Below are 57671 nucleotides of genomic sequence, written 5' to 3' on the forward strand. Positions count from 1 at the left end.
CTGACCGCCCGCGCACGGTCGATCGTCAAGGAAGCGGCGGATAACTCCACCCGTGTTCAGGTCACACGGATCGAGGTCAACGGCTACACCGATACCTCTGGCACGCCATCCTACAACCAGGGCCTGTCGATCCGGCGTGCCCAGGCCGTGGCGGCCGAACTGGTGACTGATGGCGTTCCGAAGAATGTCATCAGCATCCAGGGCTTTGGCGAAACCCACCTGCTGGTGTCCACCGGCCCGGGCGTGCGGGAGCCGCAGAATCGGCGTGTGGAGATCATCATTCGCTGATTTTCCCTGAAACGGCGTGACGAGAAGGGCCGGGAGCATGTTCCCCGGCCTTTTTCGTGTCCCGGGTCTTTGAGTCGCCGCAATCCCCGGATGGCGGTAGGGTGACCGCGGGACCAAATTACCGACCATGCAAGACATACACATCATCGACCGGGTTTCGGAAGAGCATCTCTGGGATCAGGTCCTCAATCGCCACGCCGGCGCCGATTTTCTGTATGCGGTGACCACGATGGGCGTTTTTTGCCGTCCGGCATGTCCGTCGCCGCGGCCGCTGCGGAAGAACGTTCGGTTCTTCCAGTCGCCATCAGAGGCCGAAGCCGCCGGTTTCCGCGCCTGCAAGCGCTGCGACCCGAAAGGTGAGCGTGCTCGTATCGCCCAGGCGGTGGTCCGCGACGCCAGCGACTTCATTGAGTCCAGCGAGGAAATCCCGCCGCTGGACACCCTGGCAAAACGCTCCGGCTATTCGCGCTTCCACTTTTTGCGGATGTTCCGCGACCACACCGGCCTGACACCACGCGGGTATGCCGAGGCGGTACGGGCGCGACGGTTGCACGATGCGCTGGCGGATGGGGGGCGAGTGGTCGACGCGGTGGCCGAAGCCGGCTTTGGATCGGAAAGCCGTGTGTACGAGAAGACCGCGACTCTCCTCGGGATGACCCCCGGGGCGGCGCGGCGGGGCGGGGTAGGGGAGCATATCCGTACCGCTTTTGCCGATTGCCCGTTTGGCCGGTTGCTGGTGGGGGCCACCGAAAAGGGTGTGTGCTTCATCGGTTTCGCCGAACCGGAGGAGGCGCTGATGGGCGACCTGCGACGGCGTTTCCCGAAGGCGACGATCGCCACCGACGACGCCGGATTGGCAGCGACCGTTCGGGCGGTGGTGGATTTTCTGCGGGAACCGAAACAAGCGTTGGATTTGCCGCTGGACCTGAGGGGCACGGCATTCCAGCAGCGGGTTTGGCGGACGCTGTGCTCGATACCGGTCGGTGAGACCCGCACATACGCTCAGCTTGCCGAGATGGCGGGAAATCCGAGGGCGATCAGGGCGGTGGCGCGGTCCTGCGCGACCAACCCGGTGTCGCTGGCGGTTCCGTGTCATCGGGTGATCGGCAGTGATGGTGGGCTGACAGGCTACCGCTGGGGGGTGCCGCGGAAGAAAGCGCTGCTGGAGCAGGAACGGGCGCTGGCGACCGCGGTCGGTGGCTAGTGTCCTGCCCCAGAAGTTCGTCGCATTCTGCGACGGATTTCTGGGATCGGCAGGCCACTGAAGACAAAGAGCTCAAACATGCTCTAACCCCGCGGCGCCCGTGCGCCTCGCCGATCGTGAGGTGTCCACCATCAACCCAACGGTGCGCAAGCAGCAGCCAGCCACGCTTGTTCGGCTTCGCCCAGCAGCGGCCCCACCGCTCGCAGAACGCGGGCATGATAGGCGTCGAGCCAGGCACGTTCCTGTGCCGTCATCAGCGCCGGTTGCAGTAGCCGCCGGTCGAATGGGGCCAACGTCAAGGTCTCGAAATCAAGAAACGGCTTTTGTGCGCCGGGAATATCAGCGGTCTGAACAAGTAACAAATTCTCCAGCCGGATCCCGTAATGGTCCGGCAGGTAGAAACCCGGTTCGTTCGACAGGATCATGCCGGTGTCGATCGGCACCGGCCGAGCCAGCCGGGAGATGCTGACCGGGCCTTCATGCACGGACAGGTAGCTACCCACGCCATGACCGGTGCCGTGGTCGTAGTCCAGGCCTGCCTGCCACAGCGCCCGGCGGGCGAACGCATCCAGATGGGCACCGCCGACGCCCTTCGGAAACACCGCCGTCGCGATAGCGATATGTCCCTGCATCACCCGTGTCACGCGGTCGCGCACCGTCTCCGGCGGATCGCCAGGGCCTGTCCACAGTGTTCGCGTAATGTCGGTCGTTCCGTCCGGGTACTGTGCGCCGGAGTCGATCAGATACACCTCATCCGGCCTGATCGCTCGGTTTGAGTCATCGGTCACCCTGTAATGGATGATCGCGCCATGCTCACCGGCGCCGGAAATCGCCGGGAAGCTCTCGCCGCGGAACCCGTCCACCTTCCGCCGGAACGCCAGCAACGCCGCGGCGGCTGACATTTCGGTCTCCTGCCCGGTTGGGGCGGTGATCGACAGCCAGTGCAGGAAACGGCACACCGCCACCGCGTCTCGCAGATGCGCGTCCCTGGTTCCTTGCTGTTCGGTGGCGTTCTTGCAGGCCTTCGGCAGCAAGCAGGGATCGCTGGCGGACGACACCACTGCGCCGGCCTTCAGCAGCCGCTGCGCGAACCAGACGGGGGAGCCTGATGCATCGACCCGCACGGTCTTGCCCGCCAGCTTGTCCAACGCCGAACCAATGGCGTGCCGGTCCGCGACCGAGACGGTGTTGCCCAGCCAGGCCCGCGTCGCCGCCGGCAGCTTTTCCGGCGCCATGAACAAATCCGTCGCGCCATCGGCGTGCACCAGGGCGAAACCGAGCGCGAAGGGGGTGAACGGCACGTCGCCGCCGCGAATGTTCAGCAGCCAGGCGATCGAGGCCGGATCGGTCAGCACCGCCGCGTCCTGCTTTGCGTCCCGCAGCAGCTTCGCCACATCGGCGCGCTTGTCTTCCGACGTGCGGCCCGCATACGCCAGGGGATGAGGCAGGGCAGGGACGGTCGGCGGCGCCGGCCGGTCGGTCCAGACCGCATCGATGGGGTTGCGCTCCACCGCCACCATGTCCAGTTCGGCGCCGGTGTACCGGGCCAGGCCCTCCTCACTGATCAGCAGCGGATCGTAGCCGATACGGGCCTTCTTCGGTGCATGCTGGGCCAGCCAGGTGGGCGGTGGCTCCTCCGTGATATGCAGCCTTTGCCACGCCTCCGAATCGGTCTGTTCGGCGAGTTGCAGGACGTAGCGGCCGTCGGTGAAGACAGCGGCGGTTTCGGCTAGCACGATCGCCAGCCCGGCACTGCCGGTGAAGCCGCTCAGCCAGGCCAGGCGTTCGGCGGCGGCAGGGACATACTCGCCGAGATGCTCATCCGCCCGAGGGACGATGAACCCATCCAGACGCTGCCGCGCCAGTTCCTGCCGGAGCGCCGATAATGCGGGAACACTCATTTTCCACCTCTCACAGACGATGGTACTCGGGCGGGCATGGCTTGGTTGGTATCCATGCGCTCAATGCATGGCACTTGGGCTGGTTTGGCGTTTGAATGCGCCGCGATCCGCCTTATGTTGCAGTGCATCAAAGCCCGGGGGCGCCCCGCCACCCCGACGTCGCGTAGCACCTGGGCTTGTATGGATATGTGTCATGAGCGTTCACACCGCCGATTCCCAATTCACCTTTGAACTGCCCAGCATGAGCTATATCGACGCCAAGTGGGAAGAGCCGAGCCTTCGCGCGGCCGCCGCGACGCCGAAGCTGGTGCGCAAGGGTGGTCTTGCCGCTTGGTTGTCCCATCAGGTCGCCGCATTCGTGGCATGGCGCCGCGACAGTCAGGCCGCTGCCGAACTGTCCGCCATGTCGGACCGCGAACTGATGGATATCGGCCTGGGCCGTGCTGATTTGGGCCGCGTGTTCAACCCTGCCTACAACGAAGACCTGCGGCAGCGCGGCCTGATGATCTGAGCGTAAGGCTTTCTGTATAGGCGCTTCTTCCTCCGCCACGGCGGGTCTCGATCCCGGTGACGGCGGAGGGGTTGCCCAGCACTGGCGTCACGTTGACGACAAACGTGGGGCAAACGGTTCGCTGCCAGGGAACCTGGCTACGTCAGTCAGCCGCCTCGATCAATTGGGCCAATGCACTGCGGCGAGCGCACTACTGATCATTGTCGGCATGTCCTGCCAGTCTTCTAAAACCCAATAACACGCCAGCAGGAACATGATCCCGAACAATGGGAACGCGAATGCTCGACTGCCGCGCGTTTCCTTCCGGGATATAGGCATATCGACCTCCAGCAATCATTCTACGTTAAAACATTACGTGTTACGACGTGATGCAGTGTACTTAACGCTCTGAATGCGGCAATTTTTAGCTGGTTTTTCTCCTGCCTTGCCAGGAGCAAGATGGCTGCATCCCGGCGAGCGCATAGGTGCAGGCGCTCTCATTTCGGTATAATGCGGATCAACGCATAAACGCACCGAGGGACGCACCGTGAGCGAGAATACCGCCGCCTCCATACCACTGGCTCCGGGCGCTCGCATACGCGGGGAGTCGTTCGCCGAACCGCTTGGGCCGAAGACACAAGCAGTGGGCAGCGAGGCCAGCACAACCTTCGCGATCCTGGTGTCGCTGAGCTTGTGCCACTTTTTCAATGATATGAATCAGTCGCTGGTTCCGGCGATCTACCCGATCCTCAAGCAATCCTACCATCTCGATTTCGGCCAGATCGGACTGATCACCTTGGCGTTCCAGATGACGGCTTCACTGCTCCAACCGGTTGTCGGCATGGTGACCGACAAAAAACCGATGCCGTACTCCTTGCCCATCGCGATGGGATGCAGCCTCGTCGGCCTGATGATGCTGTCGGTCGCCGGCAGCTATCACATGATCTTGATCGCTGCGGCGATGGTGGGTCTTGGATCGTCGGTGTTCCACCCGGAGTCGTCGCGCGTGGCGCGGATGGCGTCCGGTGGCCGCTACGGCTTCGCGCAATCGCTGTTCCAGCTTGGTGGCAGCAGCGGATCGGCGATCGGCCCGCTGCTCGCCGCGTTTATCGTGGTGCCCCGAGGCCAAGGCAGCATCGCCTGGTTCTCCGTCGCGGCCCTGCTGGCGATCATGGTGCTGACCTATGTCGGTGCCTGGTATTCCCGCCACCCGGCCATGCTGGCTCGTAGGGGGCGCCGCACACCCGTCGTGGCTTTGGCGTCACCCCTGTCACGTGGGAAGGTGATCGGGGCGCTGACGGTCATCATGGTGCTGCTGTTTTCAAAGAACGTCTACACGTCCAGCCTGAGCTCGTACTACACGTTCTATCTGATCCAGAAGTTCCATCTGTCAGTGCCGCATGCGCAATACATGCTGTTCGGCTTCCTGGGCGCTGTGGCGGTCGGCACGTTCGCCGGCGGGCCGATCGGCGATCGGGTCGGCCGCAAACCGGTGATCTGGTTCTCTATCCTGGGCGCCTTCCCGTTCGCGCTGTTGTTGCCCTATGCCAGCCTGGTGTGGACCGGTGTCCTGAGCGTGGTGATCGGCCTGATCCTGGCTTCGGCTTTCTCCGCCATCATCGTCTATGCGCAGGAACTGCTGCCGGGCCGGATTGGCCTGGTGGCGGGCATGATGTTCGGACTGTCCTTTGGCTTGGGCGGCCTGGGTGCGGCGGCGCTGGGACAAATCGCCGACGTGACGGGCATTGAAACCGTCTATCGCGTCTGCTCCTTCCTGCCGCTGATCGGCTTGCTCACGGCGCTGCTGCCGAATATCGAGCCGCGCAAGGTAAGGTGAGATCGGGCTCTGCCCGAACCCGCAAAGGGCCATTGGCCCTTTGATCCCATTCCCCAATGATCAGGTTCCAGGGAGCAGTGCTCCTTGGTGGGGTTCGGGGCAAAGTCCCGATCCCGCTTTACGCGCGGGGCACGATACCAGGGAGTAGCACGATGGATCATGCCGAACTGGCGATGGTGTTGGCGGTGGATGGGTCGGCCAGTGTGACCTATGACGAGTTTGGCCTGATCGCCGGCGGGATGGCCGCCGCCCTGCGCGATCCGACGGTTGCCGCCGGCCTGACCGGGAACAGTGCCCTGTCGCTGTTGTTGTGGTCCGGCACCGGGCAGCAGGACATCATCACGGGCTGGACGTCGATCGCCACGGCCGCCGATTTGACGGCGTTCGCCGACGGCGTCGAGAACATGCCGCGCACGGTCAAGGCCGGCAGCACCGCCATCGGCGAGGCACTGCTGGCGGCATTGACGCTTCTGGCGCAGGTTCCGACGGTTCCCAAGCGCAACATCGTGAACGTCATCGGCGATGGCCGCTCCAACGATGGAATCGCCCCCGGCCCGATCCGCGACCGCATGGCGGCGGCCGATATCACCATCAACGGCCTATGTATTTTGCACGAGGAACCAGACCTGCTGGCGTCCTATACCGATGAGGTGATTGGCGGGCCTGGCGCTTTTGCGGTGACATGCCGCGACTACAAGGATTTTACCGAGGCAATGCGGCAGAAACTGACGCGTGAGATCAAGGGGCCGATTGTCTGACGGCCCATGCCGAAGAGGTGATCGGCACGTCTCGCCGTTTTCGTGCCAGGCAGCGTTTTAATGACGCGGCGCGGCTGACTGTGGCGCGCGAAATCAAGGAATCGATCGTCTGACCGACCAACCAACAGAATCCAACGACGATCGCCTCGTGGCCAGGGAGGTGCGCCAGGAATTCGTCGCGGTGACCGAAACCGAGGGCGACGTCACCCGTGGACAAACCATCGGATCGGTAACCGAGAAGAAGACCTTCCGAGCCGCGGCCGACGAAGCCGATGACATGCCGCTTCCCACCGACCCGAAGACGTTCTTTTTGGGCGGTTTGTTCGTCATCGCCTGCATGGCCGTCTTGTATGTGGCGTCGGAAATCGTGCTGCCGCTGGTCCTTGCCATCATCCTGAAGCTGCTGCTGCAACCGCTCGTCCGGCTGTTGGAGGACTTCCACATTCCGCGCACCATCGGTGCTGTTTTGTCGGTGTTGCTGGTGTTGCTGGCGTTCGGTGGCACGATCAGCATGCTCGCCGGCCCGGCGGCCGACTGGGCGGGCAAGCTGCCGGAGGCGATTCCGAAACTGAAGGCCGGTCTTAGTTTCCTGCAGGATCCCATCGACGCCGTCCAGGGCATGATGAAGCAAGTCGAAAGCCTGGCTGGCGAGCCCGGGTCATCATCGCCGGGTCCAGGGGTGCGACCGTTCACCCTGGTGGGCGCGGTGTTGTCCGGGTCGGCCACCGCGACCTCCGGTGTGCTCACCACGCTGCTGATCCTGTTCTACCTGCTGGTGTCCGGGGAAACCTTCCTGCGCCGCATGGTCGAAATTCTGCCGCGCTTCAAGGACAAGCGCCAGGCGGTCGAGTTGTCGCTGCACATCGAGCATGACGTGTCGCTGTACCTGCTGACCGTTTCCTGCATCAATGCGATCGTCGGGGTCGCCACCGGATGCGTGATGTGGGCCTGTGGTGTGGCCAATCCCGTGCTGTGGGGCGCGGTTGCCTTTGTGCTGAACTTCGTGCCGATCCTGGGGGCAATGGTCGGCCTGGTCGTCTTCCTGATGGTGAGCGTGTTGTCCCTCGGCGTCATATGGTGGGCGTTGCTGCCTGTTGGGCTGTATTTCGGCATCCATGTCTTGGAAGGTGAGTTCGCCACGCCGATGCTGCTGGCTCGGCGGTTCACCATCAACCCGGTCGCGCTGATCCTGGCACTGATCTTCTGGTACTGGATGTGGGGCGTTGCGGGCGCGATCCTGGCGGTGCCATTGTTGGCAATCACCAAGATCATCTGCGACGACCTGCGGCCGTTACGGGCGTTTGGGCATCTGCTGGAGGGTTAGTATGCCGGGCTATCCGGCCTTCTTCTCCACCATGGTCGCCAGATCGCCGACGCAGCGCAGCGCGTCGAGTTCGCGGGTATTGAACTTGATCCCCCACTTCTCTTCGCATGCCATGATGATCTCGATCTGCTTGAAGCTGTCCCAGCCCTGAACCCCCTTCGCGGTCAGTTCAGGCGACAGCTTGATGTCGTCACGCATGAACACGTCGTGGAAAATCTCGGTCAGATCGCCGTAGATTTCGACTTCCGTCGGCATCAGCTTAGCCCTCGACTACATGAATGAACGTTTCGGCGGGGGTGAACGCCGCCAGATCCAGGATGTTGCGGTTGCCGCCCGCTTCGGTGGTTTCCATAACGGTAAAGCCGAGCCGGGCATAGTGCTCCTTGACCATGGCGTTCTTTTTGGTGGGGATGTACTCGCCGACCACCCGCCGAGCGCCCAGCTTCGCGGCTTCCTGGGCGATCAGGTTCAGTGTCGTGGGTTCCACCTGCCGGCCGAGGACGCGGCAGCTCATGAGCCAGGTGTCGACATACAGGTCTTTGTTGTCCTGCAAGCGGCCGATGATGATGGCGATGATGCCGTTGTCCCCGAACCGGTCGGTCAGGCGAAGTTGCAGCCCGAAGGCGTCCGGATCGGCCATCACGGCGATGATGTCCTCGTCGGTGTAGCGCCGCGTCGTCAGGTTGAACTGGTTGGACTTGTTGATGAGCTGCACGATCCGCTGCATGCCGATCCGGTCGAACCGCTTCCAGATCAACTGCATCTCCAGCCCACGCAGATAGGACGGCAGGTCGGTCACCGCGGCTTTCAGGGCATCGCGCGCCTTGTTGCCTTGATACAGGGAGGTGCGTTCCCGGTCCTCATCGGTCACCGACAGGCCTTCGAAGTAACCACCGTCGGCGAGCGCCACCGGATAGCCGGTCGGATCGTCCGACACCTCCGGCACCGCCACCATCGGCAGTTCCTGGCGCACCAGGTTCCGCTCGAACGGGTTGTCGTCGATGAAGCACAGGGCATCGAGCCCGATGTTCAGTTCCTCCGCGATGGCGCGGATGTTGTCGGCCTTGTTCTGCCAGTTGGCGACGAAGCTGGCGATGTCGCCGCGCTTCAACACCATGTCCGGATGCTTCTCGAACGGTTCCAGAGCGTTGGCCTCATCGTTCTTGGAGCATACCGCCAGGATCACGCCGCGGCGGCTAAGCTCGCGGGCATATTCCTGGAATGCGGTGTAGGCTTCCCCGAGCGGGCTGCCCTGACCCAACGCGATGCCTTCCATGCCATCGTCGCCGATGACTCCGCCCCAGACGGTGTTGTCGAGGTCCAGCACCAAGCATTTGAAGGAGCGGCCCTGCTTCGCTGCCAGCCAGCGACCCACCAGGTCGCCGTAGAGCGGGCTGGCGGTAGGCGAGACCTCCTGCTTGGAGCGGTGCCACAGGGCGGTGTCGTGCCACTTGCCGATACCGTCGCGGGCGGCGCGGTCGTCGATGGCGAGGATATCCACGCCATCCTGTTCCGCCATTGCGCGAATCGCGGCGTTCAGCCGGCTCACGAACCAGGCTCGGGAGCCGGGCAGACGGTGTTCGTTGTTGCCGAGTGTGGGCAGATGCACGGGAAGTGCCGCCTGCTGAATGATCGGGCAGCGGAAGGCGTCACGGGCAAGGCGCCAGACTTCCTTGATGCTGTCCAGTTTCTCGGTCAGGGCTGCTTCAGCGGTGTCGGCATCCATGCCGGCGGTGACGCCGGCGGTCAGATGGTAGGCGTCCAGGGCGATCAGGATCGCGGTCGGCTTGAAGTCGTGCAGCGGGGAGTCGGTTTCAGACAGTTCCTGCAGGTACTGGCCGTAGTCATTTTCGTAGGTGTCAATCCAGATGCCGCGGCGCAGGCCGGCGGCACGGATGCCGGGCAGCAGATGGGTCAGCGTCGACGACCCCAGGACGGCAAGCCGTACCTTCTTCGTAGGAAGTGTCTCCGGGCCGGCGGGCAGGATGCGGTGGATGATTTCGTCCAGCGCATTGGTCAGGACGAAGTTCAGCCTGGCATTCGCCAGCGCAATGGCGTTGTCCCAGGCGGTTGCCGGATCGTCGGGTAGTGCGCGAAGTCGTTGACGCCAGTCAGGGATCGTCGGCAGCCAATGGAGATCGGTCATGGGTGCTCTCTTGTGCGTCGCGGCATCTGGTTATCATCGGGGAAGTGGTGCCTTCAACGAAAAACGCCAGGACCGTGGAGCGGTCCTGGCGTCTCGGGAAAGGCGATAGTCAGGCCGTGGATCAGGCGACCAGGGCGAGCTTCTCGTCATAAACCGGATACTGATCAATCGGTGTGCAGCGGATCGTCAGGACCGCTGCACCGTTGACGTTGTCCCACGGGATCGTGGCCGAACCATCCGTCCAGCGCCACATCGTGGCACCGCTTTGTTCGGCGTCGTTCCAGCCGCCTTGAAGCGCGGGATGGTCGGCCGACAGGATCGTTTCGGCATCGCCCGACCGGATGGCAATCCAGTTGACGCTGACGCCCAGGCGCCGTGTGTCACGAACGCTGGACACCATCTTGTCAGCCGGAATGCAGAACCGCGACGCCAGGGAGACGGTCTTAACATCGGCAGGGATGGTAAACACGTAGCGGGAGTCGCGATCCGATACCGGATCGATGCGCTGGCCGTCCGCCAGGATATGCAGGTCCGGGCCTTCCACCGTGACCGGGGTCGGCACCGCGTAACCCAGCGAGGCCGAACGGTCCGCCAGCATCTGCCAGATCGGTGCCACTTCCTCCTTGATGGAGGCGAGCGGCGCACAGGCGTCGGTCATCCAGCGTTCCGAGGTCGGGTTCACCTCAAATGCCGGGTGCAGCATGCGCGGGGTTTCGGCGTTGTCGAACATCGCACGATTGCCGGTGTCGAGGTAGCTTTCGGCTTCGGCGCCCTCGGCGATCAGGATGCCGTGGTTCGCGAGTTCAATGTGGTAGTATTCGAACGGAGTGGTGCGATATTCCCGGGCGATGGAGCCGCCGTTGACCAGAAGCTTGGCTGGCACGCAGCGTCCGCTGAGGATCAGGCAATGTTCCGGCGACACGACCAGGTCACGGGTTGGCGTGTTGTCGGCCAGGGCGCCGGACTTGATCCGGATCGGTGCCGCGAGCTCCGGGTGGGCATGCTGGGACAGGTCGATCTTCGTTTTTCCGACCCAGATCACCGGCTCCAGCACATCCTGGCCGTCGCGGCGGACGACAACCTGGTCATCGGCCTTGATCGACTCGACGGGTGCCCGGCCGCGTTCCGTAAGGATCTCGGTGCCACCGCCGAAGCAGGTGATCTCCACGGTCACCTTGGTGCCGGTGACCTGCTGGAAAGTATAGGGACCGGCGAGCGTGATACTTTCGCTGCGTGCACCGTTAGTCGCGGTCAGGATGTCACCGTTCAGGGTCACGGTGTCGGCGGCGGCGGAGCCGACGAAGCCAAATTCGATCAAACCACCGGACATCACCGTTACTGGGTTGGTGATATCGGTGCCGGCATTGAATTCAACCACCTCGCCGCCATTCAACACCGTCAGCCCACTCACGATGGAGCCCGACACCGCTGAGAACACGCCGCCCGCGGATACCGTGGTGCCATTCGCGGCGCCGCCGCCGGCAACACTCTCAACACCACCGGCACCGACCGTCACATTGTCGGCGACGCCGCCGTTCTGGACGCTGATAACGTCGCTGACAGTGGGCGTGAAGCTCGAAACCTGGACGCCACCGCTGCTGAGGAGTTCAAAACCCCCACTGCTGACGAGTGTAAAGCCGGAGGAGACAGTAATATTATTGGCCATTGCTCGTTTTCCTTAGACAGCGGGTTGGATAGTGGGAAGTGAGGTTACGCGTTTCAGTATCTCAATCACCTGATCGGCGGTGATCAATCTCGTGCATTCGAACTGCCGGTCAGTGCCGGCGTGGCGCGGGCACCACAGAAAGTCCCTATGGTCGAAGCGCAGCCGCACATCATTCCAGCACGAATTGCAGGTGTGCCAGTTGATCACGCGGTAAGGTGTTCCGAACTCGTTCGTCGGATGGGTGAAGCCACTGATCATCACCACCGCCGTGCCGGCCGCCCAGGCCAGCCACGATAGCCCGCTGCTGAGTCCGATAAAGGCCGCGGCGTGCCGCAGCCAGCGTGCGCGTTCCGTCAGCGGACGGTCGCCGGTTTCGTCCTCGACGCCGTGGGGGATATGGTTCCACACGAAGCCCCGGCCATTCACCGACTTCTGGTCGATGCATATGACCCGGTATCCGATGGATTTCAGGAACTTGACGACGCCGCGCCAGCCGTCAGGGTTGTTCCAGTATTTTGCCTGGGTCGAACTTTGTATGCCGATGCACACATAAGGCTCGTCGATCGGCCGGGTTTCGTCGGGCAGCACCAGCCTGGGTGCTTCCTCGGCTGGGTCCACGCCAAGGATATAGGCGGCGGTGCGGTGCAGCCCGACGTGCCGAAAATCCGTCGGCTGGAAAATGCAGTCCGCGTCGTCGAAGAACAGCCCCAGGCAGTAGGTCGCGTAAGCCGTTGCCGCCAGATCCTGCTCGATCGCCCCCTCATGACTGACGAAACGAATATCGGGATGGGCGTCACGCAGTAGCGGAATGATCAGCGGCGACATCGCGCAGGTCACGCGGCAGCCGCGAACCTGCCCGAAACGGGCGGCATACGGGAACCAGGCCAGGGTGTCGCCCAGCGTGCCGAGCGGGAAATTGATCAGCACCGCACGGTCGCGTGCGTCGTATTCGTGGGTCAGGACCTCGGTCGCGACGCCGTCGTCGTCCACATCCCAGACATCGACGCTGAAACGGACGAACCAGTGCTTGGAGGAGCGGACGAAGGCCCCTTTGTTTTCCGACTGGAAAAGAATGTTGCCGGTATCAAGGTCGCGCAACTGAACGCGCCACTTTCCTTCGGTCCTGACCGGCAGGCGGACACGTGCCCCATGATTGAAGTCGAAGCGGATTTCGCGATCGGCATTCTGCGTGGGTTCGGTCGCCGGTGGCGGATAATTGGGCTTTGACGATTTCGCATCGACCGCAACGACCGAAGCCGGGGGCACCGTTGCATCCGGTGAAGCCGCGGTATCCGGATCGAGATCGGTAGTGGTGTCCAGCATGCGCGCGCTTACCCGTGTCCGGGTGCGGCAGGGTACCCGGACGCCGCGCCATAATCGACAGCAGGGGGCATGACTACGAGCATCAGGCTGTCCGACCGAGAGAAATCATTGCCATCATATCACTCACAGAGATCATATATCCCGCGCAACGAAGACCGGCCGGACGTCGACTAGTCCTCGTCGTGCCAATTTATAACCGCTGGTTGCGAAGTGGTTACTGGCAGTCATGTAACGAGAGTTTCTCCGAGAAGACCGAGCCAACGAGTACGAATACGTATCTTTAAGCTACATTGGTCCGCGATCCGATACAAGAGAATGATGGTAAAAATCCATAACGGTCCCTCATAATTCATCATTCCGCTCGGTTTCGCCGAGCTAGATGTATGGTTGTATGCGATACCGTCCGGTTCGACGGGGTTAACCGCGCGCCGGTTCGGCATGAAGCGGTCCGCATCCGATTTTTCGGTCGATGGTCGATGTCAGAGACGGGGCGGCGGATTTTGAATTCCTCGCGGCCGGGATGTCGGCGTTCTTTACACTTCGGTCGCCACGCTTTGGCTGAAAACGCATAACATGTTGGAATATATCATCTATATTTGATGGCATGTGATTTGCTTATAACCATGCTGATTGACACGATGGCAAGAGGCAGACGCAATGATACCCCGCATCCTCGTTTTTAGCGCTCTGGCGATGCTGACGGCTAACGTCGCGAACGCGACGACATACTTCAATACGATCAACTCCCCGGCGACGTTCAGTGGAAACGCTGACGGTCCGGTAGGAGATGGTGTGAATATAATGGCGGCATCGTTCAACGTTCCAGGTACGCCCAATTTTAACTCGGTCACATTGGCCTTGACCGCTGACAGCCCCACGGACGGCGGATCCACCATGGTTTACTTGGTTCCTGATGACGGGTCGGGTGGTGCAAACATGGCGGGGGCTCCCATGCTCAACGGTTCGGGTACGAATTTCGCCAATGCGGTGCTGGTTGGGACAATCCTCGACTCCAGCTTGGATATATCCGGCACCGGCCCGAGCCTGGTGGCGCTAACGATAACGCCGGCAGAGCTTGCATCGGTGACTAGCAAAACCAGCGACAACGAATATTGGATTGGCCTCGTTGCTAGCGGTACTTCGTCGGTGGAATGGAATCTCACCAGTTCTATCGACGGGCCTGGAATGGCGAGCCAATGGGACTTCAATAACGCTCTTGCCGAATTTGATGACACTTCCGGGGCGTATCAGATGATCGTCTCCGCGAATGTTCCGGCGCCGGAACCGGCGACGCTTGCCATCCTTGGCTGTGGTCTCGCGGGGATCGGCTATGTGCGCCGCCGCAAGGCGAAGAAGGGCTGAACGCCAACCGATTTGCGTAACCGGTAGAGCCGACGCAAACCGCCTAAACCGAAATCCTGGTTTAGGCGGCTTGGTTATGTCGGGTGGGTGTGCCTGGGTTGTTTCTTTTCAGCATGTTCTGCGGCGGGTAGCCGAACCATGACAACAGAAGGGAAATCGCGCGTTCCCAGGCGGGGTGAAAACGATCTGATGTCAATGGTGAATCGACAGCTTTTCCCTTTACCGGCGGCGAGGCTGGCGCCCAGGTTGCTATCAAATAATCTTGAATACAATGCAAAGACATCAACACTCCACGCGGCTTGCTATTCTTGGTGGTGATTTTGTGGATATTGGCCACTCCTGGTGGTGCGGCGGGTGAGATGACGCTGCTTCGTCCGCCTCATCCTCCCCCTGCAGCGGCGGCCTGAGCCGGATCGCTGGTGCGACGGTCACTCGACCGCGTCCCCTTTTTCCAACTGAGCGTTGAGCTCCGCACCCAGCAGCACCGTGTAGGCTGAGACATAAAACCACAGCATCACCCCGACTGCGGCCCCCAGCGACCCGTATGTCGCGCCGAACGTGCCGATTCGCGACACATAGAGCGACAGCAAGCCCGAAGCGATCAGCCACAGCACGGTCGCGAGCGTTGCTCCAGGCGTCAGTCTCGGCTGCCGCGGTTTCGGCCGGGATGGGCCGAAGCGGTACAGCAGAATGATGGCGACGAAGAAGAAGCCGATCAGCATCGCCAGCCCAGCCGCATGAATCAGGCCGCCGCCATGGTCCGACAATCCCAGGAAATCGATCGCTGGTGGCAAAAGCAGCAGCACGCCGATCGCCAGTATCGCACACAATACCGCGATCAGCGTCATCGACAGCCCGATGAACTGGAAAAGCAGGAACGGTCGCTGTTCGGTCACATCGTAGGCGACGTTGACGGCGGAGAGCACCGATTTGCTGCTGGTCGCGCTGCTCCAGAACGTCAGCAGGAAGCTGACCACCAGATGCAGGCTCAAACTACCGTTGCTCTGACTGACAAGCTGATGGACGCGATCCGCAATGAGGGCGAATGCCGGCGACGGCAGCAGGCCGGATAACACCGAAAGCTGCCGTTCGGCGGTGACGGGATCGAGAATCATGCCACCCACCGAGATCATCGTGCTGATCGCGGGAAACAGCGCCAATGTGGCGAAAAACGCGCACCCAGCGGCCGCGAGCGAAACCCGGTCCGTGGTGCTTGCCCGTAGGGTGCGGCCGAACAGGCCACGCCAGCTTAGGACGGCGGATCTTGGCGTAATCTCCGATGCCACGTCGTCCTCGCTGCCGATAATGTTGTTGACCATGTGGCGCGGCACGCGGGTTTTTTGAACCCCCGCACAATTTTGCTATTGCATGGGGGGGGTGGGGGTCTTAGATGGCCTTCACGCAGCAACGCACGTGCCTCTGGCCCTCTGTGGTTACGCAACGACGTCAAGCGTTCTGGCAATCGTTTGGTCGCTGGTTCGTTCGACCGTTTCGTCAACTACGCTCATCGCCTGGAAAGGTGAGCGTCCAAATAGGGAGGCCCGGCGCGATGACCCCGAAGATCGCCCGATTCCTGACGCAGTATCAGCCGGCAACGCCGTGTCTGGTGCTGGACGTGGACCGTGTGGAAGAGAATTTCCGCACCCTTCGTGATGCCTTGCCGCTGGCGCGGATCTACTACGCCGTGAAGGCCAACCCAGCGCATCAGGTGCTGGAGCGGCTGGTCGGCTTGTCCAGCCACTTCGACGCCGCAAGCATCGAGGAAGTTGACGCCTGTCTCGACGCTGGGGCGTTGCCGGAGGCAATCAGCTTCGGCAACACGATCAAGAAGGTGTCGGCGATCCGTCGTGCCCACGACGTTGGCGTCAGCATGTTCGCCTTCGATTCGCGTGAGGAGTTGGAGAAACTCGCCCGTCATGCCCCGGGTGCTCGGGTCTACTGCCGTATCCTGGTGGAGAACGAGGGTGCCGATTGGCCGCTGTCGCGGAAATTCGGGACGACGATCGAGAGCGCACGCGAGCTTATGCTGCAGGCCGGCGACCTGGGCCTGGACCCGTATGGCCTGTCGTTCCACGTCGGCAGCCAGCAGACGACAACCCGAGCGTACGAGATTGCGATCGGCAAGGTCGCCATGCTGTTCACCGACCTGACCGAGGCCGGGATCAATCTGCGCATGATGAATCTTGGCGGTGGTTTCCCGACCCGGTATCGCGACGACGTGCCGGAGATCGATCAATTCGGCAATGCGATCATGACCGCGATGACAGAGCACTTCGGTAACAATCTGCCGGACATGGTGATCGAGCCGGGCCGTTTCATCGTCGGCGATGCCGGCGTGGTGCAGGCCGAAGTCGTGCTGGCCAGCCGCCGTGACAAGAACGACCCAGTACGCTGGGTGTATCTCGATATCGGCCGTTTTGGTGGCTTGGCCGAAACGGAGGGCGAATCGATCAAGTATCGAATCACCACGCCTCATGATGGGACGGCGATGGGTCCGGTGGCGATCGCCGGCCCGACATGCGACGGCGCGGACATCATGTACGAGAAGTCGAACTACCGGCTGCCGCTGGCCCTGACGTCGGGCGACCGGGTGGAACTGTTGTCGACCGGCGCTTACGTTTCGACGTATTGCAGCACGAAGTTCAACGGATTCGCACCGCTGGCGGAATATTATTTGTAGGCGCGAGGGCGGCCTGACCGGGCTATGGCGCCATAGGTGCCCGGACAGCGATGGCGGGGAGAAGGGTTGGGCCGGCCGGGAACACTCTCCACGTCATGGCCGGGACACGCCCGGCCATGACGCATACACCCCGGCAGATCGGCCAAACAGTTCTTCGACCATCGCTTGCTTGCCCCGGCCATGACATAACTGGCCGGAACGAACCAATCTGTTACCGAATCAATCCCGTCAACGGGCTCGACGGATCAGCACCCATCCGCCGGGGCATCCGTCCGGCTCGGTAGGCCAGTCGCCCCGCCTCGACCGCGACCTTCATCGCGCGGGCCATCAGGATCGGGTCCTTCGCATGCGCGATCGCCGAGTTCAGCAGCACCGCGTCGCACCCGAGTTCCATGGCGATCGCCGCGTCGGACGCGGTGCCCACGCCGGCATCGACCAGGAATGGCACCGTCACGTGCTCCATGATCATGGACAGCATCGCCGGATTCTGCAGTCCCAGGCCCGACCCGATCGGTGCGCCCAGCGGCATGATCGCTACGCACCCCATTTCCTGCAGCCGCTTCGCCGCGATCGGATCATCAGCGCAATAGACCATGACCTCGAAGCCGTCCTTGATCAGCGCTTCGGCCGCCTCGAACGTGCCCTGCATGTCGGGGTACAGCAGCGGCGGTGGCCCCAGGACCTCCAGCTTCACCAAATTCCAGCCACCCGCTTCCCTGGCGAGGCGCAAGGTACGAACCGCTTCCTTGGCGGTGAAGCAGCCGGCGGTGTTGGGCAGGTAGGTGTATTTCTTCGGATCGACGTAATCCTGCAGCATCGGTGCGCCCGCGTCCGACAGGTTGACCCGCCGGACCGCAACGGTGACGATCTCAGCTCCGCTGGCCTCGATCGCTCGGCCGGTTTCCTCCAGGTCCTTGTAGCGGCCGGTGCCGACGATCAGCCGAGACCGGAATGTGCGGCCCGCCACCGTCCAAGTGTCGTCGACCGCGGTGCCTTCGGGCGCGATTGATCCGTCCATGCTCAGCCTCCACCAATGAAATGCACGATCTCCAGCGCATCGCCGCTCGCCAGCCATGTCTCGGCGTAGCGCGATCGGGGGACGATCTCCTCGTTCCGCTCGACCGCGACCTTCTTGGTGTCGAGGGCGAGCATGACCAGCAAGCCCGAGACGGACAGCGGGCCGCCGGCGGGGCCTTCGAAAACGCGGCTTTCACCGTTCAAGGTCAATGTCACGGAACCATTCATGCACGTCAGTATGGTGCGCCAAAGGGTCGGCGACAACGTTCGCAGGACCGAAAGCCGACCCGCGCCAGGCAAAACGCGCCTGGGTGCCGGTTCCAAGGAGCGCCGTTCCTTGGTGGGGGCCGGGGCAAAGCCCCGATCTTTCTCCCTCCAAAATTGGACCCGGTGCGTCGCGTATGCTACGCGCGCTGGCAATGCATCATTCCGGCGCGATTCCCTCACCTTGCCGGCGATGGCCGATATTCTGGAGGAAAGCCGTTGACTCGTATCCCCATCGATCCCGACACCATCCGCGCGCTGGCGGCGGTGCTGGTTGAAACCGGCCTGACCGAAATCGAGATCGCCGACAAGGACTCCCGCATCCGTGTCGTCCGCGGCGTCGTGGCGACGACGGTCGTCCCGGTGGCGGCCGCGGCACCGGCGCCGGCGGCACCGCTCGTGGCGGCTGTCGCCCAGGATGCGGCTGCCCATCCCGGGGCGGTCGTCAGTCCGATGGTTGGTGTGGCGTACCTGGCACCGGAACCCGGCGCACCGGCGTTCGTCACCGTAGGGCAGCAGGTTACGGCGGGCCAGACCCTGCTGCTGATCGAGGCGATGAAGACGTTCAACCAGATCAAGGCGCCGAAGGCGGGCACCGTCGCGGCCATCCTGGTGCAGAGTGGTGCGCCGGTGGAATACGGCGAAGTGTTGATCATCCTGGAATAGGCATTTGTTTCAAAAGATCCTGATCGCCAATCGCGGCGAGATCGCCCTTCGCATCCAGCGCGCCTGCCGGGAACTGGGGATTGCGACGGTGGCGGTACACTCCACCGCCGATGCCGAGGCAATGCATGTCCGTCTGGCGGACGAAAGCGTGTGTATCGGCCCGCCACCGGCCAAGGACAGCTATCTGAACATCCCATCGATCCTGTCGGCCGCGGCGATCACCGGCGCCGATGCAATCCATCCCGGCTACGGCTTCCTGTCGGAAAATGCCGCCTTCGCGGAAATGGTGGACGCGCATGGGCTGACGTTCATCGGCCCGTCCGCTGACCACATCAGCATGATGGGCGACAAGATCGCGGCGAAGACGGCGGTGGCCGCCGTGGGCATCCCTCTGGTCCCCGGATCTGATGGCGAACTGCCTGACTTGGAAACCGCCAGGGCGGTTGCTGGACGCATCGGCTATCCGGTGCTGATCAAGGCCGCGGCTGGCGGTGGCGGGCGCGGCATGAAGGTGGCGCGCGACCCGTCCGAACTGGAAGACGCTTTCCGTCTGGCGCGCACCGAATCCCGGGCGGCGTTCGGCAACGATGCCGTCTACATGGAGAAATATCTCGATCGGCCGCGGCATATCGAGCTGCAGATCATGGCCGATAACCATGGCAACGTGGTGCATTTCGGCGAGCGCGATTGTAGCCTGCAACGGCGGCATCAGAAGCTGCTGGAAGAGGCTGGCTCGCCGGCTATCAGCCCCGCGCAGCGACAGGCGCTGGGCGAAACGGCGACCACGGCGCTGCGGAAACTGGGATATCGCAACGCCGGGACGTTGGAATTCCTGTATCAGGACGGGCAGTTCTCGTTCATCGAGATGAATACGCGGTTGCAGGTGGAGCATCCGGTGACCGAGATGCTGTGCGATGTCGATCTGGTGCGGGAACAGATCCGCGTCGCCGCGGGTGCGCCCCTCGGCTATGAGCAGCGCGACGTCACGTTCAGCGGTCATGCCATCGAATGCCGGATCACCGCCGAGGACCCGGTTACCTTCATCCCGACACCGGGTCGGGTGACGGCGTTCCATGCGCCGGGCGGGTTAGGCGTGCGGGTCGACTCAGCGCTGTATGCCGGGTATTTCGTGCCGCCATATTACGATAGTCTGGTGGCGAAGCTGATCGTGCATGCACCAACCCGGGCTCGGGCGATCGACCGGATGCGGCGGGCACTGGACGAATTCGCGGTGGTGGGGATCAAGACCACCATCCCGCTGCATCAGCGGATCGTCGACGACCCGCAATTCCAAGCAGGTGACTACACGATCCACTGGCTGGAAAAGTTTGTCGCGGGCGGCTGACCCGCGAGGTTTGTTTGATCGCGTGATTGGCACCTCCGGCGATCACGCTTTGAGCGGAGATACACAATGACCCACGATCACGACCATCACCACGAACCAGTGGACTGGAAGCTGAACGGTGTACGGGTAATCAAGGGCGATCAGCTCGACACCAACACGGCGCAGACCCCCGGCATGAACCGTGCGGCGGCGATCAATCTCGCCAGGGTCGGGGCGCAGAAGATCTGGGCCGGCACGGTCAACATCCACGCCAATGCCAAGACCGGCGCGCACCACCATGGCGCGCTGGAAAGCGTGATCTACGTCGTCCGTGGGAAGGCCCGCATGCGTTGGGGTGAGAAACTGGAATATGTCGCCGAAGCCGAGGCAGGGGATTTCATCTTCGTCCCGCCCTATGTGCCGCATCAGGAGATTAACGCCTCGACTGACGAGACGCTGGAATGTGTGCTGGTGCGCAGCGACAACGAGGCGGTGGTAGTGAACCTGGATATCGAGCCGGTGGAGAAGCCGGAGGCGGTCTACTGGGTCGATCCGATCCACAAGCATCCCGCTTAGGCCGCAATCCCGCTGTCGCCATGGCTGAATTTCACGGGCCATGACGACAACCGAAGACCCTACGGCGCCGCCTTCAGCGCCGCGACGATCAGTCCGATCCCCTGGGCGTGCCACCGCTGAATCGCCTTGTGGTCCGCGCCAAGCGCCTTGCCGAGGCGGCGCCAGGGAAACAGATGCCGGTCGGTGATCGGATGCACCAGGCTGCGCGCGCCCACCACGCGACGCAGCACATAGCGATCCAGCGGAATTAGCGGGATCCAGCCCATGGCCTCGTCCATCCGGCTGATCTTGTCTGCCGCCGGGACCGAAGGGCGAATCCGAGCCTCGGTCCAGCCGTAGGCCTCGAGCGCGGTGCGGACGATTTCCAGCGAGGAGGAGCGCAGTCGAGTTGAATACCCGGTGCCGGGCAGGGCGAGCAGGGTCGCACCGGCTTCCTCCAGCCGATAGATGACGTAGTCGGCGTCGATCTCATAGCCGTTGGTCATCAGCGGACGGACGACCGGATTCGGGACGGCAGTAGCTGGATTGGTGGCGCGAGGCGTCTTCATGTTCGGGTCCTTCCGGCGTTTTGGGTGTGTCCGGCCGCGCTCAGCGGATCATGCCGGGCGTCTGGAAGGGCACGTCCTCCAAGCCGGTGCCGCGGTTGATCGCGCCCCAGGTATCGGCGTGGCCGGCGGGAAGCGGTTCGCGGTCGGCTTCGTCCAGGACCTCGGCGGCATTGGGCGGCAGCCGTTCGGCCCCGATCGCTCGGGCACGTTCGATGACCGTCCAGCGGGCGAGGCTGAGCGCGAGAGCGATGACGTCCCAGCTAGCGCCCTCGGTGCGGAGGCGGCGGATCTGGGTATCCTGTCCTTCAGTCCAGACTGTCTTCCTAGGCATTGGCGACCCCACTGCGAACATTAAGAGAACATGACGTTAGTTAGATAATATGACGGATAGTGTCAATTAAAATAACGTATCTAATCAGGAAAATTTGCCTTGGGATCGAAGCTCCGGACAACCGAGAGAGACAACGATTAAGGATCCATGGCGAAAGAGCCGTGGACCCGCAGGTAGCCGAACGATAGCGAGAGACCACGCACGCCACCCTGTCCGAGCCCTCGATTTCGCTGGACCTCGTTAGATGGAGTGAATTATACTAACGGATATGAGCACACCCCAAGACATCGGCACACGTATCCGCGCCGCTCGGCGAGATCGGGGCCTAACCCAGGACGAACTGGCTGACCGGGTCGGAGTCTCTCGCAGCGCGGTCGCGCAGTGGGAGACCGGACGCGCCGGCCAGGTCACCGGAAATCTGTCCCGCATCGCCGGTGTGCTGGAAGTGAACGTCGAGTATTTGATGTATGGCGACGACAAGCGCGCAGTGGGGGACGTACGGCAGGGCGACGAACTCGCACTGCTGCGGCTGTATCGCGAATGCGACCCCGAGGATCGTCAAATGCTGCTGCGCACCGCCCGTCGTTTGGCTCGGTCACCGGCGGTGCGGACGGACCCCTGACCAAGACGGCAGAGCCCGCCCAGATCATTGGTGAAGCGGATGGAACGAGCGATGGCGCAAAATATTTACGACAATGACACGTTCTTCGAAGGCTACAGCCGGCTGCCGCGATCGGTCGAAGGTCTCGACGGCGCGCCAGAGTGGCCCACATTGCGCGCCATGCTTCCGGCACTCGATGGCCGGCGTGTGCTGGACCTGGGCTGCGGCTTCGGCTGGTTCTGCCGGTGGGCGCGGCAAAACGGCGCGGCGAGCGTCCTGGGCGTGGACGTATCCGAACGGATGCTGGCACGGGCGAAAGCAGAGTCCGATGACGTCGCGATTACCTATGCCAGGGCCGATCTGGAGGATTTCCAAGCCGGTTCGGCGGCGTTCGATCTGGCTTATAGCTCTCTGGCTTTGCACTACATTGCAAACCTCGAACGGCTTATCGCCAGGGTGCATGCGGCGCTCGTGCCGGGCGGCAGCCTGATTTTCTCAGTTGAGCACCCGCTATTTACCGCACCGAATCATCCCGGTTGGTCGATCGATGCGGCAGGACATGCGACATGGCCGGTGGATAGTTATCTCGATGAGGGCCCGCGGTCGACAGACTGGCTCGCGAAGGGCGTGATCAAGCAACATCGAACGATAGCGACTTACGTAAACCTATTGCGGCGCTCAGGGTTTACCCTGTCGCATATCGAGGAGTGGGGACCGACCGCGGAGCAACTCACGTTGCACCCCGAGTGGGCGAATGAACGCGAACGCCCGTCGTTTCTGCTTGTAGCGTGCAGCCGCGCGGCGCAGAGGTGACACACGCGGCATGTCCGTCGCGACACTCAACGATATTGCTCAAGATCGACCCGGACAGCGTCTTCCCCGTCCCATTCAAAGGTCAGGCGCCATGGGCCGTTGATGTGAATCGTGTAGCGGACGGGTTTGCCCTGCAGCGGTGAAAGTTGAAACCGGCAGCATCCATTTCGTCAGGTTGCGTGGCGGCGTCCAGGCGTGACAGTCTTATCTTCAGGCGCTTGACCAGATCCGGCGGGACGCTGTCAAACTGGACTTCAAGCCATCGGAAGCAGGGAGGCGGCGCCACACCGCCCCCCGTCCCACCGTCCCACCGTCACGCCGCTTCGGCCAGGCGCCCGTTGATAACCAGTCCATCGGCTCCGGCCGCGACCCGCACCGTGTCGCCTTCCTTGACCCCGCCTTCCAGGATCAGTCCGGCCAACGGATTCTGCAACGACCGCTGGATCACCCGCTTCAACGGCCGAGCACCGTAGGTGGCGTCGTAACCTTCGGCTGCCAGCCAATCCAGCGCGCTGCGATCCAGGTCCAGACCGATTTTCCGTGCCGCCAGCAATCCACGCAGCCCGGCCAACTGGATCTCCACGATCGAGGCCATGTCGCTCCGCTGTAGCCGCCGGAACAGCACGATCTCATCCAGCCGGTTCAGGAATTCGGGGCGGAAATGCTGGCGCACGACCGCCATCACCTCACCCAGCACCATCGCCGTCGGTTCGCCTTCCTTCTGGTGCGACAGGACATCGCTGCCGAGGTTGGACGTCAGCACGATGATCGTGTTGGTGAAGTCCACCGTCCGGCCCTGGCCATCGGTCAGGCGACCGTCATCCAGGACCTGCAGCAGGATGTTGAAGACATCTTCATGCGCCTTCTCGACCTCATCGAACAGGATCACCTGGTAGGGGCGCCGGCGCACCGCCTCGGTCAGCACGCCGCCTTCGTCGTAGCCGACATAGCCGGGAGGCGCGCCGACCAGCCGCGAGACCGCGTGTTTCTCCATGTATTCACTCATGTCGATACGCACCATCGCCTTGTCGTCGTCGAACAGGAACGACGCCAGGGCCTTGGTCAATTCGGTTTTGCCGACACCGGTGGGACCCAGGAACAGGAAACTGCCGATCGGCCGATTCGGATCCTGCAAGCCGGCACGTGCCCGCCTAACCGCATCGGAGACAGCTTTCAGCGCCTCTTCCTGGCCGACGACCCGCTTGCGCAGTTCGTCTTCCATACGCAGCAGCTTGCCCCGTTCGCCCTCCAGCATCTTTTCCATCGGGACGCCGGTCCAGCGCGCGACGACGGCGGCGATGCTTTCCTCGGTCACTGCTTCGTTCACCAGCTTGCCGTCGGACGATTGGGCCAGCAGCCCTTCGATGGCGGGGATGACACCGTTGACCAGTTCGCCGGCGCGCACCCAGTTGGCATCGCGCTTGGCGATCTCAACCTCGCTGCGCGCCTGGTCCAGACGCTCCTTCAGTTTCTGGGTCTCCAGCACCTGCTCCTTCTCGTTTTTCCAAACGGAGGTCATGGCGTTCGAGCGGTCCTCGAGATCGGCGAGTTCCTTCTCCAGCTTGACCAGCCGGTCTTTCGACGCCGCATCGCTTTCCTTCTTCAACGCCTCGCGCTCGATCTTCAACTGGATCGCGCGACGGTCGAGTTCATCCAGTGCTTCCGGCTTCGAATCCACCTGCATGCGCAGACGGCTTGCCGCTTCGTCGACGAGGTCGATCGCCTTGTCGGGCAGGAACCGGTCGGTGATGTAGCGCTTCGATAAGGTTGCCGCTGCAACCAACGCCGCGTCGGCGATCCGCACGCCGTGGTGCAGCTCGTACTTCTCCTTGATGCCGCGTAGGATGCTGATGGTGTCTTCCACCGTCGGCTCACCCACGAACACCGGCTGGAAGCGACGGGCCAGCGCGGCGTCTTTTTCCACGTGCTTGCGGTATTCGGTCAGCGTGGTCGCACCAATGCAATGCAGCGTGCCGCGGGCCAGTTCCGGCTTGATCAGGTTGGACGCGTCCATCGCGCCGTCGCCGCGGCCGGCGCCGATCAAGGTGTGCATCTCATCGATGAACAGGATGACCTGGCCCTGGGCGTCCTCGATCTCCTTCAGGACGGCCTTCAGGCGTTCCTCGAACTCGCCGCGATACTTCGAACCGGCGACCATCGCGCCGAGGTCGAGCGACAGAAGCTGCTTGCCTTTCAACGCCTCCGGCACGTCGCCGTTGACGATGCGCAGGGCGAGGCCCTCGACGATGGCGGTCTTGCCGACGCCGGGCTCGCCGATCAGCACGGGATTGTTCTTCGTGCGGCGCGCCAGCACCTGGATCGTGCGGCGGATTTCCTCGTCACGGCCGATCACCGGGTCGAGCTTGCCTTCGCGGGCGACGGCGGTCACGTCGCGGGCGTATTTCTTCAAGGCGTCGAAGTTGGACTCGGCGTTCGGGCTGGTAACCTTGCGGCCTTTACGAATGTCATTAACCGCTTTCTCCAGCGCCTGCGGCGTCAGGCCGGCTGCCTTCAACGCGCGCCCGGCGGGAGTGCTCGACTCCGCCAGCGCCACCAGCAGCCGATCCTGCGCCACGTACTCGTCGCCGGCGCGCGTCGACGCCTGCTGCGCGGCGTCCAACACCCGTACCAGTTCCGGTGTCAGTTGCGGCTGTCCGGCCCCGCCGCCGCTGACTTTCGGCTGGCGTGCCACCTCGGCGTCGTTCGCGGCGGCCGCGGCTTTCGGGTCGCCCCCGGCGGCCTTGATCAGGCCGGAAGCGGCGCCCTCTTCGTCATCCAGCAGCGCCTTCAGCAGGTGCTCCGCGGTAATCCGCTGGTGGAATTCCCTGATCGCGATCGTGCTGGCCGCCTGGAGAAATCCCTGGCTGCGTTCGGTAAACTTCTGAAGATCCATATCCTGTCCCTTTCATCAGGCGACGGCCAATTCCTGCCCCTCAAGAGGCGACAAGAACGGGCTTTGAAACCGAAGTGGGGCGGAGCAGACTATCGCTCAAGGGGAGGCCAGACGATGCGAATCGAATATCTGTATCGCTATCCGGTCAAGGGTCTGACGGCGGAGGCGCTGGAGGAGACGGAAGTGGAAGCGGGCGGCGCCATCCCGTGGGACCGTGCCTTCGCGCTTGCCCAGGGGGATTCGGGATTCGACCCGGCCAATCCCACTTGGCTGCCCAAGTGGAATTTCCTGTGCCAGATGAAGCATGCCCGCGCGGCGATGCTGTTCAGCGTGTTCGACCCCGGTTCCAAGATTCTTCGCATCCGCGCGCCCGATGGCAGCGCGATCGAGGCAAATCCGATGACTCCGGCGGGGCGGGAGCGGATCGGCGGGTTCCTGGCCGACTATATGGGGGCGGAAGCCCGTGGCCAGCCGACCTTTCACCACATTCCAGGCCATGTGTTCAGCGACCAGAAGACCAAGGTCATCAGCCTGAACAATCTTGCCAGCTTGCGCGATTTCGAATCGAAGGTGGGTGCGCGTCGCCACCGCCGGCGGTTTCGCGCGAATGTGTGGTTCAGTGGTGCGCCTGCCTGGGCCGAGCGGGAGTGGATCGGCCGGGAGTTGCAGATCGGCGGGGCGGTCGTGCGGGTGCTGAAGGGCACGACGCGGTGTCCGGCAACCGAGGTCAACCCGGAGACCGGCGAGCGCGACGCCAAGCCGCTCGAGGAACTTCGTTCGCTTTATGGTCATGTCGAGTTGGGCGTTCATGCCGAAGTCGTCGACGGCGGCCGGTTTGCGATCGGGGACTCCATGGAACTGATGGAGATAGAGACGCGGCCTTTTTCGTAGGCTGCCACCCGAAGACCGGCCCCGCTGGGGAGGGGGAATAGCGAGGCCGGCCGCCGAAGAAAGCAGAGTTTGGGGGGATCACTCTGCGGCACCCCCCGTACGAGCATGGCGCATATCAGTCAAGATTTTTTACGCGAAACTAAGATAATAAATTAATACAAATACAGATGTATAGAATATATTTGAGACTAATATCACTTTAATGGCGTCACTGACGTCTGCGGTGCGATGACCGAGGCAACCGCCCGGGTAAATTCCGCACGCCCATTCTCCTGCTGCAAGCGGTGCAACGCCCTTTCGCGGATCGACTGCCACAGTGTCGCATCGCGGTACACCGCCACTACATGGGCCGCGAAACGCACGGGATCGCCCGAACCGGCGACCAGGAGTTCCCGGCCCGGATTCCAATTCAGCTCCCCGCGCAACACATCGGTGGCAACGACAGGTACGCCGCGGGAAGCCGCCTCCAGCACCTTATAGGGCGCCCCCGCGGCATATCGGGTTGGTGCGACGAAGACCCGATGGGCGTTGTAAAGTGGGGTCAGATCGGCGACCGGGCCACGCAAGGTGACGCGCGGATGGTGATCGAATCGGCTCATATCGATCCCGGGTGCGACGTATCCGGCGATGGTCAGCCGGGTTTCCCATTTCAATTCGGCTTCGATCAACGGCAGCACGGCATCGACGAACCAGACCAAACTGTCGAGGTTGGGACTGTCTGCTTGATGAACCGCACCAACGAACAGCATCCCCGCCCGCTGGGCAAACGGTCGCGTGGTCGGGTTCGGCTCGATCATGTGCCCGATGACCGAGACATGCGGGAAACCGAGCGATCGCAGCGTGCCGGCCTCCGCTTCGGTCACTGCCACGGCCTGTTGGCAGATCGCGGCGTCGGTCACGATCGCCTGCATCGCGGACGGCAGATCGTACTGCTCACCGGCCAGTTCCGCCTGCATCGCCTCCCGGTGCGGGGTGATCGCCTCGGTATCCGCCACGATGCGGGCCTTCAAGGTACCGGCCGCCACCGATCGTGCCAGAATCGGCCTTACCCGCGCCAAATTATGTGTCCGCGCGACCCAGACCATATCGTAGTAGCCCGGCCGGGCGGTCAGAAACGCGGCGAGATTGTCCAGCGACAATGTGTGCATCACCTCCACCGAGTCCGGCATATCGCCGAACACGCGGGTCAGGTCGTGGTCGCACCCATTCACCGGAAAAACCGTGACGGCGTGGCCGAGGGACGCCATCACCTGGATCAGGTCGTTCGCGCGCACGAAGCCGGAGCCGATCCGCCGCAGCGGCACGGTATCCTCGATGAACAGGATGCGGTGTGGTTTCGCGCCGGCGTGGCGGGCGAACACCTGGGGCAGACCGCCGGGTGCCTGCCGTTCCGCCAGCGCCGCCGCGTGCTTGTGCAGGAAATGTTCGCTGGGCGAACCGCGCGCCGGACCCGCATCGCCGACGGCAAGCATCACGGACGGATCGTAGACCACGCTGAACCCGGCTTCGGCGATCCGCAGGCACAGATCGACCGTCTCGTACCCGGTCGCACATTCGTGGTCGAATCCGTCGAGTTGGGAAAGCAGCGCGGTTCGCACCAACAGGAAGGCCGGGGCACAGAAATCGACCGCACGAACGAAATTCGCCTCCGGCTCCAATGGTGACACACCGCGCTTGTAGTCGTGGGTACCGCCGGTATTCCACAGGATGCCGCCCGCCTGGGCGATGGTGCCAAGCCCTTGCAAGATCATTCCGCCGACGGCACCAATCGATTCATCCGCCGTCAGGCGGGCACGGGCTCGGTCCACCGATCCCGGTGCGATCCGACCCTCGCTGCACAGGAACAATACGGTTTGTGCCCCAGCAAGCTGTCGGCCCGTATCTGCTGCCCGCGACCAGCCGATATCGCTTTCGAACCGCAACACCTTGGCGCCCGGAACGTATTGTCCGATCGCGCTGGTTTCGTCCCCGGACGCGCAGTCGATGATGATCAGTTCGATGTCCGAAACCGTATTGGATCGCAGCGAGGCGATCGTGGCCATCGCTGCCGCGAAGCCATTCCGCACCACCATGACGACGCTGACGACGGGTTCGGCCTGGCATTCGAAGCGGTACCCGTGACGCCCGGCGATCGGCAATTGCGCGACGGCCGCTTGATGGAACAGATATTGGGCCTGCCCAACGGTGATCGTCTCGGTCTCGGGTCTGGCCGAAGGAAGCCCGGCGGCGGCGCCGATCGCCAGCCAGTGTGCATAGGCATCCGCCGCACGCCCCTGTTCCAGGTCCGCTCGCACCGGCGGTTGCGTGGCGTACCAGGCAAGATCGATGAAGGCGGTTGGCGCGCGCTTCTCCTTCGCACCGAACCGCAGGAAGTGCGCGTATCCGTTACGGAAACTGCGCGCTGTCACCACCGCCCGCAGGCCGGGATCGCGCCGCAGGTACCAGGACTCCGAAAAACTCTCCAGCGGATCGAATTCGGTCGACGTATCGTTGCACAAGTAATGATGCAGCGCACATTTCCACCGCTTTGCCGCGATCGTCGCGGCGACGTCGGGATAGCGCTTCAGATACCATGCCGGATCGAAATAAATTGATGTGCGCAACTCCGGCTCGCCGGATTCGATACGGTTCAGGTAGTGCTGGAAAACACCATTTTCACGGATCGCGGCAACGTCGGAGGAGTCGAAATGCGACAGATAGATATGTGGATCGAACAGCAGGTGGCCGATACGATCTTCCTCGATGCCGTGGCGCAGGTAATGATCGTAACCATTAAACAGCCCGAATTCGGCGAGAACCTCATTCGTCAGATCAGGATAGCGGTCACGATAAGCCAACTCATCGAACAGCCAATGCGCGGACCGATCCAGGGCGCCGCGCCGGCAATAGGCATCGAAGGCGGACCGCCAATCGCCGCCCGCCGCCACCCGCTCGGCGATTTGTGGATACATCTGCCGATGCCACGATTCGTCGAACATGCGATTGGGCGAATGACCCTGCCGCTGTCCGATCTCCAGGTAATATTCGAGAACCGCCGCCGGTTCGTCGGCACTGACGTCGGGGTAGGTGCGAAGATACCATTGCCAATCGAAGACTGCCCAGGGGATCATGGTTTCCCCAGGCAGCTTCAACACCTCACGAGCGGGCAGATCGAGCGGCCACATGGTCCGCGCCCGCTATAGCCGCCGCTTTACGTGCAGCACGCCAGCTTCGCGCAACGCATCGATTTCAGCTTCGGTATAGCCGGCCTGGGTTAGGATTTCGCTGCCATGTTCATTGAATTTCGGCGGTGGGCGGCGGGTGCCGCCCTTGGTGCGGCTGAATTTGATGGGCGTCCCGATGCCTTTGTACCAATCCAGTTCGGTGACCATGTCCCGATGCGCCGTATGGGGCGCGGCGGTGGCCTCATCCACCGGCAGTACCGGCCCGGCCGGCACACCCGCCCGGATCAGCCGCAACGCCAGTTCCTTGCCGTCCTGGTCGGCGAAGGCGGCAGCCAATGCCAGGGTCAGCGCGACGCGATTGACATTGCGTTCGCCGTTGTTGGCGAAGCGCGGATCGTCCGCCAATTCAGGCCGCCCGACCAACTCGCACAGTTTTCGAAACTGCCCGTTGTTGCCGCTGGCAATGAAGATCTCACAGGTCCGGGTCGGATACTTGTCGTAAGGCACAAGGTTGGGATGCGGGTTCCCGGTGCCCGCCGGACGCTTGCCATTGAGGAAGAAATTCGCCGCCTGCGGGTGCAGCAGCGCCATTCCGCAATCGTACAAGGTCATGTCCAGATACTGGCCCTGGCCCGAGTGGCCACGCTCATGCAGTGCCATCAGGATGCCGATCGCCGAATACAGGCCGGTTCCCATGTCGACCATGGCCGTGCCAAGCCGCATTGGACCGGTGGAGGCGTCGCCGTTGACGCTCATCAGGCCGGTCATGGCCTGCAGGATGGCGTCATAGCCGGGAAGGCCGCCCAATGGACCATCGCCGCCGAAGCCGGAGACGCGACAATGGATCAGACCCGGAAAGCGCTTGGACAGCACCTCCTCATAGCCCAACCTCCATTTTTCCATTGAGCCTGGCTTGAAGTTCTCGATCAGCACGTCGGCGCCTTCCAGCAGGCGCAGCAGCACGGCCTTGCCCTCGGGCTTGCCCAGATCGAGCGCGATCGCCCGCTTGTTGCGGTTGACGCCGATGAAGTAGCTGGCATCGTCCCCGTGGAACGGAGGGCCCCAGTCGCGGACCTCGTCACCCTGCGGCGGCTCGACCTTGATCACGTCCGCGCCGTGGTCGGACAGAATCATGGTGCAGTAGGGGCCGCCCAGCACGCGGGTCAGGTCGATGACCTTGATTCCGGCCAGGGCGCCCGCTGTTTTCGCGAGCCCCTTGCCGGCCGGCGCCGGGGTGATTGAACCATCCATCAGGTCGTGTTCTCCGTGTTGAAAAGAGCCTGGAACCGAGGGTGCCCGGGTTCCGCCACGCGTTATCCTAAGGCTTCGTGCATAAACAAATGCTTCGATGTTGGCACTGTCGCCCAGTCCCGTCATGGCAGGCGCAGGCCTGCCATCCACGCCTTTTTCCGAGACCTACACAGCAAGGCGTGGACGGCGGGCCTTCGCCCGCCATGACGATGAGAGGCCGGCGGCGTTCGCCGGACAATTCGCTTATTCCCCGGCGAGCCCTAAGGTTGCCGCCAGGACCTCCGCGCTCCGGCCGTTGGCGATGGCCGCCGACCGGCCGTCCCAGTGGATACCATTTACCCGGGCAAACGCGTGATCGGCATTCGGATAGACGTGGCTGACGGCGTGTGTGTGCCCCCGGGTTGCCGTGACAACCGCGGCACGTCCCTCGGGCGGGAAGAAGGCGTCCTTGTCGGCGATATGCATGATCAGCGGCTTCGTCACCTTGGGCAGGTCGCCCAGCAGACCGTCCAGTCCGACGCCGTAATAGGATATATTGGCATCCGCATCCGACTGCGTGGCCATCATGAACGCCAACCGGCCGCCAAGGCAGTAGCCCATGGTCGCAACCTTGCCATTGGCGCCGGGCAGTGTCCGGCAGGCAGCGACGGTGGCCTTCAGGTCCTCGATCCCCTTCGCCTGGTCGAAGGTCTGGAACAGTTCGAAGGCCCGTTTCCACTCGGCATCCGACTTGTCGGTGATGTCGATGCCCGGCTCGATCCGCCAGAACAAGTCGGGGGCCACGGCGATGAACCCCAGATCGGCGACCCAGGCGGCGATGTCGCGCATCGCCTGGTTGACGCCGAAAATCTCCTGGATCAGCACGACGACTCCGGCGGGCGTGGTCTTCGGTTCCACGACGTGGGCGGCGAACCCGCCGGTGCCGTCGGTGGCCTGGATGGCGATGCTGGGCATGGTCCGACCCTCCCTGAGTGACTGCGTCAGGTCGAGGATACAGGATGCGCGTTCGTGCTGACCAGACGTGGCTGGTTGGTTCGGGTATATTGCGCATGCACTTGGCATTATTGCGCGCGCGAAGGGGATGCACAGATTGCCAGCCAGACCGGTCTTTCCCGCGAGCAGCTTTACCGGTCGTTCAGCAAAACAGGCAATCCGACGTTGAAAACCACGATATCGGTGATGAAGGCGCTTGGGATCGAATTGACAGCCAAGGTCCACGCTTGACCACCAGGGGCGGTGCGTAACCATGTGTGCGTCAGACGACAGTTTGTCCGACGATATTGGGGACATGTGCGAAATCCCGGCGGACCGTCTGAAAACTCACGCCTGCCGGGATTTCGCATGATCCGTTGTCCTGAGAACGGCCCCGGGCTAATTCCGAGACTGCGTCAGGCCGTCGCAAGTTGGATAACCACAACGATCGACGAAAGCTGCCGATGCCGGTCATAACGAATAGCTGGCCCCGCGTCAGACCGCGGTTGCTGCTTTCCGCACCACGATCGTCGTCCATGGCCCTTGCGGCAACATCCGCTCCAGCCGAAGCCCCTGCGACCGGTGCGCCGCCAGCACCCAGCGCGCCTGGTTGGCGAGCAGCCCCGCCAGAATCGCGGTGCCGCCTGGAGCCAAATTCAACGCCAGATCACGCGCCATCAGGCACAGTGGGCGGGCGAGGATGTTGGCGAACACCAGGTCGTAAGGCCCGCTGCCGCGCACGAACGGGTCGCGCCATCCATCGGCCAGCCGAGCCGTCACCAGGTGCGTCACCCCATTCAGTTCCGCGTTTTCCGCTGCCACGCGTACCGCCCAGGGTTCGATATCGGTCGCCAGCACGGGCTGGTTCATCAACCGCGCCGCCGCCATCGCCAAAATCCCAGACCCCGTGCCCATATCCAAAATCCGCGACGGCCGGCGGCGCGCGACGGTTTCCAGTGCGACTAGACACCCGCGCGTGGAACCATGCTCGCCGGTTCCGAACGCCAGTCCGGCGTCCAGCGTCAGCGTGATCCGGTTCGGCGTCTCCGGTCCGGTCAGATGCGTGCCGCGCACCGCGAACCGCTCACCGATCAACTGTTCGGGGAACGATGCGTAGGTCCGGGCCAACCAGCCATCCGCTTCGGTTGGCGAACGCTCCAGCACCGGCGCTTCGCCGGTCATCACAGCCGCCACCGCCAGGGAGGACGCCAGTTCAGCCTCGTTGACGCCGACCTGCTTGACGCCCTCGACCCGCCAGATGCCGGTGTCGTGGTTACGGAAGAAACCAACCGTTTCGCACGCGTTGGCCAGGGCGGCTTCGTAGGCCTCCAGTGCGTCCTCCGTCACGCTGACGGCGACGGTTTCCAGCGGGATCGGATGATTGGCCATAAGAACTCTCTGTTTGATCGCGTGATTCACGCCTTCCGGCCTCCGGCCTCAGACGATCACGCTCAGGCACGCTCCACGAAGCGATCCAGCACGCGTTTGTCGCCGGATGTTTCGAAATGCACGTCCAGCTTGTCGTCGTCGACCGCATTGACCGTGCCGTAGCCGAATTTCTGGTGGAACACCCGCGCGCCCACCGGAATTTTGTCAGCCCGAGCGGGACGTCCGGGTTGCTCCCAGACGTCGATCACGCGGGGCGGGCGGGCGATCAGCGGAAACTGGCCGGAGAACGCTGTCGCCGCGTTGATCCGGGCGGTTCGAGACCCGCCAATCTGCGCCACATGTGCGTCGGGCAGTTCTTCCAGGAAGCGGCTGGGGATGCTGACCTGCCAGTTCGCATAAATCCGCCGATTGGCCGCATGACTGACGATCGCCCGCTTCCGCGCTCGGGTCAGACCGACATAGGCAAGGCGACGTTCTTCCTCCAACCCCTTGTTCCCGCTTTCATCCATCGACCGCTGGTTGGGGAAGACGCCTTCCTCCCACCCCGGCAGGAAGACAGTGTCGAATTCCAGTCCCTTCGCGCCGTGCAGGGTCATCAGGCTGACCTTGTCGGTGTCGGATCGGTCCTCGTTCTCCGTCACCAGCGCGACGTGATCGAGGAATCCGGCCAGCGTCTCGAAATCGGCCAGGGCGCGAACCAGTTCCTTCAGGTTTTCCAGCCGGCCGGGGGCCTCGGCGGATTTGTCCTGCTTCCACATCTCGGTGTAGCCGCTTTCGTCCAGCATCGTGGCGACGGTGACGACGTGGCCATCGACCGCCAGCATGTCTCGCCAATGGCCCATGTCGCGTAGAAGCGCGCCGATCGCCTCCTTCACCTTGCCTTTCAGGCCGGCGGTTTCCACCAGGCGGCCAGCAGCCACGGACAGCGGAACCTGCCACGCGCGGGAGGCTTCGTGCATGGTCCGCAGCGCCGATTCGCCGACGCCGCGGCGGGGCACGTTGACGATCCGCTCGAACGCCAGATCGTCGGCCGGCTGCACCGTGGCGCGCATATAGGCGATGGCGTCGCGGATTTCGGCGCGTTCGTAGAACCGCAGGCCACCGACCACGCGATAGGGGATACCGACCTGGATCAGCCGTTCCTCAAAGGCGCGGGTTTGGAAACCGGCGCGGACCAGGACAGCCATCTCGGCCAAAGGATGTCCGTCGCGGCGCAGTTCCTCGATCTTGCCGGCGACCATCTTGGCTTCTTCGTCGGAATCCCAGAGTTCGACGACGGAGACTTTTTCGCCGTCCTGGGCGTCCGTTCGGCCCGGGCGCAGGGTCTTGCCCAGCCGGCCCTCATTGTGAGCGATCAAGCCGGAGGCGGCGGCGAGGATGGAGGCGGTGGAACGATAGTTGGATTCCAGGCGGACGATGTGGGCGCCCTCGAAGTCTTTTTCGAAGCGCAGGATGTTTTCCACCTCGGCGCCGCGCCAGGAGTAGATCGACTGGTCGTCGTCGCCGACACAGCAGATGTTCTGGTGGCCCTGGGCGAGCAGCCGCAACCACAAATACTGCACCAGGTTGGTGTCCTGGTACTCGTCCACCAGGATGTAGCGGAACCGGCGATGGTAGTCGGCCAGCACGTCCGGCCGGGTCCGCAGGATCTCCGTCATGTGCAGAAGCAGATCGCCGAAATCCACCGTGTTCAAGGTGCGCAGGCGGTCCTGATAGGCGGCATACAGCGTCTGGGCCAGGCCGTTGGCGAAGTCGGAGTCTTCGTTCGGGGTAATCCGCGCCGGGGTCAGGCCGCGGTCCTTCCAGCGCTGGATCACCGCCATCAGCGCCGCCGGCACCCAACGTTTGGTATCGATCCGTTCCGCCTCCATCACCTGCTTCAGCAGGCGAAGCTGGTCGTCGGTGTCCAGGATGGTGAAGTTGGATGCCAGCCCGACCTGTTCGGCATGCCGGCGCAGCATGCGGGCGCACAAGGCGTGGAATGTCCCCAGCCACAGGCCCTCCGCGGGTTCGCCGAGGAGGGCGGAGACCCGTTCGCGCATCTCGCGGGCGGCCTTGTTGGTGAACGTGACGGCCAGCACCTGGTTCGGGAAGGCGCGTTTGGTCAGCAGGATGTGGGCGAATCGCGTGGTCAGCACGCGGGTTTTGCCGGTGCCGGCACCGGCCAGCACCAGCAGCGGGCCATCGACAGTTTCGACGGCCGCGCGCTGCTCGGGGTTCAGGCGGGTCAGGTAGTCTTGGGGAAGAGCGGATGAGGTCTGCACGCAATTGGATATAAGGCACTTCGGGGAGGGACGGAAATGTGCGTTCCACCAAGCTGCGGCACCTGCATCCACGGCCTCCGTTGCATTTCGGAAGGCGAACACAGATCGGCCAGCGGTCGTCCCTTTGCCAGAGGACGGTAGCATGGTCCCGCCTGGCCTGCCGGTTCGGATCGGCACCCGAGCGCATCGGGCATGGGGAGGTGACGGGTACCGTCCGCCGGTTTCGCCGAGGTGCCCGGCATCATGCTCGCACGGTGTAAAGCGTTAGCGCGGGTTGTTCTGGGCATGGCGTGCCAGCCTGCCGCGTGTCACACGGCGTCGCTGGTTGGAACCAGGCGCCCCACACCGGGACATAAGGACAAAATCGGCTACTGGAAGGCCGTTCCCCGGATTCGAGACCCAACAATTTCATCCAATCAGGCGTCGTCCACACTTTCAGGGGCTGGCATGTTTGTCGCCGGCTGAGAGTCGGAATTTTTTACACTTCGCAAGTGCCTCGGCATCATCGATCAATAATTTCAACAAGTTAAAAACTGGCATAGCCCTTGCATTGAACCTGCCACGCCTAAGACGCTGCCCACATGGTACCTGGAGAGATCGGATGAACCCCTACAAAGTCGCCCTTGTTGCAACGACCGCACTCGTGGCCAGCAATTCGCTGTCGTTCGCGAACGTGGTCGCGCAGACCGCAACCTTCAGTGCGTTGACCGACTGGGGAACGACACCCCAAACCCCCAACTTCACGCCGACCCAAAGCCTTGGTTTCGCGGGGTTCAATACCAGCCTTGGGACGTTGAACAGCATCACCATTACTATCACCGACAGCGTCAATGGCTCTCTTAACCTTAAAAACAGTGGCACCGGCTCGACGAGTGTCACCGGCAGTCTGTTGAACACGCTAAAATACTCCTATCCGAACCTCGCGCAGAAGTCGATTACCCTCGCCAGTTCGTCCTTTTCCGCGACGCTGGGAGCGGGAGCGAGTTCGGGTTTTCAGCCTGTCTCCGGTACCACGACCAGAAATGCGACCGTGAGTAGCGATCTCGCGGCGTTCGAGACGGCGTGGGCCGTCACCGCCGGCGACCTCGGGCAACTAACCATCGGCTCTGGCAATAGTAACGGTATAGCTACCTACACCGATACGGGCACACTGACGATCGTGGCAGACTACAACTACACGCCTGCGGCGCCTCCTCCTCCGCCGGGGGTTCCCGAGCCCGCCACTCTGTCCATCCTGGGAGCCGGTTTGACGGGCCTCGGCCTGCTGCGCCGCCGCCGGAAGTCAACCTAAACCAGATTGGCTTAGCCACACAAACGGAGCGGCCCTTCATCCGAGGCCGCTCCGTTTAGTATGTTTAGGTTGTGTGTCGGATATCTTTTTTCGCCGATGATTGGCTTGACCAGACGCGAGATCGTCCGGTGGGTGGACTGGCCGCGCCCAGTGTAAAGAATTCCGACAAGCTGAACGTGGTTTCATAGTGTCTTCGAATTTTGCCTCGGTCTCGTGGCCGAACTTCACAAAACAACCCGCCAACCGTCGAACAAGACCAGGTCGATGGTGGCCCGCCGCTAATCATCTGCAGCGTTCTCGCGACGTCAACATATCCGCGGTTCCCGCTCACAACTGACAAGTGATGTCCGGGTCAGGCGCGCATTTCAATTGATTGCCAGACCCTCTAGAACGGCACGCGACAACCGAATGTTCATGCGCGACTCCCTATGACCGAAGCAAGCGATACGGCCACCGACATCGATGCCGGGTTGGCGCACCATGAAGCCGGTCGGCTCGCCCAGGCGGAAGCGCTGTACCGCAGGGTTCTGGAACAAGAGCCCGATCACCCTGATGCGCTCAACCTGCTCGGTGTCATCCTGCAAGACACCGGCAATCTGACTGAGTCGATCGCTGTCCTGTCCCAGGCTGTGGCCGCCGATCCGGAATTTCCCGAGGCATTCGCGAACCTCGCCCGTGCCCAATGCGCCGCCGGCGATCCGGCGGCCGCGAAACGCAGCAGCCAACGGGCGATTGAGCTGGACCCGGACCTGGCCGAGGCACACCTGCAACTGGCCCGATCCCTGCTCGCACTGCAGGACGATGCGGCCGTCGTGATTGCCGCGACCCGGGCGGCAGCCCTGGCACCGGATTCGGCGGACGCGTTGCTCTTTCTCGGCCATGCCCAAGGCAAGTTGAAAGACTATCCCGCCGCCGCTGCTGCCTACCGCTCCGCCGAGCAACTGGCTCCCGACCGCTACGAGGTGGTGTTGAACCTCGGAATCATGCTGGCGGAATTGAATCAACTCGACGAAGCGACCATTTATTGCCAGCACGCCGTGACCCTGAAGCCGGACCACGCCAGCGCCTACGTCGCCCTGGGAGGGGTTTTGCGGCGATCGGAAGACTTTTCCGGTTCTGTCGAAGCCCTGAACCAGGCCGTCGAACGCGCACCGGACCATCTGGAGGTCCGGCTGCAACAGGGCGACAACTATGCCCTCATGGGGCGATTTGACGCCGCTGCTGATTGTTACAATCAGCTTCTCGCGCTGGATCCCGCATCGTCGGATGCGTTGAGCCGCCTGGCCGCGATCGGCAAACTGCCTGACGCGGCAAGCGCGCATGGCCTGTTGCAAGCGACCCTAAACGACCCGGCCAGATCGGAGATCGAGCGGTTGTCGGCAGGGTTTGCGCTGGGCTCGCTGCTGGACAAGGCCGGCAACTACGAAGCCGCCTTTGCGACGTACGCTGCCGCCAACCGGCTGGCGCTCGAATCGTTTGCCGTGTCCGCGGACAGGTTCGACCTCCCCCAATTTCGGCGGCGGCTCGATCAGCTCAGGACAGCCTTTGTTCCCTCTGCCCTTGAAGCGACGGCGGGCTGGGGGAATCCGTCCGAGGTTCCCGTCTTCATTGTCGGCATGCCGCGTTCGGGAACCACCCTGGTCGAGCAGATTTTGGCCAGCCATCCAAAGGTCCACGGGGCAAGCGAGCTGAAGGATATGTTCGAGATCGCCGGGCGCCTGGAAGGCGACGCACCAGGACTCTCGCCGGCCACCTGGGATCCCGCCGCCGTTCGGGACCAGGCCGCGGCCCAACTCGCGCGGTTGCAGGCACTCGGCGGATCGGCGGATCGGGTCATCGACAAGCTGCCCGACAACATCATGCAGCTTGGCCACATCGCCGTGTTGTTCCCGAATGCGCGGGTCATCATTTGCCGTCGCGATCCACGTGATGTCGGTCTGTCGTGCTTCTTTCAACGCTTCCGCGACGGCATGGCCTGGGCGTACGATCTGACGGACACGGCGGCGCGGACGTCCGAGATCGAGCGGCTGGCCGATCACTGGCGCAATGTCCTTCCCCTGCGGATGGTGGAGATCAACTACGAGACACTGATTGGCGATCTGAAGGGCGAAAGCCGTCGCCTGATCGACTTCCTCGGACTCGAGTGGGATGACGCCTGCCTGTCATTTCATGAAACCCAGCGGGCCGTGCAGACAGCAAGCTTCTGGCAGGTGCGCCAGCCGCTCTATTCTTCTTCCGTCGGACGCTGGCGGCATTATTGCCCGTATATCCAGCCATTGCTGGATGGACTGACAGGTCTGGTCGCGACCGACGACACGCAGCTGTCGGTGCCGCGGATTTTGGCCGAGGCTCGGTCTTTCCTGTTGGCGGGCCATATCGAACCCGCGGAATCGGCCTACCGCCTGGTCATCGAACGTCAGCCGGACAACATCGAAGCCCTTCACCGCCTCGGCCAACTGGTCCGTGGCCGAGGTGACCCAAGGCAGGCTGCGTCCTTGCTTCGCCGTGCCGCCGCCGGCCGGCCTGGTGACGGTGAATCGTTGGTTGAGTTGTCCCGCGCCTATCGCGCGATGGGTGATTTTCACGCATCGGCGGAAACCGCCAGCGAAGCGGTCGCGCTGAACGAATCTGACGCGGCGGCTCAATTTTTGCTGGGAAGTGCCCGGCTGGATCTGAATGATCCGGTCGGCGCGACAGAACCGCTGCAACGCGCCATCGCGTTGGCCCCCGAATTTGCCGACGCTCAGCACTATTTCGCCATGGCCTGCATGCGGTTAAAAGACTTTCGATCCGCTGCCGCCGCGCTGCGGGAAGCGGTACGGCTGAATCCGGACGACGCCGAGTACCTGACGAAGTTCGGCCGGGTGCTGTGCGAACTCGACGAGTACACCGTGGCTCTGCCCAGTCTGCGTCGGGCGGTCGAGTTGGCACCCGCGGATGGCCGGGTCCACCTGGCCTTGGTTACCGCGTTGTGGGGCGCGCGGGACGTCGCGGCGACCGAGGTGGCGTGCGATAAAGCCCTGCTCGTCGCTCCGGACACCGCCGAACTGTGGGTGCATAGCGGCTATTGCAAGGCGGCACGCGGCCGGTTTGCCGAGGCGGCGGATTGCTACCGTAAAGCAATCGCCCTCGAACCGGACCTCGACTCACCGCTTTATGGGCTGGTTTCCGCCGGTCACCTGGCGGAGGTTCAACCGGACGCCGCACGGCTGCGTAACGTGCTTGACGACCCAGGCAAGGCGCAGCGTGAGCGGGCTGGCGCGGGCCACGCTCTGGGCGAACTGCTCGATCGCGCCGGCGATTATGACGCGGCCTGGGATGCGTATGCGGCCGCCAACCAACTGGCTCGCGCATCGCATCAGGCCACCGGCCGCGCATTCGATCCAATTGCCCTCGATGCATATGTTGAAACGATCATCGCGAATTTTCCGCCCGGAACGTTCCCGGCCACCACAGGTTCGGGCAATGCGTCCGATCTTCCGGTGTTCGTGGTCGGCATGCCACGGTCCGGCACGACCTTGGTCGAGCAAATCGCCAGCAGCCATCGGACTGTCTTTGGTGCCGGAGAACGCGACGACATACGCAACATCGTCGTTCGGCTACAGGCCGGTCAGGCCGATCCACGGCCTATCGCCTGGGACCCGGCCGCCATTGCCCACGAGGCAGCGGCGCATTTGCAAAAGCTGCGTCTTTGGGGGGGAGACGCCACACGGGTCATCGACAAGTTGCCCGACAATTTTCAGTGGCTCGGGCCTATCGCGATGCTGTTCCCGCGTGCCCGGGTCATCATCTGCCGCCGGGATCTCCGGGACGTCGGCCTATCGTGCTACCTGCAGCATTTTGGCGACAATTTGCCGTGGGCGACCAGCCTCGCCGATATCGCTTGTCGGGCGCAGACCTTCGAACGGTTGGTGTCGCATTGGCGGGCCGTGCTGCCGCTGGATATTCTGGAAGTGCAGTACGAGGATCTGGTCCATAATTTGGAGTTCGAAAGCCGGCGCCTCATAGAATTCCTTGGATTGGAATGGGATCCCGCCTGCCTCGCGTTCCATGAGACCGAACGGGCGGTCACGACAGCCAGCCAATGGCAAGTACGCCAGCCATTGTTCACCAATTCGATCGGCCGCTGGCGACACTATAGCGGGCATTTGCAACCCTTGCTCGCCGGATTGGCCGGACTGGTACCGTCCGACGGCGATGCGGATTGGGATTCCCTGGCCGCCGAACCAGCGGCGGCGCTGACAATCGCGGTGTCTCATCACCGCGGTGGCCGCCTCGACTATGCGGAGCCGATCTACCAGGCGTTGTTGCGGCGCGATCCGGATGATGCGGCCACGCTGCATCTGCTCGGACTGCTGCGGCTGGATCGTGGACAGCCGGCGGAGGCAATTGCGCTGATCACCCACTCCCTGGCACTGCGGCCCAATGTCGCAGCCGTGCTGGCTGCCCTCGCCCGTGCCCATTGTGCCGGCGGTGATGCCGAGGCCGCGGTCGAGGTCGCCCGGCAAGCGGCCGGTCTCGACCCGAACCTGCCCGAGGCATGGGCCGCGTTGGCAACGGCACTGACCCGCCTGAAGGATGACGAAGCCGCCACGCAGGCGTGGCATGCGGCGCTGGCGTTGAAACCCGGTGACCCGGGATTGCTGATCGATTTCGCGGGATCGCTCGTCCAGCTCGATCACCTTGATCAGGCGTTGGCGACCTATCGCCAGGCCGCTTCCCTGGCACCTGGCGACCCGCGTGCGCTGTTTGGTGTCGCCCATGCCCAGTTGCACGCCGGGGACGCCGCCACGGCGGCCGACACGTGCCGGCACGCGCTTGAGACGATGCCGGATTGGTCGAGGATGTGGATGTTGCTGGCCAATTGCGAGGCCATGCGGGGCCGGTTCGATGCCGCGGCCGAAGCCTACCGACGCACCTTGGCGCTCGAACCCGGGTTGATTGACGCGTTCCATGATCTTGTATCGATGGAGGGGCGCTTCGACGACATTGCGGCGACGCATGTAGCACAGAACGTGCTGGAGGACCCGGCCCGGCCGGTAAGGGACCGCGTCGCGGCGGGATTCGCGCTTGGAAAAATCCACGACCGGTCGGGCGCGTATGATCAGGCTTTTGCTGCTTTTGCGCTAGGCAACCGGCTGCTGCGTGACGATCGTGCGGCACGCGGGTATGTCTTCGATCGAAACCAGTTTCGTGCCCTGGTGGACCGGCAGATCGCCGCGATCAATCGGCAGACGTTCGCCGTCACGGCGGGATGGGGTAATCCGTCCGAGGCGCCCGTATTCATCGTCGGAATGCCACGCTCCGGTACCAGCCTGGTGGAACAGATCGCCGCAAGCCATCCGCTCGTGTTTGGTGCTGGCGAGCAGAGTGAGATTTTTCACATTCTGACGACACTGGACGGCGGGCCGACCGTCCGCCGTCCCGCCGTCGCCTGGGATCGGGAAGCCGTGCGCCGCGAAACGCTCGCGCACGTCCGATACCTGCGTGGCCTCGGCGGCGACGCTGTCCGGGTCATCGACAAGCAGCCGGACAACATCCAGTGTCTCGGCCAGATCGCCGTGCTGTTCCCGCATGCGCGCATCGTGGTCTGCCGGCGTGACCTGCGGGACGTCGGCCTGTCATGCTTTTTCCAGTATTTTCGCGAGGACGAACTGACCTGGCCCGACGATCTCGTGGACTGCGCGTTCCGTGCCCGGGAAGTCGAACGTCTGATGGACCATTGGCGCAAGGTGCTGCCGTTCCCCATCCTGGAGATCGACTACGAGACCCTGATCGCCAATCCGGAAAGCGAAAGCCGCCGGTTGATCGACTTCCTCGGCCTGGAATGGGATCCGGCGTGCCTCGCTTTCCATGAAACGGAACGGACCGTGATGACCGCCAGTCACTGGCAGGTGCGTCAGCCGTTGTATGCGAGTTCGGTCGGACGCTGGCGCCATTATCGCCGGCACTTGCAGCCCCTGCTCGCCGGACTGGCTGGACTGGTTCCCTCAGACGGCGATGACGATTGGGACTCGCTGGCGAGTGACCCGGCGACGGCGCTGGCCATCGCGGTGTCCCACTATCAAGGTGGTCGGCCCGACCATGCGGAGCCGATCTACCGGGCCGTGCTGCGGCATAACCCTGACGATCCGGTCGCGCTGCATCTGTTGGGGTTGCTCGTGCTGGATCGGGGAGACCCGGCGGAATCGATCGCATTGATCACCCGCTCCCTGACGCTGAGACCCGACCTGGCTCCGGTGCTGGCAGACCTGTCGGGGGCTCACCGCGCGGCGGGCAATGCCGAACCAGCGGTCGAAGCAGCCCGCCATGCGGTGGCCATCGACCCGGCTTTGCCTGTCGCGCTGGTGCAACTCGGCTACGCACTGCTCATGCGGGAGGACACCGCCGGCGCGGTGGAGGCATTGCAACGCGCGACCGAGGTCGCTCCGATGCTGGCTGAGGCCTGGGTCGGTTTGGCAACGGCGCAGTCCGGTCACGGGAATTACGAGGGCGCCTCGGACGCGTGGGAGGTCGCGCAGACGCTGCGGCCGGACGACCCCGGATTGCTGACCGAGTTCGCGGCGTCGCTGGCCGAACTGAAGCGCTTCGAGGAGGCGTTGGCAGCCTATCGACAGGCCGAGACCTTGGGGTCCGGCAATCCCCGCGTGCAATACGGCATTGCCGACTGCCTGATGCACAGTGGCGACGTGGCAACGGCCGCCGACATATGCCGGCAAGCGCTCGTGATCACCCCGGATGCAAGGTTCTGGCTGTTGCTGGCCAATTGTGAGGCCGCGTTGGGCCATTTTGACGCCGCCGCCGAGGCGTGCCGGCAAACCTTGGCGCTCGACCCTGCATCGGCGGGCGCGCTCCACGACCTGGTCGTTTTAGGACAGCGCCACGATGACGACGCGGTAAAGCAAGCGGCCAGGGTGGCGTTGGACGACCCGTCCCGGCTGGTGCGAGACCGCGTCTCGGCGGGCTTCGCGCTGGGGCAGGTGTGCGACCGGCATGGCGCGTATGACGAGGCTTTCGAGGCCTACGCCCTCGCCAACCGCCTGTTGCGTGAGGATCGCAACGCCCATGGTTTCGTGTTTGATCGCGATAAATTTCGGAACTTGGTGGACCGGCAGATCGCGACGTTCGATCCACGCCTGTTCGCCGCCAGCACGGAATGGGGCGATCCGTCCGAACAGCCGGTGTTCGTTGTCGGTATGCCGCGGTCCGGCACAAGCCTGGTGGAGCAGATCGCCGCCAGCCACAGGCTGGTGTTCGGCGCCGGTGAGCAGGCGGAGATATTCGGACTTCTGACCTCGTTGGAAACCGAACATGCAAGTCATCACCCTGTTGGGTGGACGCGTTCATCCGTTCGGCGCGAAGCCACCGCCTATGTGCAACATCTCCGCGGTTTCGGCGGCGACGCCGCGCGGATTATCGACAAACAGCCGGATAACATCCTGTGTCTTGGCCAGATCGCCATATTGTTCCCGCGAGCCAGGATCGTGGTCTGCCGACGGGATCCGCGCGATATCAGCCTGTCCTGCTTCTTCCAGTATTTTCGCGACGACCCCCTGGTATGGACCGACGACCAGGAGGATTGCGCGTTTCGGGCGCGCGAGATCGACCGCCTGATGGACCACTGGCGCAAGGTGCTGCCAATCCCCATCCTGGAGATCCAATACGAGACCTTGGTCGGCAACCTGGAACGCGAGAGCCGCCGGCTCATCGATTTCCTCGGACTGGACTGGGATCCGGCGTGCCTCGCTTTCCACGACACCGAACGAACCGTGATGACCGCCAGTCACTGGCAGGTGCGGCAGCCGCTTTATACCGGTTCGATCGGCCGGTGGCGCCATTATCGACGCCACATCGGGCCGCTACTGCGGGCGTTGCAGGGGATGGTCCCGGCGGACGATTACGGCTGAATCGCTGCGTGGCGTCCGGTCACGCACGCATCTCAGGCCGCGACACCTGCCCGAACCCCGAGTACATGCGCAATCGCATACGTCAGGTCCGGACGGTTCAGCGTGTAGAAGTGGAATTCATCCACACCGTTCGCCTGTAGCAGCCGAACCTGCTCCGCCGCGACCACCATGCCGACCATCCGGCGGGTTTCCGGGTCGCTTTCGGTGCCCTCGAACAACCGCCCCATCCAGGCTGGCACGCTGGCACCGCACATGTCGGAAAACTTTACAGCCTGCGCGAAATTGGACACGGGCATGATGCCCGGCACAATCGGGGCGGTAATTCCGGCCGCCAAACACAAGTCCAGGAAGCGCAGATAGGTCGAGGTATCGAAAAAGTACTGGGTGATCGCTCGGGTTGCCCCGGCGTCCAGCTTGCGCTTCAGGTTCTCCAAATCCCCCACTGGGCTGGATGCACCTGGATGCACCTCCGGATAGGCCGCGACGGAAATCTCGAAAGCCGCCACCTTGTGCAGCCCGGCAACCAAGTCGGCGGCATAATGATAACCGCCCGGGTGCGGCTCATACGCCTGGCCCGGCGGCGGATCGCCGCGCAGCGCGACGATGTGGCGCACGCCCGCCTCCCAGTAGCCACGCGCGACCTCGTTCACCTCATCCTGCGTCGCGCCGATACAGGTCAGGTGCGCGGCGGGCACCAGGCTGGTTTCTTTCACGATCCGGGCGACCGTGGCATGGGTGCGCGCCTGGGTCGTCCCACCGGCGCCATAGGTCACCGACACGAACCGCGGTGCCAGCGGGGCCAGCCGGTTGATGCAGGTCCAAAGCTGTTGCTCCAGCGCCTCAGTGCGCGGCGGAAAGAACTCGAACGAGAGTTTCGGCGCGGGGTGGCCGGCCAGCCGCATCGGCAGCGCGGAAAAGCGCGGGCCGGTCAGCCAGCGCTGCAATGTGGCGGAGGCGGTGTCGGTCTGTTCGTCCATTGCCGCTGAATCCTAGGTTTTGACCCGAAACGCAAGTGAATCCCGCCGGGGCCGATGTGGGAATTCCCTAACCGGCCCGCTTCGTGGTATGCGCTTGCCGCTGCGTGGTTCACGGAAAACTCAATACCGGGGTGTTCCAATTCGCTGCACACTCGCCATGTGACCGTCTGCCGGGACACGCGCGCTGTAGTCGCGTCCGGAACTAACCCGAGGAATTGATGCGACCTAGTCCTATTTCCCGCCCATCGTTCTCCGGGACGGCCAGATTTTTCGCTGTCTTGGCCCTGGTCGGCTTGGGTCTGTCCGCGTGCGCGACCAAGCCGCCGGCGAGCGACCCCGACGCCTTGGCCGACTATCAGCAGACGAATGATCCGCTGGAACCGACCAACCGGGTCTTCTACGCGATCAACAACGGTCTCGACACGGTCATCCTGCGGCCGGCGGCGCTGGCCTATCGCTTCGCGGTGCCTGCCCCGGTGCGCGACGGCATCCATAATGTGCTGTCCAACCTCGGCACGCCCGTCGAGCTCGGCAACGACGTGTTGGAAGGCAAACCCCGGCGCGCCGGCGACACGACGATGCGCTTCCTGATCAACACGACGGCCGGCGTTGGCGGCATCTTCGACGTGGCGAAGAAGTTGGGCTACCCGGATCACGACGCCGATTTCGGCATGACTTTGGCGCTGTGGGGCGTCCCGGAGGGGCCGTTCCTGTATCTGCCGGTCCTGGGACCCAGCGACCCACGCGATGCCACGGGCTTCGGCGTGGACATCCTGATGGACCCGTTCACATGGATGGGTCCACCCAGCAGCACCGGCCTCACGGTGTTCAAATGGACGCGCTATGGGCTGAACGCAGTTGACTCGCGGGAGCGCGTGCTTGATGCCCTCGACTCGATCAAGAAGACGGCCCTCGATCCGTACGCGACGTTCCGCAGCCTGTATCGCCAGCATCGTCACGCCCAGATTGAGGAGTTGCGCAACGACCATCGTGCCACGGTCCCGGACTGGTTCCCACAGCCGGCGGCCGCGTCCGCGAAGTGATCGATCCCGTTACCGGAGTTCGGATATAATATGACTTACCGTCGGCACTTTCTGACCTTCGCCGCCGCATCGGCGCTGTTCCCGCTCTCCGTCCGCGGCCAAGGCACCGACAAGGCTGCCGCGTTCGTGAAATCAACCGGTGACAGACTGGTCGCGATCGTCAACGGCCCTGGTTCGGCCGTATCGAAGCGTGCGGCCATGACCCAGGTCCTGGACGCCGACGTCGATGTCGACGGGATCGGCAAATTCTGCCTTGGCCGCTTTTGGCGCCAGGCGACGCCGCAGCAGCAGCAGCAATATCTGGCGCTGTTCCACGAGGTTCTGGTCACCAATATCACCTCCAAGCTCGGGGAATACCAGGGTGTGACATTCACCATGGGCCGCACCAAGCCACAGGATGAGGAGGCGGCAGTCTCGACCACGGTGGTCCGCCCCAACAATCCGCCCACCGCGGTCGATTGGATCATCGCCAATCCATCGACCGATCCCAAGATTATCGATGTGGTGGCGGAGGGCACGTCGCTGCGGCTGACCCAGCGCCAGGATTACGCATCCTACCTGACGCACAACCACGACAGCGTCGACGCGCTGATCGCGGCGATGAAGAATCAGGTCTCGCGAAGCGGGTAACGGACCGGCGCTCCCCGAGCGTCAGCTAAATCGGTCCGGCAAAGCGTGGATCAAACGATGCTTTCGTACAGGATCATCGTATAGCCGCGTTGCTCGAACGACCCGGCTTCCCGCATGCCGATGCCACCGAGCACCATGCGGGAGCCGAAATTGCTTTCGCGGGCGGCCGCGACGATGCGGGACAAACCGGCTCGGTCGTGCCCAAAACGCAGGGCGGCGAAAGCGGCTTCCCGTGCCAGTCCGCGCCCCTGAGCCTCGGGCCACAGGGCGAAGCGCAATGCCACCCCACGGCCATCCGTCCGGTGCTCCAAACCGGTGATCCCGACGAAACGGCCGGATTCACGGATCGCCCAGATGCCGAAGCCGTGCTGCCCCCATGCGATCACGTTGTGCGCCAGGTCGTCGGCCGTCTGCGTGAGGTCGCGAACGCCGCCCAGCATGACGGCGAAAACGGCGGGATCGGCCTTGATCGCCCGCAGGTCGGCCAGATCGCCGCCTCCCACGGGACTCAGGACAAGCCTGGCGGTTCGCAGCACCCAGGCCGGGTTCATGGCGGGCCCGGCGCGACGGTTTGTTCAGCCGCGGGGAAATCAGGAACGGTAGCCGGGATCGATCGTATCGAGTTGTCGAAGATACGCCGGCCACTCGGCCGACGCCCGTCCCCGGTCATGCTGTTCGTATTGTGCCGCGACCCGTTCGCACACGTTCCCCGGGATTTCCAGCAATTCGGCACCCGTCGCTTCCATTTGCAACTGGATCCGTGCCGCGCGCACGAACTCCTTCATCAGTGAGAACGCCTCGCGCGCGGTTTCCCCGACGGTGGTGATGCCGTGGTGGCGCATGATCAGGGCGCGATTCTTCCCCAGCGCGGCGACGATGCGCTCACGTTCGTCGAAGCTGTCGGTCAGGCCTTCGTAATCGTGGTAGCCGACGCGGTTGTAGAAGCGCATGGAATTCTGCGACAGCGGCCGCAGCCCGTGCTTCAGCCCGGAGAGCGCGATGCCTTCCTCCGGATGGACGTGAACGGAACACTGAACGTCCGGCCGGCCGCGCAGGACGCCGCTGTGCAACGTGAAGCCGGGACGATTGACGCCCGACCGCTCATCCAGGTCGTCGTCCATGCTGACCTCGACCAGGTTGGAGGCGGTGACTTCGGTGTAGAGCAGTTCATGCCGCTTGATCAGGAAATGGCGTGGGTTGGACGGAACGCGCATGGCGGCATGGTTGAAGATCACATCGCCCCAGCCGTAATGGGCGAGCAGCCGGTAAACGGCCGCGAGATCGAGCCTGGCCTGGTAGTCGGTGTCTGCTTGAATTCCGGTTTCGGCGTCCATCGGCGTGTCTCCCAACACGATGTCGATGCTTCGAATACCGCCGGGACGCGGACAGGGCAAATGGTTGCGTGCGTGGGCGGCCCGATACTAGGGTTGGCGGATCGGTAAGGGGGGGCGCCGGGATGAATATCAAGAAAGGCTACAAACAGCTTCTTGCCGAAGCGAACGCGGAAATCGAAACGGTGCCGGTGGAAAGTGCGATCGGTCTCGTGGGCAATCCCGATGTGGTGTTCGTCGATCTGCGCGACCCGCGGGAACGGGAGCGCGAGGGCAAGATGCCTGATGCCTTCGCGTGCACGCGCGGCATGCTGGAGTTTTGGATCGACCCGGAAAGCCCCTACGCCAAGCCTGTTTTCACCGAACCGAAACGTTTTATCTTCTTCTGCGCCGGCGGGTGGCGCTCTGCTTTGGCGGCGAAGACCGCGCAGGATATGGGGTTGGAGAACGTCGCCCACATAGAGGGCGGCTTTGGCGCCTGGAAAAAGGCGGGCGGCCCGGTCACGAACTGAGGAAGGTCCGGGCTTTGCCCGGAACCCGCAAAGGGTCGGCGACCCTTTGATCCGGCTTAAAGGCGCGTCGCTCCTTGGAGGCTCCCCGATCTCCCCTAGGTCCGGGACCCCGCCTCCAGCAGATCGGCCGGCAACCACACACGCTGCACGCGCCATGCGCCGTGCCGTAAATCCATTTCCAACTTGATCACATCGGCCTGACCCGGCGGCTTAAGGCTGACCATAAACGTCGTCGGACTGTCGAAGAACGCCCAATTCACATGGACATCGGCGCCCCGCGGCTGGGGACGAACGGGTTCGGTCGCGGCGGCGGCCAGCAGCGCCTTTGGCGTTATCGCCTGATCAATGGCGCTCGACGCGATTCCGCGTGCAAACGACGCACCGAAGGGGGGCAGTGCGGCGCTGGCCTTCTGATCGGGAGCATCGGCGGCCAGGTCGCACATATCCTCCTTGATCCCCTCCCGCACCGCCGGCCAATCGACCAGCGCTTCCAGCGTGGCTGCGTCGGCGCTGCGGATCGCCGACCCAAGGCGATACAACGCCACATACGGGTAGGCGACATAGGCGACACCCACACTCAGAACCGTCGCAAGAAGTGGCCATCTGGCACGCATCTGTACGCTCCGTCGCAAAAGGGTCTCATTTTGAGGCCGTCGCTGGACATCCGGCAGCATAACGCGGCTGACGGGGTTTCGTCTGTCGCTCTTTCAAGACAATACGCCACAACTGGTTGATAACAGGTTAACTCTGTCGTGAGTGTCTGATCCTGTCATACACAACGGGGTCGGTGACGCCTTCCGTGCCGAACAACAGGACGCGGCTGTGGTTGGTAAGGCGCAACGCCGCCCTGGCAGCAGGATCGGCCGCCGCCAGCAGCAGCCCCGCGAGGCCGGCGACACCCGACTCGCCGATTTCGTGCCCCTGCGCGGACAAAAACCGCAGGCAGCCGATCGCCGCTTCGTCGGGAATCGACATGAAGGCGAAAGCCGCACGCTCCAGTTCCTGCCATGCCAGCAGGCTGGGTTCACCACAGGCCAGCCCAGCCATGATGGTGTCCAGATCGCCCTGCACGACCGTTGGCGCACCATTGGCAGCGCTCGCCAACAGGCACGCGGCACGATCCGGTTCGACCACGACCAGCAACGGCGCCGGCGTGAACCGCGCCCGCATCTGCACCGAGACGGAAGCCGCCGCCCCGCCGACGCCGGCCTGTATGAACACATGCGTCGGCGGCGCACCGGTCCACTGATCCGCCGCCTCATCCGCCATCAAGCGATAGCCTTGCATCACGTCGCGCGGCACCTCCGTGTACCCGGGATAGGAGGTGTCCGAGACCACGAACCAATTTTGCTGCCGAGCCTGCTTGTCGGCCTCTCGCACCGCATCGTCGTAGTTGCCGGAGACCCGCACCACCTCGGCGCCGAAGCGGGCGATAGCATCCACCCGGCCCTGGCTGACGGTTCCGTGCACGAAGATCACGCAGCGGCAATGAAATTGTTCCGCGCCCCACGCGACCGAACGGCCGTGATTGCCGTCGGTCGCGCAGGTGACGGTGATGGCTTGTGTGGCGTCCAGATACCGGCCGTCCGTCAGGTCCCCCGACGTCGCGGCACGGGCGATGTCTTGGCGCGACAATTCCGCCGCCAGCAGATTGGCCACCGCGTACGCGCCACCCAGCGCCTTGAAACTGCCGAGGCCGAACCGACTGCCTTCGTGCTTGATTCGCACCTCGGCCACGTCAGCGATGCCGGGCAGTGTCAGCAACGGGGTCGGCTCGTATCCCGGCCAACCGGTGATCGTCGCCTTCGCCCGGCGAAATCCGGCGGTCGGCAGGATGGTGACGCCTGGGGTCCCATGTCGCGGATTGACCAGCCAGTCGAACTTTTGTGGATCGATCATGTGGCAACGGTGGACCGGCGGCTTCGTCGGTGCAATCTAGCCGCGTCGATGGAGGGTTCACGATGAAAATTTCGATCCTGGGCGGTGGTGGCTTCCTTGGCCGCAAAATCGCGGCGCGGTTGGCGCAGGACGGCACGCTGGGCGGCAAGCCGGTCACGGCATTGACCCTGTTCGACATGGCGGAACCGCCGAAGCCGGATGCGTCCTTTCCAGTCACCTCGGTTGGCGGCGACGTCGTCGCGTTGCCGGACAGTGCGATCCCAGCGGGAACGGACGTCGTCTTCCACCTCGCCGCCGTGGTCAGCGCCCAGGCCGAGGCCGACTACGATCTCGGCCGCCGGGTCAACATCCGTGGCACCGACGCCGTGGTCGATCGCTGCCGGGCGCTGGGGACCCGGCCGAGGGTGGTGTTCACCAGTTCCGTGGCAAGCTTCAGCACCAATCAGAACACCACGCTGCCCGACAATACGCGGCAAATCCCCGGCAACAGCTATGGCGCCCAGAAGGCCGCCGCCGAACTGATCTTGGCGGACGCATCGAGGCGTGGCTTCCTCGATGCCGTTTCGCTGCGGCTGCCCACCGTTATCGTCCGTCCCGGGCGTCCGAACAAAGCCGCGAGTTCCTTCTTTTCCGGCATCGTGCGGGAACCGCTGCTCGGTCTGGACACCGAACTGCCGGTTGGCGACGACTTCGCCGTCTGGGTTTGCAGTCCGCGGCGCGCGGTGGACTGGCTGCTGCATGCGGCGGCGCTGGATACCAGCAAGATGGGACTGGACCGCAGCATAGACCCGCCCGGCATCAGCACCACCGTCGCCCATTTGCTCCAGGCGTTGGAGGCAGTGTCACCGGGTGCATCGTCGCACGTGAAGCGGGTCGCCGACGAAACCATCGCCGCGATCGTCTCGACCTGGCCACCGGCCTTCGAAGCCCTGCATGCTCGGACACTGGGTTTTTCCGCTCACGAACCGATCCTGGACGTGGTCCAGGCGTTCATCGAAGACGATTTGGAAGCGACAAAGACCGATCGTGCACGCTAACGCGAGAGGGGTGCGGGTTGTCGCAGCGGTCGGCGGCGTCGCGCATGCGGGTGCGCCACGGATGGGCATGATCGATTCGAACGCGATTTCGCAGCCAAGGATTCCAACGCCATTGCTCATTGTCTAAGCGGTGAATCCTGTATCGACACGGGCATGCACGACGGCGCCAACCAGGCACAGCCATCGCTGCGCAATTCACCACGCCGTGGAGCACACGACGTTCTCAATGCATATTGATAACGAATGCGACATCACATTTCAGTCGACAGTTTAGTTCGCACGTTGAATGCCGGACCACAGGTCGGGGGTCCCAGTCAGAGTGATATGAAGCAGCCTCTTCGAATAAAACAGATAAAAACTTGGGTCGGCTCAGAGCGAAGCCGGTACCTGGTTGATCATGGTTCAGGGCCAGCCTGCGGTGCTTGAGGTCACATGGCGGAATCGGCACGGCCGATCAGGTGCCGGGGCACCGGCACAATCCCCCCGGCACCAACCGATATTTTTACCACAGTGATGCCCCAATCGCGGGATGGAATGTTGCGTGGGGCCGGCTCCGGTTCCAAAACACCTTCCGCCTCTTTTCTCTTTACCTCGGCTGGACGTCGCGAATGCCGACATTGCACGGCGATACTACTTTAGCGGGCCCGGAAGGCGCCCGCCTGACAGCCGCGATTGCGTCTACTCGCCAAGATGAAGTGACGACCAGGCGAGCCCAGGTCCGGCGTCCCCGCCGTCCGATCGGGTCCGCCGTCCTGCACGCGCCGCAGATGTTGCGTGCCCTGGTTCGCGCCGACGAAATCTGGCTCGTTGTTCTCGCCGCATTCGTCGGCTGTGCCAGCGGCATCATGGTCTGGCTGATGACCGCCACGACGCAGCTCGTCCACGAAACCTTGTTCGGTATCGGGCACATGCAGCGGCTCAGCGCGATGGCGTCGCTCGCACCACTAAAAACGATCCTTGTGCCAGCGATTGGCGGCCTCGTTCTCGGCATTGTGACACTCGGGATTACCCGGATCCGTGCGCGCCGGGCCGTCGATCCGATCGAGGCCAACGCCCTTTACGGTGGTCGGATGTCGATGAACGACAGCCTGATCGTCGTGCTGCAGACCATCATGTCGAACGGCGTCGGCGCCTCTGTCGGATTGGAGGCGGGCTACACCCAGATCGGTTCCGCGCTCGCCTCCCGCTGGGGCCACGCGTTCCGGGTCCGGCGCAACGACCTGCGTCTTCTGGTGGGCTGCGGTGCCGCCGCCGCGATCTCCGGCGCGTTCAATGCCCCGCTGACCGGGTCATTCTATGCATTCGAGTTGGTTATCGGTACCTATACCCTGGGGTCGTTCGCCCCAGTGGCCGTTGCCGCGCTGGTGTCCCAGGCCGTGGTGCGTGCCCTTGGTGGGACGATCTTCGACCTTGCCCCGCATGTCCCCAGCCATATCGAGCCGCTCGATTACATTCCGATCCTTGCCCTTGGCATGCTTTGCGCGCTGCTGGGTATTTCCATCATGCGCGGGGTCACGATCACCGAGGATCTGTTCCGCAAAAGCCGTGTTCCTGTCTGGCTCCGTCCCGCTATCGGTGGACTGGCGATCGGCACGTTGGCCCTGGTTACCCCTGCCGTGCTCTCGTCCGGTCACGGCGCCATCGGTCCCGCCTTCGAGACGCATGACACGCTGCGCTGGGTGGTGCTTCTGGTTGTCTTGAAAGCAACGGCCTCGGCGATTTCCATCGGCTCCGGCTTTCGTGGCGGCCTGTTTTTCGCCTCCCTGTTTCTGGGTGCGCTGTTGGGAAAAGCCTTCGCCGGCGCTCTGGCCCTGGTCAGCGCCACCCACGCGATCCCGCAGGAGGTATGTGCGCTGGTCGGCATGAGCGGCCTGGCGGTGGCGATCATCGGCGGGCCGCTGACCATGGGCTTTCTGGCGCTGGAAGCAACCGGCAGCCTGCCGATGACGGTCGCGGTGCTGGCGGCCTGCGTGGTGTCGTCGCTCACCGTGCGCCGGACCTTCGGGTATTCCTTCGCCACGTGGCGCTTCCATCTGCGCGGCGAGGCAATCCGCAGCGCCGTCGATATCGGTTGGATGCGCAACCTGACCGTCGGACGCATGATGCGGCGGGAAATGCGTACGGTGCGGGCCGATACGCCGCTTAATGCGTTCAAGCGCGATTTCCCGCTGGGTGCCGCACAACGCGTGATCGTGCTGGATGAAGAGGACCGCTACGCCGGGATCGTGTTGCTGCCGGAGGCGCACGCGGATGCCGACGATGACCACAAGGTGCGTGACATCGTTCACTACGCCGACACAGTCCTGCTGCCGCAGATGACGATCAAGGAAGCGGTGGCGATGTTCGAAAACGCCGAAAGCGACGCCCTGGTGGTGGTCGACAGCGCCCAGGAACGCCATGTCATCGGCCTGCTGACCGAACAATACGCCCTGCGCCGCTACACCGACGAACTCGACCGTCGGCGCCGGGAGTTGTCAGGGGAGTAAGGAAGGCCGGACTCTGCCCAGACCCGCAAACGACCGCCGGCCCTTTGATCCTGTCCACCTTCCTTGATAAGCCGGTTCCAAGGAGCGCTGCTCCTTGGTGGGGTTTGGGGCAAAGCCCCAACCTTGCTTGCCGCCCGGTGTATCTACGGGGCGTAATACCAGCGGAAAATCGTTGCGTGCACCAACGCCGCATGTCACGCTGCGATCTTACGGGACAGTCGCCGCTGGACGACGATCCCGTCGGGAGGAAAATCCGAAGAGCAGGCCTGTTAATTAACCGGCCGTGCCTGGAGTCCAGCACCACGCCGCGGCCCCGAACAAGGGGACCTTCGCACATGCTCGACAAGCCAATCGTCAATACATTTGCCCATGTGAAGCCCGGCGACACGCCCTGGGTCAGCGACGGGCTGCGTTCATTTTTCGAATATCGAGACCTTGGCGTTGCCGATGCCACGGGCGGACGCGTGATCGCCCAGTTGGTCAGGGCGAAGGAGGCGCCGGAGAAAGGCACCGGCTGGCATCGCCACACGGCCGAATTTCATATCGTCATCATGCTGAAGGGCTGGGCCAAATTCATGTATGAGGACAAGGAGCATCTCGTTTCCGCCGGCGACTGTGTGCATCAGCGCCCGGGGATCATGCATTTCCTGTTCGATTACGCGCCGGACATGGAATATCTGGAAGTCGTCGGCCCGGCGGATTTCGGAACGGTTGAAATGCAAAGCCCGATTCCCGTCCCCGAACCGCATGCCTGGTGACGGGTTCGGTCCTCGCTGGCCACCTGGATCGGCGAGGACCGAACGGTCGGGCAGCAGGCCGTCAGAATTCGATATCAAGCTCGTCGATCTGCTCCGGCTCTCTTTGGGCAGCGGCGAACCATTCCTTCATCTCCGGCCAAGCCATGATCTGCTGGCAGTAGCGCTCGCACGCGCCGGTCATCTTCACGTCGTAGCTGCGGAACCGTGTCACCACCGGAGCATACATCGCATCGGCGATCGTCGGTTTCGCGCCGAACAGCCATGGCCCTTTCCAGGTCGCCAGGCATTCCCGCCAGATTTCGGTGATATGGTCGATATCCGCCTGCACCGCCGACCACACCGCGAATCCAGGCCGGTACAGTCTCAGGTTCATCGGCAGCGCTTCCCGCAACGCCGTGAAACCGGAATGCATCTCCCCCGAGATCGACCGGCAGCGCGCCCGCGCCGCGCGTTCGGACGGCAACATCCCCGCCTTGGGAAAGATTTCGTTCAGATATTCGGCGATCGCAAGGACGTCCCAGATCGCCACATCGTCATGCATCAGCGCCGGCACCCGAATCGACGACGACTGCATCAGCAGTTCCTTGCGGTTCGCCGGATCGTCGGGATCGACCACTTTCTCCTCAAATACCAGGCCGGAGAGGCGCGCGAGCAGATATCCCCTCAGCGACCAGGAGGAATAATTCTTGCTGCTGATGAGAAGCGTAGCCCCTGCCATGGTGACAACCCCCGAACGTGCTGGCATGCTGCGTCGCAATATAGCAACATGTCCGCTGGCAAGGCGAGCGTTTGTGATAACGTGATAGCAATCCGATGACAGGGGCTGCGTGACTCAGCGGGCGATGATCTACAAACTTTATCAGGCGCAGGCCGACTTCATGTACCCCGCTCGTCAGTTGGCACGCCTCGGCGCCGGCTTGGCACGTGCGATGGATATGGGCGCGTTCACCCCACCGCCGTTGCGGCAGTTCGGTGCCGCATGCACCATGGTGGCCGATGGCGGGCTGACCCATCACCGGCCGGATTACGGGTTCAAATTTGCCAAGATGGGCAACGATGCCGTTGCCGTGACCGAGGAAGCCCGATTCGAGACCCCGTTCGGCACGTTGCTGCGGTTCCGCAAGGACACCCCTGTGGTGCAACCTCGGGTTCTGGTCGTGGCGCCGATGTCCGGGCATTTCGCCACGCTGCTGCGCGGCACCGTCGCCGTCCTGCTGCCCGACCACGATGTCTATATTACAGACTGGAAGAACGCCCGCGATATCCCGTTGTCCGACGGCGTGTTCGGGTTCGACGAATATGTCGATCACCTGATCCAGTTCATGGAGATCTTGGGCGAGGGCAGCCACATGATCGCGGTCTGCCAGCCCGCGGTCGCCGCTCTCGCCGCCACCGCCGTGATGGCCGAAGCCGGCAACCGGGCGCAGCCGCGCAGCCTGACCTTGATGGCCGGGCCGATCGACACGCGGCAGAACCCGACAAAGGTGAACGAGCTGGCGAAATCGCAGCCGATCGAGTGGTTTGAGGAGAAGCTGATCGCCACCGTTCCCTGGCGCTACAAAGGGGCGTTTCGCCGCGTTTACCCTGGGTTCCTGCAGTTGACGGCGTTTGTCAGCATGAACCTGGACCGTCACATCAACGCCCATCTGGCGCAATTCCGAGCGCTGGCGTGTGGCGACGTCGTCGCGGCCGAGGCGCACAAGAGGTTCTACGACGAGTATGGCGCCGTCATGGACCTGCCGGCCGAGTTCTACATCGAGACCGTCAAGCGGATATTTCAGGATCACGACCTGCCGCTGGGCAAACTGACTTGGCACGGCCAGCCCGTCCGGCCGGAGGCGATCCGCAGGACTGCCC

The 57671-nt window shown here is 63.4% G+C and carries 46 protein-coding genes (1 of these 46 only partly in view); 24 read left to right on the plus strand and 22 right to left on the minus strand.

From position 1 onward, the window contains the following. Positions 1-288, plus strand: a 288-nt coding sequence (locus tag GSQ89_RS13395; protein WP_158925868.1) for an OmpA family protein, incomplete at its 5' end; no start/stop codon positions are given. 127 nt (positions 289-415) lie between these two features. Then, entirely contained in the window at positions 416-1492 is a 1077-nt protein-coding gene (gene ada / locus GSQ89_RS13400; RefSeq protein WP_158925870.1) for a bifunctional DNA-binding transcriptional regulator/O6-methylguanine-DNA methyltransferase Ada, read from the plus strand. A 131-nt stretch (positions 1493-1623) separates the two neighbouring features. On the opposite strand, the gene GSQ89_RS13405 is transcribed toward ada, so the two are convergent. Beyond that, positions 1624-3393, minus strand: a complete 1770-nt coding sequence (locus GSQ89_RS13405) for an aminopeptidase P family protein (protein WP_158925872.1) — start codon at positions 3391-3393, stop codon at positions 1624-1626. Positions 3394-3586: 193 nt separating this feature from the next. On the opposite strand from GSQ89_RS13405, the gene GSQ89_RS13410 reads away from it, so the two are divergent. The 4 genes from GSQ89_RS13410 to GSQ89_RS13425 all read left to right on the plus strand — a co-directional run bounded on the left by GSQ89_RS13410 (position 3587) and on the right by GSQ89_RS13425 (position 7802). Next, the gene (locus GSQ89_RS13410; RefSeq protein WP_216856149.1) at positions 3587-3904 is read left to right on the plus strand and encodes a DUF1127 domain-containing protein; all 318 of its coding nucleotides are present in this window, start codon (positions 3587-3589) and stop codon (positions 3902-3904) included. A gap of 526 nt (positions 3905-4430) precedes the next feature. Next, positions 4431-5720, plus strand: coding sequence for an MFS transporter (locus GSQ89_RS13415; RefSeq protein ID WP_174254861.1), 1290 nt, complete (start codon positions 4431-4433; stop codon positions 5718-5720). Positions 5721-5872: 152 nt separating this feature from the next. Beyond that, the gene (locus GSQ89_RS13420; RefSeq protein ID WP_158925874.1) at positions 5873-6478 is read left to right on the plus strand and encodes a DUF1194 domain-containing protein; all 606 of its coding nucleotides are present in this window, start codon (positions 5873-5875) and stop codon (positions 6476-6478) included. A 148-nt stretch (positions 6479-6626) separates the two neighbouring features. Further along, on the plus strand, positions 6627-7802 hold the full coding sequence (locus GSQ89_RS13425) for an AI-2E family transporter (protein WP_158925876.1): 1176 nt from the start codon (positions 6627-6629) through the stop codon (positions 7800-7802). A 9-nt stretch (positions 7803-7811) separates the two neighbouring features. Here GSQ89_RS13425 and GSQ89_RS13430 read toward each other — a convergent pair whose 3' ends face one another. From GSQ89_RS13430 to GSQ89_RS13445, 4 genes are all read right to left on the minus strand, one after another. Further along, positions 7812-8057, minus strand: coding sequence for an acyl carrier protein (locus tag GSQ89_RS13430; protein WP_158925877.1), 246 nt, complete (start codon positions 8055-8057; stop codon positions 7812-7814). A 4-nt stretch (positions 8058-8061) separates the two neighbouring features. Beyond that, entirely contained in the window at positions 8062-9948 is a 1887-nt protein-coding gene (locus tag GSQ89_RS13435) for an HAD family hydrolase (RefSeq protein ID WP_158925879.1), read from the minus strand. Between the two features lie 121 nt (positions 9949-10069). Then, positions 10070-11614, minus strand: coding sequence for a Hint domain-containing protein (locus GSQ89_RS13440; RefSeq protein WP_158925881.1), 1545 nt, complete (start codon positions 11612-11614; stop codon positions 10070-10072). Positions 11615-11626: 12 nt separating this feature from the next. After that, positions 11627-12937 carry an autotransporter strand-loop-strand O-heptosyltransferase gene (locus GSQ89_RS13445; RefSeq protein WP_158925883.1) on the minus strand — a complete coding sequence of 437 codons (1311 nt, stop codon included), beginning with the start codon at positions 12935-12937 and terminating at the stop codon, positions 11627-11629. Positions 12938-13594: 657 nt separating this feature from the next. Here GSQ89_RS13445 and GSQ89_RS13450 point away from each other — a divergent pair. Beyond that, a complete protein-coding gene (locus GSQ89_RS13450) occupies positions 13595-14299 on the plus strand; it encodes a PEP-CTERM sorting domain-containing protein (RefSeq protein ID WP_158925885.1) in 705 nt (234 codons plus the stop codon). Between the two features lie 428 nt (positions 14300-14727). Here the strand turns inward: GSQ89_RS13450 and GSQ89_RS13455 are convergent, their stop codons facing one another. Further along, on the minus strand, positions 14728-15630 hold the full coding sequence (locus GSQ89_RS13455) for a YihY/virulence factor BrkB family protein (RefSeq protein ID WP_216856150.1): 903 nt from the start codon (positions 15628-15630) through the stop codon (positions 14728-14730). 218 nt (positions 15631-15848) lie between these two features. On the opposite strand from GSQ89_RS13455, the gene GSQ89_RS13460 reads away from it, so the two are divergent. Next, entirely contained in the window at positions 15849-16979 is a 1131-nt protein-coding gene (locus GSQ89_RS13460; RefSeq protein WP_158925889.1) for a type III PLP-dependent enzyme, read from the plus strand. 211 nt (positions 16980-17190) lie between these two features. Here GSQ89_RS13460 and GSQ89_RS13465 read toward each other — a convergent pair whose 3' ends face one another. Further along, positions 17191-17997, minus strand: coding sequence for a thiazole synthase (locus tag GSQ89_RS13465; RefSeq protein WP_158925890.1), 807 nt, complete (start codon positions 17995-17997; stop codon positions 17191-17193). A gap of 2 nt (positions 17998-17999) precedes the next feature. Beyond that, positions 18000-18212, minus strand: coding sequence for a sulfur carrier protein ThiS (gene thiS / locus GSQ89_RS13470; protein WP_254073194.1), 213 nt, complete (start codon positions 18210-18212; stop codon positions 18000-18002). A gap of 267 nt (positions 18213-18479) precedes the next feature. Here thiS and GSQ89_RS13475 point away from each other — a divergent pair, with 267 nt between their 5' ends. The 3 genes from GSQ89_RS13475 to GSQ89_RS13485 all read left to right on the plus strand — a co-directional run bounded on the left by GSQ89_RS13475 (position 18480) and on the right by GSQ89_RS13485 (position 20826). Further along, positions 18480-18926 (plus strand): acetyl-CoA carboxylase biotin carboxyl carrier protein subunit, encoded by a 447-nt coding sequence (locus tag GSQ89_RS13475; RefSeq protein ID WP_158925894.1) that lies wholly within the window; start codon positions 18480-18482, stop codon positions 18924-18926. 4 nt (positions 18927-18930) lie between these two features. Beyond that, complete coding sequence (accC, locus tag GSQ89_RS13480; RefSeq protein ID WP_158925896.1) at positions 18931-20271, plus strand: acetyl-CoA carboxylase biotin carboxylase subunit; 1341 nt, start codon at positions 18931-18933, stop codon at positions 20269-20271. A 66-nt stretch (positions 20272-20337) separates the two neighbouring features. After that, the gene (locus GSQ89_RS13485; protein ID WP_158925898.1) at positions 20338-20826 is read left to right on the plus strand and encodes a cupin domain-containing protein; all 489 of its coding nucleotides are present in this window, start codon (positions 20338-20340) and stop codon (positions 20824-20826) included. A 59-nt stretch (positions 20827-20885) separates the two neighbouring features. Here the strand turns inward: GSQ89_RS13485 and GSQ89_RS13490 are convergent, their stop codons facing one another. Continuing rightward, a complete protein-coding gene (locus tag GSQ89_RS13490; RefSeq protein WP_158925900.1) occupies positions 20886-21374 on the minus strand; it encodes a DUF6362 family protein in 489 nt (162 codons plus the stop codon). 40 nt (positions 21375-21414) lie between these two features. Next, positions 21415-21705, minus strand: a complete 291-nt coding sequence (locus GSQ89_RS13495; protein WP_158925902.1) for an AsnC family protein — start codon at positions 21703-21705, stop codon at positions 21415-21417. A gap of 268 nt (positions 21706-21973) precedes the next feature. Here GSQ89_RS13495 and GSQ89_RS13500 point away from each other — a divergent pair, with 268 nt between their 5' ends. Both GSQ89_RS13500 and GSQ89_RS13505 read left to right on the plus strand, forming a co-directional pair. Beyond that, complete coding sequence (locus GSQ89_RS13500) at positions 21974-22327, plus strand: helix-turn-helix domain-containing protein (RefSeq protein ID WP_158925904.1); 354 nt, start codon at positions 21974-21976, stop codon at positions 22325-22327. Positions 22328-22378: 51 nt separating this feature from the next. Further along, positions 22379-23119 carry a bifunctional 2-polyprenyl-6-hydroxyphenol methylase/3-demethylubiquinol 3-O-methyltransferase UbiG gene (locus GSQ89_RS13505; RefSeq protein WP_158925906.1) on the plus strand — a complete coding sequence of 247 codons (741 nt, stop codon included), beginning with the start codon at positions 22379-22381 and terminating at the stop codon, positions 23117-23119. Positions 23120-23432: 313 nt separating this feature from the next. On the opposite strand, the gene clpB is transcribed toward GSQ89_RS13505, so the two are convergent. After that, a complete protein-coding gene (gene clpB / locus GSQ89_RS13510; protein ID WP_158925908.1) occupies positions 23433-26012 on the minus strand; it encodes an ATP-dependent chaperone ClpB in 2580 nt (859 codons plus the stop codon). A gap of 114 nt (positions 26013-26126) precedes the next feature. On the opposite strand from clpB, the gene GSQ89_RS13515 reads away from it, so the two are divergent. After that, a complete protein-coding gene (locus GSQ89_RS13515) occupies positions 26127-26903 on the plus strand; it encodes an MOSC domain-containing protein (protein ID WP_158925910.1) in 777 nt (258 codons plus the stop codon). A 194-nt stretch (positions 26904-27097) separates the two neighbouring features. On the opposite strand, the gene GSQ89_RS13520 is transcribed toward GSQ89_RS13515, so the two are convergent. The 3 genes from GSQ89_RS13520 to GSQ89_RS13530 form a co-directional block, all read right to left on the minus strand. Next, a complete protein-coding gene (locus GSQ89_RS13520; RefSeq protein WP_158925912.1) occupies positions 27098-30067 on the minus strand; it encodes a glycosyltransferase in 2970 nt (989 codons plus the stop codon). 12 nt (positions 30068-30079) lie between these two features. After that, positions 30080-31318, minus strand: coding sequence for a CaiB/BaiF CoA-transferase family protein (locus GSQ89_RS13525; RefSeq protein WP_158925914.1), 1239 nt, complete (start codon positions 31316-31318; stop codon positions 30080-30082). 243 nt (positions 31319-31561) lie between these two features. Continuing rightward, positions 31562-32272, minus strand: coding sequence for a dienelactone hydrolase family protein (locus GSQ89_RS13530; RefSeq protein WP_158925915.1), 711 nt, complete (start codon positions 32270-32272; stop codon positions 31562-31564). Positions 32273-32326: 54 nt separating this feature from the next. Here GSQ89_RS13530 and GSQ89_RS13535 point away from each other — a divergent pair, with 54 nt between their 5' ends. Next, positions 32327-32542 (plus strand): addiction module antidote protein, encoded by a 216-nt coding sequence (locus GSQ89_RS13535; RefSeq protein ID WP_254073195.1) that lies wholly within the window; start codon positions 32327-32329, stop codon positions 32540-32542. 243 nt (positions 32543-32785) lie between these two features. Here the strand turns inward: GSQ89_RS13535 and GSQ89_RS13540 are convergent, their stop codons facing one another. Both GSQ89_RS13540 and GSQ89_RS13545 read right to left on the minus strand, forming a co-directional pair. Beyond that, the gene (locus GSQ89_RS13540; RefSeq protein WP_158925917.1) at positions 32786-33679 is read right to left on the minus strand and encodes a 50S ribosomal protein L11 methyltransferase; all 894 of its coding nucleotides are present in this window, start codon (positions 33677-33679) and stop codon (positions 32786-32788) included. A 62-nt stretch (positions 33680-33741) separates the two neighbouring features. Continuing rightward, a complete protein-coding gene (locus GSQ89_RS13545) occupies positions 33742-35955 on the minus strand; it encodes an ATP-dependent helicase (RefSeq protein WP_371734250.1) in 2214 nt (737 codons plus the stop codon). A gap of 589 nt (positions 35956-36544) precedes the next feature. On the opposite strand from GSQ89_RS13545, the gene GSQ89_RS38480 reads away from it, so the two are divergent. Together GSQ89_RS38480 and GSQ89_RS13555 are read left to right on the plus strand one after the other, a co-directional pair. Beyond that, on the plus strand, positions 36545-37234 hold the full coding sequence (locus GSQ89_RS38480; RefSeq protein WP_216856165.1) for a choice-of-anchor E domain-containing protein: 690 nt from the start codon (positions 36545-36547) through the stop codon (positions 37232-37234). Positions 37235-37662: 428 nt separating this feature from the next. Further along, on the plus strand, positions 37663-45141 hold the full coding sequence (locus tag GSQ89_RS13555) for a sulfotransferase (RefSeq protein WP_158925921.1): 7479 nt from the start codon (positions 37663-37665) through the stop codon (positions 45139-45141). A 32-nt stretch (positions 45142-45173) separates the two neighbouring features. Here GSQ89_RS13555 and metF read toward each other — a convergent pair whose 3' ends face one another. Next, a complete protein-coding gene (gene metF, locus GSQ89_RS13560) occupies positions 45174-46118 on the minus strand; it encodes a methylenetetrahydrofolate reductase [NAD(P)H] (RefSeq protein WP_158925923.1) in 945 nt (314 codons plus the stop codon). A 218-nt stretch (positions 46119-46336) separates the two neighbouring features. Between metF and GSQ89_RS13565 the strand changes: the two genes are divergently transcribed. Further along, a complete protein-coding gene (locus GSQ89_RS13565) occupies positions 46337-47161 on the plus strand; it encodes a VacJ family lipoprotein (protein ID WP_158925925.1) in 825 nt (274 codons plus the stop codon). A 30-nt stretch (positions 47162-47191) separates the two neighbouring features. After that, a complete protein-coding gene (locus tag GSQ89_RS13570; RefSeq protein ID WP_158925927.1) occupies positions 47192-47791 on the plus strand; it encodes a phospholipid-binding protein MlaC in 600 nt (199 codons plus the stop codon). A 50-nt stretch (positions 47792-47841) separates the two neighbouring features. On the opposite strand, the gene GSQ89_RS13575 is transcribed toward GSQ89_RS13570, so the two are convergent. Further along, positions 47842-48342: a GNAT family N-acetyltransferase gene (locus GSQ89_RS13575; RefSeq protein ID WP_158925929.1), complete on the minus strand. Its 501-nt coding sequence runs from the start codon at positions 48340-48342 to the stop codon at positions 47842-47844. Between the two features lie 39 nt (positions 48343-48381). Beyond that, positions 48382-49125 (minus strand): class II aldolase/adducin family protein, encoded by a 744-nt coding sequence (locus GSQ89_RS13580; RefSeq protein ID WP_158925931.1) that lies wholly within the window; start codon positions 49123-49125, stop codon positions 48382-48384. 122 nt (positions 49126-49247) lie between these two features. Between GSQ89_RS13580 and GSQ89_RS13585 the strand changes: the two genes are divergently transcribed. Continuing rightward, positions 49248-49634, plus strand: a complete 387-nt coding sequence (locus tag GSQ89_RS13585) for a rhodanese-like domain-containing protein (protein WP_174254862.1) — start codon at positions 49248-49250, stop codon at positions 49632-49634. A gap of 95 nt (positions 49635-49729) precedes the next feature. On the opposite strand, the gene GSQ89_RS13590 is transcribed toward GSQ89_RS13585, so the two are convergent. Next, entirely contained in the window at positions 49730-50248 is a 519-nt protein-coding gene (locus GSQ89_RS13590; protein WP_158925933.1) for a DUF2939 domain-containing protein, read from the minus strand. A gap of 127 nt (positions 50249-50375) precedes the next feature. Beyond that, a complete protein-coding gene (locus tag GSQ89_RS13595; RefSeq protein WP_158925935.1) occupies positions 50376-51533 on the minus strand; it encodes a diaminopropionate ammonia-lyase in 1158 nt (385 codons plus the stop codon). Between the two features lie 62 nt (positions 51534-51595). Between GSQ89_RS13595 and denD the strand changes: the two genes are divergently transcribed. The 3 genes from denD to GSQ89_RS13610 all read left to right on the plus strand — a co-directional run bounded on the left by denD (position 51596) and on the right by GSQ89_RS13610 (position 55814). Beyond that, entirely contained in the window at positions 51596-52570 is a 975-nt protein-coding gene (denD, locus tag GSQ89_RS13600; RefSeq protein WP_158925937.1) for a D-erythronate dehydrogenase, read from the plus strand. 695 nt (positions 52571-53265) lie between these two features. After that, on the plus strand, positions 53266-55056 hold the full coding sequence (locus GSQ89_RS13605; RefSeq protein WP_371734248.1) for a chloride channel protein: 1791 nt from the start codon (positions 53266-53268) through the stop codon (positions 55054-55056). Positions 55057-55391: 335 nt separating this feature from the next. After that, entirely contained in the window at positions 55392-55814 is a 423-nt protein-coding gene (locus tag GSQ89_RS13610) for a cupin domain-containing protein (RefSeq protein ID WP_158925939.1), read from the plus strand. A gap of 61 nt (positions 55815-55875) precedes the next feature. Here the strand turns inward: GSQ89_RS13610 and GSQ89_RS13615 are convergent, their stop codons facing one another. Continuing rightward, positions 55876-56532 (minus strand): glutathione S-transferase family protein, encoded by a 657-nt coding sequence (locus GSQ89_RS13615; RefSeq protein WP_158925941.1) that lies wholly within the window; start codon positions 56530-56532, stop codon positions 55876-55878. Between the two features lie 124 nt (positions 56533-56656). Here GSQ89_RS13615 and GSQ89_RS13620 point away from each other — a divergent pair, with 124 nt between their 5' ends. Continuing rightward, positions 56657-57671, plus strand: the 5' portion of a protein-coding gene (locus GSQ89_RS13620; protein WP_158925943.1) for a polyhydroxyalkanoate depolymerase. Its footprint extends 206 nt past the window's final position; only the first 1015 of its 1221 coding nucleotides appear in the window; the start codon lies at positions 56657-56659; its stop codon lies beyond the right edge, outside the window.

This window comes from Acidisphaera sp. S103, assembly GCF_009765975.1.
Taxonomy (GTDB): Bacteria; Pseudomonadota; Alphaproteobacteria; order Acetobacterales; family Acetobacteraceae; genus Rhodopila.

What these genes read in the sequence shown, in the direction of transcription:
- ada (WP_158925870.1), top strand. Translation starts at nt 416, where the DNA reads ATGCAAGACATACACATCATCGACCGGGTTTCGGAAGAGCATCTCTGG.
- GSQ89_RS13405 (WP_158925872.1), bottom strand. Translation starts at nt 3,393, where the DNA reads ATGAGTGTTCCCGCATTATCGGCGCTCCGGCAGGAACTGGCGCGGCAG.
- GSQ89_RS13410 (WP_216856149.1), top strand. Translation starts at nt 3,587, where the DNA reads ATGAGCGTTCACACCGCCGATTCCCAATTCACCTTTGAACTGCCCAGC.
- GSQ89_RS13420 (WP_158925874.1), top strand. Translation starts at nt 5,873, where the DNA reads ATGGATCATGCCGAACTGGCGATGGTGTTGGCGGTGGATGGGTCGGCC.
- GSQ89_RS13430 (WP_158925877.1), bottom strand. Translation starts at nt 8,057, where the DNA reads ATGCCGACGGAAGTCGAAATCTACGGCGATCTGACCGAGATTTTCCAC.
- GSQ89_RS13435 (WP_158925879.1), bottom strand. Translation starts at nt 9,948, where the DNA reads ATGACCGATCTCCATTGGCTGCCGACGATCCCTGACTGGCGTCAACGA.
- GSQ89_RS13440 (WP_158925881.1), bottom strand. Translation starts at nt 11,614, where the DNA reads ATGGCCAATAATATTACTGTCTCCTCCGGCTTTACACTCGTCAGCAGT.
- GSQ89_RS13445 (WP_158925883.1), bottom strand. Translation starts at nt 12,937, where the DNA reads ATGCTGGACACCACTACCGATCTCGATCCGGATACCGCGGCTTCACCG.
- GSQ89_RS13450 (WP_158925885.1), top strand. Translation starts at nt 13,595, where the DNA reads ATGATACCCCGCATCCTCGTTTTTAGCGCTCTGGCGATGCTGACGGCT.
- GSQ89_RS13460 (WP_158925889.1), top strand. Translation starts at nt 15,849, where the DNA reads ATGACCCCGAAGATCGCCCGATTCCTGACGCAGTATCAGCCGGCAACG.
- GSQ89_RS13465 (WP_158925890.1), bottom strand. Translation starts at nt 17,997, where the DNA reads ATGGACGGATCAATCGCGCCCGAAGGCACCGCGGTCGACGACACTTGG.
- GSQ89_RS13485 (WP_158925898.1), top strand. Translation starts at nt 20,338, where the DNA reads ATGACCCACGATCACGACCATCACCACGAACCAGTGGACTGGAAGCTG.
- GSQ89_RS13490 (WP_158925900.1), bottom strand. Translation starts at nt 21,374, where the DNA reads ATGAAGACGCCTCGCGCCACCAATCCAGCTACTGCCGTCCCGAATCCG.
- GSQ89_RS13495 (WP_158925902.1), bottom strand. Translation starts at nt 21,705, where the DNA reads ATGCCTAGGAAGACAGTCTGGACTGAAGGACAGGATACCCAGATCCGC.
- GSQ89_RS13500 (WP_158925904.1), top strand. Translation starts at nt 21,974, where the DNA reads ATGAGCACACCCCAAGACATCGGCACACGTATCCGCGCCGCTCGGCGA.
- GSQ89_RS13505 (WP_158925906.1), top strand. Translation starts at nt 22,379, where the DNA reads ATGGCGCAAAATATTTACGACAATGACACGTTCTTCGAAGGCTACAGC.
- clpB (WP_158925908.1), bottom strand. Translation starts at nt 26,012, where the DNA reads ATGGATCTTCAGAAGTTTACCGAACGCAGCCAGGGATTTCTCCAGGCG.
- GSQ89_RS13515 (WP_158925910.1), top strand. Translation starts at nt 26,127, where the DNA reads ATGCGAATCGAATATCTGTATCGCTATCCGGTCAAGGGTCTGACGGCG.
- GSQ89_RS13520 (WP_158925912.1), bottom strand. Translation starts at nt 30,067, where the DNA reads ATGTGGCCGCTCGATCTGCCCGCTCGTGAGGTGTTGAAGCTGCCTGGG.
- GSQ89_RS13525 (WP_158925914.1), bottom strand. Translation starts at nt 31,318, where the DNA reads ATGGATGGTTCAATCACCCCGGCGCCGGCCGGCAAGGGGCTCGCGAAA.
- GSQ89_RS13530 (WP_158925915.1), bottom strand. Translation starts at nt 32,272, where the DNA reads ATGCCCAGCATCGCCATCCAGGCCACCGACGGCACCGGCGGGTTCGCC.
- GSQ89_RS13540 (WP_158925917.1), bottom strand. Translation starts at nt 33,679, where the DNA reads ATGGCCAATCATCCGATCCCGCTGGAAACCGTCGCCGTCAGCGTGACG.
- GSQ89_RS38480 (WP_216856165.1), top strand. Translation starts at nt 36,545, where the DNA reads ATGAACCCCTACAAAGTCGCCCTTGTTGCAACGACCGCACTCGTGGCC.
- GSQ89_RS13555 (WP_158925921.1), top strand. Translation starts at nt 37,663, where the DNA reads ATGACCGAAGCAAGCGATACGGCCACCGACATCGATGCCGGGTTGGCG.
- metF (WP_158925923.1), bottom strand. Translation starts at nt 46,118, where the DNA reads ATGGACGAACAGACCGACACCGCCTCCGCCACATTGCAGCGCTGGCTG.
- GSQ89_RS13565 (WP_158925925.1), top strand. Translation starts at nt 46,337, where the DNA reads ATGCGACCTAGTCCTATTTCCCGCCCATCGTTCTCCGGGACGGCCAGA.
- GSQ89_RS13570 (WP_158925927.1), top strand. Translation starts at nt 47,192, where the DNA reads ATGACTTACCGTCGGCACTTTCTGACCTTCGCCGCCGCATCGGCGCTG.
- GSQ89_RS13575 (WP_158925929.1), bottom strand. Translation starts at nt 48,342, where the DNA reads ATGAACCCGGCCTGGGTGCTGCGAACCGCCAGGCTTGTCCTGAGTCCC.
- GSQ89_RS13580 (WP_158925931.1), bottom strand. Translation starts at nt 49,125, where the DNA reads ATGGACGCCGAAACCGGAATTCAAGCAGACACCGACTACCAGGCCAGG.
- GSQ89_RS13585 (WP_174254862.1), top strand. Translation starts at nt 49,248, where the DNA reads ATGAATATCAAGAAAGGCTACAAACAGCTTCTTGCCGAAGCGAACGCG.
- GSQ89_RS13590 (WP_158925933.1), bottom strand. Translation starts at nt 50,248, where the DNA reads ATGCGTGCCAGATGGCCACTTCTTGCGACGGTTCTGAGTGTGGGTGTC.
- GSQ89_RS13595 (WP_158925935.1), bottom strand. Translation starts at nt 51,533, where the DNA reads ATGATCGATCCACAAAAGTTCGACTGGCTGGTCAATCCGCGACATGGG.
- denD (WP_158925937.1), top strand. Translation starts at nt 51,596, where the DNA reads ATGAAAATTTCGATCCTGGGCGGTGGTGGCTTCCTTGGCCGCAAAATC.
- GSQ89_RS13610 (WP_158925939.1), top strand. Translation starts at nt 55,392, where the DNA reads ATGCTCGACAAGCCAATCGTCAATACATTTGCCCATGTGAAGCCCGGC.
- GSQ89_RS13615 (WP_158925941.1), bottom strand. Translation starts at nt 56,532, where the DNA reads ATGGCAGGGGCTACGCTTCTCATCAGCAGCAAGAATTATTCCTCCTGG.